At 46.5% G+C, this 57,447-nt stretch carries 61 protein-coding genes and 1 pseudogene (2 of these 62 cut by a window edge); 52 read left to right on the top strand and 10 right to left on the bottom strand.

Features of this window, described 5'->3' with window-relative positions; all coding sequences use genetic code 11:
• From MKY41_RS09440 to MKY41_RS09425, 4 genes are all read left to right on the top strand, one after another.
• Window positions 1–823, top strand: partial view of a sensor histidine kinase gene (locus tag MKY41_RS09440; protein ID WP_340744763.1) — the 3' portion only. The gene continues 335 nt to the left of window position 1, outside the view; only the last 823 of its 1,158 coding nucleotides appear in the window; the start codon falls outside the window, past its left edge; the stop codon is at window positions 821–823.
• Window positions 824–841: 18 nt separating this feature from the next.
• Window positions 842–1,516 (top strand): response regulator transcription factor, encoded by a 675-nt coding sequence (locus MKY41_RS09435; protein ID WP_340744762.1) that lies wholly within the window; start codon window positions 842–844, stop codon window positions 1,514–1,516.
• A gap of 200 nt (window positions 1,517–1,716) precedes the next feature.
• Window positions 1,717–2,289, top strand: coding sequence for a DUF3225 domain-containing protein (locus MKY41_RS09430; RefSeq protein ID WP_340744761.1), 573 nt, complete (start codon window positions 1,717–1,719; stop codon window positions 2,287–2,289).
• Window positions 2,290–2,684: 395 nt separating this feature from the next.
• Window positions 2,685–3,044 carry a hypothetical protein gene (locus tag MKY41_RS09425; RefSeq protein ID WP_340744760.1) on the top strand — a complete coding sequence of 120 codons (360 nt, stop codon included), beginning with the start codon at window positions 2,685–2,687 and terminating at the stop codon, window positions 3,042–3,044.
• A 1-nt stretch (window position 3,045) separates the two neighbouring features.
• On the opposite strand, the gene MKY41_RS09420 is transcribed toward MKY41_RS09425, so the two are convergent.
• The 3 genes from MKY41_RS09420 to MKY41_RS09410 form a co-directional block, all read right to left on the bottom strand.
• Complete coding sequence (locus tag MKY41_RS09420) at window positions 3,046–3,558, bottom strand: competence protein ComK (RefSeq protein ID WP_340745674.1); 513 nt, start codon at window positions 3,556–3,558, stop codon at window positions 3,046–3,048.
• 167 nt (window positions 3,559–3,725) lie between these two features.
• A complete protein-coding gene (locus MKY41_RS09415) occupies window positions 3,726–4,892 on the bottom strand; it encodes a M20 family metallopeptidase (protein WP_340744759.1) in 1,167 nt (388 codons plus the stop codon).
• Between the two features lie 93 nt (window positions 4,893–4,985).
• Window positions 4,986–5,501 carry an antibiotic biosynthesis monooxygenase family protein gene (locus MKY41_RS09410; protein ID WP_340744758.1) on the bottom strand — a complete coding sequence of 172 codons (516 nt, stop codon included), beginning with the start codon at window positions 5,499–5,501 and terminating at the stop codon, window positions 4,986–4,988.
• Window positions 5,502–5,715: 214 nt separating this feature from the next.
• On the opposite strand from MKY41_RS09410, the gene hemE reads away from it, so the two are divergent.
• From hemE to MKY41_RS09390, 4 genes are all read left to right on the top strand, one after another.
• Window positions 5,716–6,756: a uroporphyrinogen decarboxylase gene (hemE, locus tag MKY41_RS09405; protein WP_340744757.1), complete on the top strand. Its 1,041-nt coding sequence runs from the start codon at window positions 5,716–5,718 to the stop codon at window positions 6,754–6,756.
• Window positions 6,757–6,783: 27 nt separating this feature from the next.
• Window positions 6,784–7,716: a ferrochelatase gene (gene hemH, locus MKY41_RS09400; protein WP_340744756.1), complete on the top strand. Its 933-nt coding sequence runs from the start codon at window positions 6,784–6,786 to the stop codon at window positions 7,714–7,716.
• A 23-nt stretch (window positions 7,717–7,739) separates the two neighbouring features.
• Window positions 7,740–9,158, top strand: a complete 1,419-nt coding sequence (gene hemY, locus MKY41_RS09395; RefSeq protein WP_340744755.1) for a protoporphyrinogen oxidase — start codon at window positions 7,740–7,742, stop codon at window positions 9,156–9,158.
• A 365-nt stretch (window positions 9,159–9,523) separates the two neighbouring features.
• Window positions 9,524–10,384 carry a glycerophosphodiester phosphodiesterase gene (locus tag MKY41_RS09390; RefSeq protein WP_340744754.1) on the top strand — a complete coding sequence of 287 codons (861 nt, stop codon included), beginning with the start codon at window positions 9,524–9,526 and terminating at the stop codon, window positions 10,382–10,384.
• 42 nt (window positions 10,385–10,426) lie between these two features.
• Here MKY41_RS09390 and yhfH (MKY41_RS09385) read toward each other — a convergent pair whose 3' ends face one another.
• Window positions 10,427–10,552 carry a protein YhfH gene (yhfH, locus tag MKY41_RS09385; RefSeq protein ID WP_084212418.1) on the bottom strand — a complete coding sequence of 42 codons (126 nt, stop codon included), beginning with the start codon at window positions 10,550–10,552 and terminating at the stop codon, window positions 10,427–10,429.
• A 70-nt stretch (window positions 10,553–10,622) separates the two neighbouring features.
• Window positions 10,623–10,748, bottom strand: a complete 126-nt coding sequence (yhfH, locus tag MKY41_RS09380) for a protein YhfH (protein ID WP_070098198.1) — start codon at window positions 10,746–10,748, stop codon at window positions 10,623–10,625.
• A 175-nt stretch (window positions 10,749–10,923) separates the two neighbouring features.
• Here yhfH (MKY41_RS09380) and MKY41_RS09375 point away from each other — a divergent pair, with 175 nt between their 5' ends.
• The 21 genes and pseudogenes from MKY41_RS09375 (at window position 10,924) to MKY41_RS09275 (ending at window position 32,145) form a co-directional block, all read left to right on the top strand.
• Entirely contained in the window at window positions 10,924–11,916 is a 993-nt protein-coding gene (locus MKY41_RS09375) for a lipoate--protein ligase (RefSeq protein WP_340745673.1), read from the top strand.
• Window positions 11,917–12,266: 350 nt separating this feature from the next.
• Window positions 12,267–12,971 (top strand): response regulator transcription factor, encoded by a 705-nt coding sequence (locus MKY41_RS09370; RefSeq protein WP_340744753.1) that lies wholly within the window; start codon window positions 12,267–12,269, stop codon window positions 12,969–12,971.
• Window positions 12,968–14,020 (top strand): sensor histidine kinase, encoded by a 1,053-nt coding sequence (locus tag MKY41_RS09365; protein WP_340744752.1) that lies wholly within the window; start codon window positions 12,968–12,970, stop codon window positions 14,018–14,020. Before MKY41_RS09370 ends, MKY41_RS09365 begins: the two co-directional genes overlap by 4 nt.
• The gene (locus MKY41_RS09360; RefSeq protein WP_041073456.1) at window positions 13,971–14,753 is read left to right on the top strand and encodes an ABC transporter ATP-binding protein; all 783 of its coding nucleotides are present in this window, start codon (window positions 13,971–13,973) and stop codon (window positions 14,751–14,753) included. The genes MKY41_RS09365 and MKY41_RS09360 overlap by 50 nt, the downstream gene beginning before the upstream one ends.
• A complete protein-coding gene (locus MKY41_RS09355) occupies window positions 14,725–16,653 on the top strand; it encodes an ABC transporter permease (RefSeq protein WP_340744751.1) in 1,929 nt (642 codons plus the stop codon). Before MKY41_RS09360 ends, MKY41_RS09355 begins: the two co-directional genes overlap by 29 nt.
• A 430-nt stretch (window positions 16,654–17,083) precedes the next feature.
• Window positions 17,084–18,637, top strand: coding sequence for a fatty acid--CoA ligase family protein (locus tag MKY41_RS09350; RefSeq protein WP_340744750.1), 1,554 nt, complete (start codon window positions 17,084–17,086; stop codon window positions 18,635–18,637).
• Window positions 18,638–18,940: 303 nt separating this feature from the next.
• The gene (locus MKY41_RS09345; protein WP_041073465.1) at window positions 18,941–19,495 is read left to right on the top strand and encodes an RNA polymerase sigma factor; all 555 of its coding nucleotides are present in this window, start codon (window positions 18,941–18,943) and stop codon (window positions 19,493–19,495) included.
• A complete protein-coding gene (locus MKY41_RS09340; RefSeq protein ID WP_041073467.1) occupies window positions 19,488–20,237 on the top strand; it encodes a hypothetical protein in 750 nt (249 codons plus the stop codon). The genes MKY41_RS09345 and MKY41_RS09340 overlap by 8 nt, the downstream gene beginning before the upstream one ends.
• Window position 20,238: 1 nt before the next feature.
• Window positions 20,239–21,111, top strand: coding sequence for an ABC transporter ATP-binding protein (locus tag MKY41_RS09335; protein WP_340744749.1), 873 nt, complete (start codon window positions 20,239–20,241; stop codon window positions 21,109–21,111).
• Window positions 21,111–22,358 carry a hypothetical protein gene (locus MKY41_RS09330; RefSeq protein WP_340744748.1) on the top strand — a complete coding sequence of 416 codons (1,248 nt, stop codon included), beginning with the start codon at window positions 21,111–21,113 and terminating at the stop codon, window positions 22,356–22,358. Before MKY41_RS09335 ends, MKY41_RS09330 begins: the two co-directional genes overlap by 1 nt.
• Before the next feature lie 18 nt (window positions 22,359–22,376).
• On the top strand, window positions 22,377–23,504 hold the full coding sequence (locus MKY41_RS09325; RefSeq protein WP_041073473.1) for an ABC transporter permease: 1,128 nt from the start codon (window positions 22,377–22,379) through the stop codon (window positions 23,502–23,504).
• Window positions 23,505–23,799: 295 nt separating this feature from the next.
• Window positions 23,800–24,183, top strand: a complete 384-nt coding sequence (locus tag MKY41_RS09320) for an AbrB/MazE/SpoVT family DNA-binding domain-containing protein (RefSeq protein ID WP_041073475.1) — start codon at window positions 23,800–23,802, stop codon at window positions 24,181–24,183.
• Window positions 24,176–24,511, top strand: a complete 336-nt coding sequence (locus MKY41_RS09315) for a type II toxin-antitoxin system RelE/ParE family toxin (protein ID WP_041073477.1) — start codon at window positions 24,176–24,178, stop codon at window positions 24,509–24,511. Before MKY41_RS09320 ends, MKY41_RS09315 begins: the two co-directional genes overlap by 8 nt.
• Window positions 24,512–24,614: 103 nt before the next feature.
• Window positions 24,615–26,594, top strand: coding sequence for a S9 family peptidase (locus MKY41_RS09310; protein WP_041073479.1), 1,980 nt, complete (start codon window positions 24,615–24,617; stop codon window positions 26,592–26,594).
• Between the two features lie 12 nt (window positions 26,595–26,606).
• Window positions 26,607–26,954, top strand: a complete 348-nt coding sequence (locus MKY41_RS09305; RefSeq protein ID WP_041073481.1) for a hypothetical protein — start codon at window positions 26,607–26,609, stop codon at window positions 26,952–26,954.
• Complete coding sequence (locus MKY41_RS09300; RefSeq protein ID WP_041073482.1) at window positions 26,951–27,502, top strand: SF0329 family protein; 552 nt, start codon at window positions 26,951–26,953, stop codon at window positions 27,500–27,502. Before MKY41_RS09305 ends, MKY41_RS09300 begins: the two co-directional genes overlap by 4 nt.
• 231 nt (window positions 27,503–27,733) lie before the next feature.
• Window positions 27,734–28,469 (top strand): annotated as a pseudogene (locus MKY41_RS09295) (ABC transporter ATP-binding protein).
• A complete protein-coding gene (locus tag MKY41_RS09290) occupies window positions 28,466–29,494 on the top strand; it encodes an ABC transporter permease (RefSeq protein WP_041073487.1) in 1,029 nt (342 codons plus the stop codon). Before MKY41_RS09295 ends, MKY41_RS09290 begins: the two are co-directional and overlap by 4 nt.
• Window positions 29,495–29,503: 9 nt before the next feature.
• Window positions 29,504–30,151, top strand: coding sequence for a TetR/AcrR family transcriptional regulator (locus tag MKY41_RS09285; RefSeq protein ID WP_041073489.1), 648 nt, complete (start codon window positions 29,504–29,506; stop codon window positions 30,149–30,151).
• A 124-nt stretch (window positions 30,152–30,275) separates the two neighbouring features.
• Entirely contained in the window at window positions 30,276–31,718 is a 1,443-nt protein-coding gene (gene aspA, locus MKY41_RS09280) for an aspartate ammonia-lyase (RefSeq protein ID WP_041073491.1), read from the top strand.
• A 109-nt stretch (window positions 31,719–31,827) separates the two neighbouring features.
• The gene (locus MKY41_RS09275; protein ID WP_052483931.1) at window positions 31,828–32,145 is read left to right on the top strand and encodes a late competence development ComFB family protein; all 318 of its coding nucleotides are present in this window, start codon (window positions 31,828–31,830) and stop codon (window positions 32,143–32,145) included.
• 267 nt (window positions 32,146–32,412) lie between these two features.
• Here MKY41_RS09275 and MKY41_RS09270 read toward each other — a convergent pair whose 3' ends face one another.
• Window positions 32,413–33,225, bottom strand: a complete 813-nt coding sequence (locus MKY41_RS09270; protein ID WP_041073493.1) for a flagellin — start codon at window positions 33,223–33,225, stop codon at window positions 32,413–32,415.
• 115 nt (window positions 33,226–33,340) lie between these two features.
• Here MKY41_RS09270 and MKY41_RS09265 point away from each other — a divergent pair, with 115 nt between their 5' ends.
• Window positions 33,341–33,730, top strand: a complete 390-nt coding sequence (locus MKY41_RS09265) for a flagellar protein FliS (RefSeq protein ID WP_041073495.1) — start codon at window positions 33,341–33,343, stop codon at window positions 33,728–33,730.
• Between the two features lie 347 nt (window positions 33,731–34,077).
• Here the strand turns inward: MKY41_RS09265 and MKY41_RS09260 are convergent, their stop codons facing one another.
• Entirely contained in the window at window positions 34,078–34,854 is a 777-nt protein-coding gene (locus MKY41_RS09260; protein ID WP_041073496.1) for an enoyl-CoA hydratase-related protein, read from the bottom strand.
• 290 nt (window positions 34,855–35,144) lie between these two features.
• Between MKY41_RS09260 and MKY41_RS09255 the strand changes: the two genes are divergently transcribed.
• The 22 genes from MKY41_RS09255 (at window position 35,145) to MKY41_RS09150 (ending at window position 54,470) form a co-directional block, all read left to right on the top strand.
• A complete protein-coding gene (locus MKY41_RS09255) occupies window positions 35,145–35,990 on the top strand; it encodes a DegV family protein (RefSeq protein WP_340744747.1) in 846 nt (281 codons plus the stop codon).
• A gap of 51 nt (window positions 35,991–36,041) precedes the next feature.
• On the top strand, window positions 36,042–37,409 hold the full coding sequence (locus MKY41_RS09250; protein ID WP_340744746.1) for a DEAD/DEAH box helicase: 1,368 nt from the start codon (window positions 36,042–36,044) through the stop codon (window positions 37,407–37,409).
• Window positions 37,406–38,020 carry a ComF family protein gene (locus tag MKY41_RS09245; RefSeq protein WP_340744745.1) on the top strand — a complete coding sequence of 205 codons (615 nt, stop codon included), beginning with the start codon at window positions 37,406–37,408 and terminating at the stop codon, window positions 38,018–38,020. The genes MKY41_RS09250 and MKY41_RS09245 overlap by 4 nt, the downstream gene beginning before the upstream one ends.
• Window positions 38,021–38,037: 17 nt before the next feature.
• The gene (locus MKY41_RS09240) at window positions 38,038–38,457 is read left to right on the top strand and encodes a TIGR03826 family flagellar region protein (protein ID WP_340744744.1); all 420 of its coding nucleotides are present in this window, start codon (window positions 38,038–38,040) and stop codon (window positions 38,455–38,457) included.
• 286 nt (window positions 38,458–38,743) lie between these two features.
• Window positions 38,744–39,016: a flagellar biosynthesis anti-sigma factor FlgM gene (flgM, locus tag MKY41_RS09235; RefSeq protein ID WP_340744743.1), complete on the top strand. Its 273-nt coding sequence runs from the start codon at window positions 38,744–38,746 to the stop codon at window positions 39,014–39,016.
• Window positions 39,017–39,037: 21 nt separating this feature from the next.
• Window positions 39,038–39,535 carry a flagellar protein FlgN gene (locus MKY41_RS09230; RefSeq protein ID WP_340744742.1) on the top strand — a complete coding sequence of 166 codons (498 nt, stop codon included), beginning with the start codon at window positions 39,038–39,040 and terminating at the stop codon, window positions 39,533–39,535.
• A 12-nt stretch (window positions 39,536–39,547) separates the two neighbouring features.
• Window positions 39,548–41,092 (top strand): flagellar hook-associated protein FlgK, encoded by a 1,545-nt coding sequence (gene flgK, locus MKY41_RS09225; protein ID WP_340744741.1) that lies wholly within the window; start codon window positions 39,548–39,550, stop codon window positions 41,090–41,092.
• A gap of 18 nt (window positions 41,093–41,110) precedes the next feature.
• On the top strand, window positions 41,111–41,980 hold the full coding sequence (gene flgL, locus MKY41_RS09220) for a flagellar hook-associated protein FlgL (protein ID WP_340744740.1): 870 nt from the start codon (window positions 41,111–41,113) through the stop codon (window positions 41,978–41,980).
• A gap of 57 nt (window positions 41,981–42,037) precedes the next feature.
• A complete protein-coding gene (locus MKY41_RS09215) occupies window positions 42,038–42,592 on the top strand; it encodes a DUF6470 family protein (protein ID WP_340744739.1) in 555 nt (184 codons plus the stop codon).
• A gap of 89 nt (window positions 42,593–42,681) precedes the next feature.
• A complete protein-coding gene (gene fliW, locus MKY41_RS09210; RefSeq protein WP_340744738.1) occupies window positions 42,682–43,113 on the top strand; it encodes a flagellar assembly protein FliW in 432 nt (143 codons plus the stop codon).
• Window position 43,114: 1 nt separating this feature from the next.
• The gene (gene csrA, locus MKY41_RS09205) at window positions 43,115–43,336 is read left to right on the top strand and encodes a carbon storage regulator CsrA (RefSeq protein ID WP_340744737.1); all 222 of its coding nucleotides are present in this window, start codon (window positions 43,115–43,117) and stop codon (window positions 43,334–43,336) included.
• Between the two features lie 284 nt (window positions 43,337–43,620).
• Complete coding sequence (locus MKY41_RS09200) at window positions 43,621–44,433, top strand: flagellin N-terminal helical domain-containing protein (protein ID WP_340744736.1); 813 nt, start codon at window positions 43,621–43,623, stop codon at window positions 44,431–44,433.
• Between the two features lie 95 nt (window positions 44,434–44,528).
• A complete protein-coding gene (locus MKY41_RS09195; RefSeq protein WP_340744735.1) occupies window positions 44,529–46,259 on the top strand; it encodes a motility associated factor glycosyltransferase family protein in 1,731 nt (576 codons plus the stop codon).
• Window positions 46,234–46,578, top strand: a complete 345-nt coding sequence (locus MKY41_RS09190) for a hypothetical protein (protein WP_340744734.1) — start codon at window positions 46,234–46,236, stop codon at window positions 46,576–46,578. Before MKY41_RS09195 ends, MKY41_RS09190 begins: the two co-directional genes overlap by 26 nt.
• Complete coding sequence (locus MKY41_RS09185; RefSeq protein WP_340744733.1) at window positions 46,575–47,801, top strand: motility associated factor glycosyltransferase family protein; 1,227 nt, start codon at window positions 46,575–46,577, stop codon at window positions 47,799–47,801. Before MKY41_RS09190 ends, MKY41_RS09185 begins: the two co-directional genes overlap by 4 nt.
• A gap of 183 nt (window positions 47,802–47,984) precedes the next feature.
• Window positions 47,985–49,019 (top strand): polysaccharide pyruvyl transferase family protein, encoded by a 1,035-nt coding sequence (locus MKY41_RS09180; protein ID WP_340744732.1) that lies wholly within the window; start codon window positions 47,985–47,987, stop codon window positions 49,017–49,019.
• 22 nt (window positions 49,020–49,041) lie between these two features.
• Window positions 49,042–50,523 (top strand): PseG/SpsG family protein, encoded by a 1,482-nt coding sequence (locus tag MKY41_RS09175; protein WP_340744731.1) that lies wholly within the window; start codon window positions 49,042–49,044, stop codon window positions 50,521–50,523.
• On the top strand, window positions 50,516–51,529 hold the full coding sequence (locus tag MKY41_RS09170) for an N-acetylneuraminate synthase family protein (RefSeq protein ID WP_340744730.1): 1,014 nt from the start codon (window positions 50,516–50,518) through the stop codon (window positions 51,527–51,529). Before MKY41_RS09175 ends, MKY41_RS09170 begins: the two co-directional genes overlap by 8 nt.
• Window positions 51,530–51,540: 11 nt before the next feature.
• A complete protein-coding gene (locus tag MKY41_RS09165) occupies window positions 51,541–52,287 on the top strand; it encodes a glycosyltransferase family protein (protein ID WP_340744729.1) in 747 nt (248 codons plus the stop codon).
• 3 nt (window positions 52,288–52,290) lie between these two features.
• On the top strand, window positions 52,291–53,217 hold the full coding sequence (locus MKY41_RS09160) for an NAD-dependent epimerase/dehydratase family protein (protein WP_340744728.1): 927 nt from the start codon (window positions 52,291–52,293) through the stop codon (window positions 53,215–53,217).
• Window positions 53,218–53,616: 399 nt separating this feature from the next.
• Window positions 53,617–53,745 (top strand): hypothetical protein, encoded by a 129-nt coding sequence (locus MKY41_RS09155; RefSeq protein WP_340744727.1) that lies wholly within the window; start codon window positions 53,617–53,619, stop codon window positions 53,743–53,745.
• A 578-nt stretch (window positions 53,746–54,323) separates the two neighbouring features.
• Window positions 54,324–54,470 (top strand): hypothetical protein, encoded by a 147-nt coding sequence (locus tag MKY41_RS09150; RefSeq protein WP_340744726.1) that lies wholly within the window; start codon window positions 54,324–54,326, stop codon window positions 54,468–54,470.
• Between the two features lie 383 nt (window positions 54,471–54,853).
• Here MKY41_RS09150 and MKY41_RS09145 read toward each other — a convergent pair whose 3' ends face one another.
• The 3 genes from MKY41_RS09145 to MKY41_RS09135 all read right to left on the bottom strand — a co-directional run.
• Window positions 54,854–55,258, bottom strand: coding sequence for a class I adenylate-forming enzyme family protein (locus MKY41_RS09145; protein ID WP_340744725.1), 405 nt, complete (start codon window positions 55,256–55,258; stop codon window positions 54,854–54,856).
• Window positions 55,249–56,187: an AMP-binding protein gene (locus MKY41_RS09140; protein ID WP_340745672.1), complete on the bottom strand. Its 939-nt coding sequence runs from the start codon at window positions 56,185–56,187 to the stop codon at window positions 55,249–55,251. The genes MKY41_RS09145 and MKY41_RS09140 overlap by 10 nt, the downstream gene beginning before the upstream one ends.
• Window positions 56,188–56,290: 103 nt before the next feature.
• Window positions 56,291–57,447: the 3' portion of a TRAP transporter large permease gene (locus MKY41_RS09135; protein ID WP_340744724.1), read on the bottom strand. It continues 142 nt past the right edge of the window; only the last 1,157 of its 1,299 coding nucleotides appear in the window; its start codon lies beyond the right edge, outside the window; the stop codon is at window positions 56,291–56,293.

The following is a 57,447-nucleotide window of genomic DNA, read 5'->3' as shown; positions in this document are numbered from 1 at the left end:
GCAGTTGCGTCATCGGCGCGATGAATTGGATCGGAGACTGGCCGGGTTGATGGAGACGATCGAGCGGGCCGATCAACTTGTCAGCCAGGTGACAACAGTCGTCAATTATTTGACGACCGATCTGAAAAATGTGGGAGAAGCCCTCGAATCGGCACGCCATAAATCGGAATTTGGCATACGCATCATCCAAGCGCAAGAGGAGGAGCGGAAACGGCTGTCCCGGGACATCCACGATGGCCCCGCTCAAATGTTGGCCAATGTCTTGATCCGGTCGGGGTTGATTGAAAAAACATATACGGAAAAAGGGCCAGACAAAGCATTGGCCGAACTCGCCGATCTCAAGGAGATGGTGAGAAGCGCGTTGTATGAAGTCCGGCGTATCATCTATGATCTTCGGCCGATGGCATTGGACGACTTGGGATTGATTCCCACGTTGAAAAAATATTTGACCACGGTGGAAGAATATCAAAAGGGTGTGACGATCCACTTTCGAAGCACGGGGCAGGAACGTCGATTCAACTCGAATTTCGAGGTTTCCGTTTTTCGGCTTGTCCAAGAGTCTGTTTCAAATGCATTAAAACATGCAAATTGCACGGACATATGGGTGAAAGCGGAGTGGATTCACGATATAATGAATATCATCATCAAAGATAATGGAAAAGGGTTCGACCAGAAAGAAGTGAAAGATAAGTCTTTTGGCTTGATTGGGATGAGGGAGCGGATTGACCTGTTGAAGGGGGAAATGAATGTCATTTCCAATCCGGGCACGGGGACGACCATCCTTTTCCGCATTCCGCTACGAATGGACATGATTGACTACTAGGCATTGGAGGAAAGAATTATGACAAAGATCTTAATTGTAGACGACCATCAGTTATTCAGGGAAGGAGTGAAACGCATCCTGGATTTCGAAGACTCGTTCAATGTGGTAGCCGAGGGGGACGATGGAAGTGAAGTGGTAGAACTCTATCGACAATATCTTCCGGATGTCGTTCTGATGGATATCAATATGCCACGTATGAACGGGGTAGATGCGACCGAGAATTTGATGAAAGAATTTCCTGACGCAAAAGTGATCATGCTTTCTATCCATGACGACGAATCCTATGTGTCTCACGCACTGAAAACAGGGGCGCTCGGCTATATGCTAAAAGAAATGGACGCCGACGCAATCGTCCAAGCGATCAAGGTCGTGGCAGCGGGAGGTTCCTATCTTCACCCGAAAGTGACGCATAATCTTGTGACGGAATTCCGGAGATTAAGCGAACGGGAACATAAAGGGTCATTCCAACAAAATGATATTCGCCGTCCGTTCCATCTGCTCACGAAACGGGAGTGCGAAGTGCTCCAGTTATTGACAGACGGGCAAAGCAACCGGACAATTGGCGAAACGCTGTTCATTTCCGAAAAGACGGTCAAAAACCACGTCTCCAGCATCTTGCAGAAGATGGCGGTAAACGACCGGACGCAAGCCGTCGTCACAGCGATCAAAAATGGTTGGGTTGAAGTGAAATAATCAATTACGCCTTGGCGTAGTTGCGTCCAGATTTTGAATCGAGCTTGAGGCCTGTGTGATGCAGGCGTTCGGATACCCGCTGGACAGGGAAATAAATCCACATTCATCTCACCACTTATCGAGGTGGATGAATAAAGATAAATAAAAGGGGGCCTTCCGCTGTAGGACAGGCCCTTTTATGCGCGTAGGAGGAAAATATAATGAAACGGAATTTAGGATTACTCATGTTGGTATTGCTTCTCGTGTTGGGGGCTTGCGGCAAAAAGGAGGACCCTCAGGAAGGGAAAGGGTCGGTCAACGACGGCGAACAGTCGATGAATACGCAAGGGACCGTCGATCATGGCGTCGATGACCAGAAAGTAGGATTCAGTTTGTCCGGTGAATCGATAGAGGAAGCGACGGGCATTCCGCCAGAGGATAAAGAGCGGATCCTCGAAGTGTTCGATGTGTATATCAAGACTTTGAACGACCGGGACATTGACGGATATCTGGCAACGTTATCCGAGGAGAAATATGATCTGGTGGAGGAACGCCAAGTGACCGAGACGCTGTTCGACGAGTACGATCTAACCCGGGAAGCATCGGATGTCACGATTGTAAAATATAGCGAAACAGAAGCCCAAGTGTTCTCGAAAATCCAGACCATTTATAAGCAACAGGCTACCGGTCTCGAAACGAAACCGACCGGACGTCAGGTGACTGTCTTCAAGAAAGAAGGCGATGCCTGGAAAGTCGCTGGTGTCTATTATGTCGGCGATGAAGACAAAGAATAAGTGAAACTGAACTTCCAACCTGTGTGGTTGGAAGTTTTTTCATGGAGAGGCTTAAACAAAATTCTGCTTAGGTGATGACGGATAATGGTGGGCGCTCATACTTCCCGGTTCCTTGCTCATAAGTTCGGTCCCCGCGCCCATAACTCCAGCTCAGCGCTCATACTCTCCGAATCCACGCTCATAAGGTCAGTCTCCGCGCCTATACTCCCTGGTTCCTCGCCCATAAGTCCACCCCGCCAGCCTCCCTAAATAAAAATCCTGCCATTTTCCTACACACTTCCATCCCATACATAAATATTGAAAATAATCCCTGGTGAATGTGGTTGATTTTCGGCGGAAGAGGGCATATAATAAATGAGAACAAATGTTCCGGTGGAAGGGAAGGAGGGAGGGGGATGCCTTTAATTCCCGCGGAGGCATTGCCATATTTCGAAAATATGATTTACTTGCCAATGGTGTTGATCATTTTGGAGCGTGATCGGCAGGCGTTTGAAAAAGGGCCCTTCAAATTGAAAGGCCCATATGTGAAACGGGTGGATGAGGCGATGAAGCTGGTCCGCGCCGAGCTGAAAGAGACTACAGCTTATTTGCGCCGTCACGACATGAAGGTCATTCGGAACAAGACGGATGATACGTTCACGGAGTATGTATTCATCCATGGCGGTTATGAGGATAGCCGGCGTTATTTGAATGTCCGGCTGCGCAATCGGACGGAAGAGCTTTTGGATAGCTTTTTCGTCAAGGCAGGCATCTAAATCAGCCATCGGTAAGGTAGGACAATGAGGACCGGCTCAATTGCTTTTGCCTTTTCAGGAAATCCTTTTCCAGGAACCCGGCAAATGTGTACTGGCGGTACATCGTGTTGGCGGAGATATCCACTTTGACGAATTTTCCGTTCTCCAGATGCACTTTCGTTCCCGTTTTTTCGGCTTCGAAATAGTCGATTGCATGGTATGAAATCCACACATTCTGGTCGGCTTGTGGCGATAATGTAGGCAGGAAGATGTAAGGTCTGCCGTAATCATGCGCTATGATGATCGGTGTCTTATGATGTCTGCCCAGCTTCAGTTTTGCGGTACTGGTCGAACTTTGCAAGGAACCGCCGTAATAATCGCAGGAACTCCTTACAACGTGAATCGGTTTTCGCGGGACAATCGTTTCCCGATACCGTTCAATGATGCGGGTCCCCACTTTTTTTCCGTCTTTGACGGGTTGCAACACGAAGGTGTCAAAAGAAACGACGTAATTCGCGCTCTGTTTCTCAAACATCAACTAGCCACACTCCCTTTTTAGTCATTAAATTCCATTATAAATCAGAAAATTATAAAATCAATGAATATGTATATAATAAGAACTAGTTTTCCGTTTAGTTAAAATGACTTATGATTGAATGAAAAAAAACCTTCCACTCATTCGGAAATGAGGGAAGGCGGTTCTCAACGGTTCTGGTATTCGATCGCCGCTGCGCCAAGTGTCTTAGCAGCTAGCAACATGGCATTTTCATCGATGTCGAATCTCGGATGATGGTGAGGATATACGTCAGCTGGCTGGGCGCCAGTGAAAAAGAACGTGCCGGGTACTTTTTCAAGATAGTATGCAAAGTCTTCTCCTGCCATGAAAGGAGAAGTTTTTACGACATGTTCCACGCCGGGGACGGTTTCTGCGACCGTTTTTAGGAATTCCGTCTCGGCTTTATGATTGACGACCGGCGGGTAGCCGCGGAAGTAATCGCAAGTGATCGTGCAATCGTTCAGCACGGCCGTCCCGGCTACGATTCGCTGGATCTCCTCTTCCACCTGGTCACGGATGGCGGGAGTGAACGTCCGCACCGTACCGCGGATGGAAGCAGAATCTGCAATGATGTTAAAGGCATTGTCCGCAACGAAGGACCCGACGGACACGACAGCGGATTCAATCGGATTGATACGGCGGGACACGATCTGCTGTAAATTCATGACGAGCTGGGAGCCGATGACGATGGCGTCTTTTGTCTGGTGAGGTGCCGCTCCATGGCCGCCCGCGCCTTGGACGGTGATTTCGAAACGATCTGCCGCCGCCATTGCCGGTCCAATCACGTATTCCACCGTGCCCAGGGGAATCAATGACCAGAGATGGGTGCCGAAAATGACATCGACGCCATCGAGGCAGCCCGCTTCAATCATCGACTTCGCGCCTCCTGGGGCATATTCTTCGGCATGTTGGTGAATGAACACATACTCCCCGGCCAGGCACTCTCGCATGACATGGATCGCTTTTGCCAGCTGGAGCAAAGCGGCTGTATGCCCATCGTGACCGCACGCATGCATAACACCGGGAACGGTCGATTTGTAGGAGACATCCTTTTCATCCTGGATCGGCAGCGCATCAAAATCGGCACGCAAAGCGACGACTTTGCCAGGCTTGCCGCCTTTCACACGTGCGACAACACCATTGCCGCCGACGCCTGTCTTCACTTCCACTCCTAGGTCGGCATAGAAGTCATGGATGTAACGGGCCGTTTTCTCTTCTTTGAATGATAGTTCGGGATGCATATGTAAGTAGCGGCGTATTGCGACCATGTCGTCATATGCCCGGTCCAGCTGTTCAAACAGTTTCTCTCTCATACGATGACCCCCTCAAAAAAATCGTTCTTTGCCTTAGTATAGCAACCCGGTCAAGGCTCAGCAATGGAATGAAAAAGCGCAACCCTTATCAGGTCACGCTTCCTCGTCTTTCATTTTTGCCGTATAGGTGGCGGTGTATGGCGCACTCGTGAAAATATGCGGACGGTCCGTTCCAACCCGGGCGCGGTCGATTTCATGGATCCGCTCGTACGCTTTCGACTCTTTCCAAAGGTCATAGAATCTTGCTTCCGACCATTCGGTTAAAAGGACGTACGTATCCGAATCGAGCGGACGCAGCAAGCGGAACGCGAGAAAACCCGGTTCCCCGTCCACCGCATTTTGTTGCGTTTTATAATGATGTTCAAATACGGGTCGGCCTTCATCCATTACATTAATATTATTAAGGGCGAAATAGCCGTTCTCTTTCAACTCACCCGATGCCCCGATCACTTCGAAACGCCGGGGTGTCTGAAATACCGATTTCCCTTCTGTTTCATGCAGTAAAATGGTGTTACCTTGTCCGTGCATGACGAACATTCTTTCCTTCGCATGCTTTTCACGGAGCTTTTCCATGAACTCGGGTGTGCCGGACGTCATATAAATATTCAATCCCCATCCCTCCTCTTCTTATATGACTTATATTTTCCCTGAAAGGGCCGGTTAAAACAAACCTTGACGAATCCATGACTACAAAGTGGAAAAGGACGTACAATTTTATGACAATCAGAGTTTCATACTATACTTTCCAAAGGGGAACGTCTATATTGAGAACGGATATGTAGTAACGGGTAGTGATAAAACAATGAAAGTAGGAATCCATCAAATGACTCCATTCAACGATACACTTCTACGTGCCGCCCGTGGCGAGAAAATCAATCATACTCCTGTATGGTATATGCGGCAAGCCGGTCGTTCACAACCGGAATACCGTAAAATTAAAGAAAAATACTCTCTCGAAGAGATTACCCATCAACCGGAATTATGCGCTTATGTGACAAAACTCCCGGTGGATCAATATGGCGTGGATGCGGCCATACTTTATAAAGATATTGTCACTCCGCTTCCGGGCATCGGCATCGATGTCAAAATCAAGGCCGGTGTCGGTCCGGTCATCAGCAATCCAGTCCGTACCGTTCAAGACGTCCAAAATCTAGGCGAATTATCCCCGGAAGACGATATTCCCTACGTCTTTGAGACGATCAAAATGTTGACACAGGAACAATTAAACGTTCCCCTCATCGGATTCGCGGGTGCTCCGTTCACATTGGCGAGCTATATGATCGAAGGAGGACCTTCAAAAGGGTATCATTTAACAAAAGCCTTCATGGTTTCCGAACCGGAAGCCTGGTTTGCGCTCATGGACAAGTTGGGCGATATGACCATCACATACATTCAGGCTCAAGTGGCTGCGGGAGCGAAGGCAGTCCAGATCTTCGACTCGTGGGTCGGCGCGCTGAATGTGGCGGATTACCGGATATTCATCAAACCAGTCATGACGCGCATCTTCACAGAACTCCGCAAATTGAACATTCCTCTCATTACGTTCGGCGTTGGAGCAAGCCATTTGGCGAACGAGTGGCATGATCTGCCGGTTGACGTCGTCGGCCTAGATTGGAGACTGTCCATCAAGGAAGCAGGCGAACGTGGATTGACGAAACCGCTCCAAGGGAATCTTGATCCGGCACTTCTGTTGGCGGATTGGAGTATCATCGAGGAACGAGCAAAAGTGATTATCGAACAAGGTGTGGAACATGGCAACCATATCTTCAATCTTGGGCACGGGGTGTTTCCGGAAGTACAGCCGGCCACGTTGAAGAAGTTGACGGAATTTATTCACGAGTATAGTGCAAAACTGAGAGGATAACACGAAATTGAATGAGGTGAAACGAAGATGACGAAAAAGACGATGGGCCTTTTGGTGATGGCTTATGGCACGCCCTATAAGGAAGAGGACATTGAACCGTATTACACGCATATTCGACGGGGACGTCCACCGGCACCCGAACAACTAGAGGATCTTCGGAACCGCTATGCGGCGATCGGCGGGATTTCACCGCTTGCCAAAATCACCGAGAACCAGGCGAACGCATTGGCTGATCGGTTGAATGAAGTGCAGGATGACATTGAATTCAAAGTGTATGTCGGCTTGAAGCATATTACGCCGTTCATTGAGGATGCGGTTGAGAAGATGAAGGAAGACGGTATCCAGGAGGCGGTTTCCATCGTCTTGGCGCCTCATTTTTCCACGTTCTCTGTAAAGTCGTACAATGGACGGGCGCAAGAGGAAGCCGAGAAGTATGGGATCCGGATTACGTCTGTTGAGAGCTGGTACAAGCAGCCGAAGTTCATTCAATATTGGGGCGATCAAGTGCGCACGACGTTTGAGAAGATGAGCGACACAGAGCGAGGATCCGCTTGTCTGATTGTTTCGGCGCACTCTTTGCCGGAGAAGATTCTCGCGGCGGGCGATCCGTATGCCGATCAATTGAAAGAAACGGCTGATTTGATTGCCGCGGCAGCGGGTGTGGAGAATTATGAAGTCGGTTGGCAAAGTGAAGGGCAGACGCCTGAGCCCTGGCTCGGACCGGATGTCCAGGATTTGACACGTCAGCTGCATGAAGACAAAGGATATCAAGCATTCGTTTATACACCAGTTGGATTCGTGTCCGACCATTTAGAAGTGCTATATGATAACGATTATGAGTGCAAGGTTGTATGTGATGACATCGGGGCGGCGTATTTCCGCCCGGCTATGCCGAATACCGATCCGCTTTTCATCGAAGCGATGGCGGATGCGGTTTTTGAGAAACTGAACGAAGCGTAAAAGAGGAAAGGAAGCGAAAGGACATGGGCGGACAAAACAAGAAAGTCGTCATTGTCGGCGGGGGGATCACCGGGCTCTCCGCGGCGTTCTATATGCAGAAAGAGGCGCGTGAAAAAGGGCTTGCGCTTGATGTGATCCTCATTGAAGCGTCCAATCGGCTAGGCGGCAAGATCCAGACGATACGGCGTGACGGTTTTGTCATCGAACGCGGGCCGGATTCATTCCTCATCCGGAAAAAAAGCGTGGATGTCCTGGCGAAGGACCTCGGGATCGAAGGGGAACTCGTCCGGAACGCAACGGGGCAGGCCTATGTCCTCGTCCATAACAAATTACATCCGATTCCGGGCGGGTCGGTCATGGGGATCCCGACCGAAATCGGCCCGTTCTTGAAGACGGGGCTATTCACTTGGTCCGGCAAGATGCGGGCGGCGGGAGACTTTCTACTTCCCCGATCGGGCGTGGAAGGCGATCAGTCCCTCGGCCAATTCTTCCGCCGGCGGTTTGGCGGAGAGGTTGTCGATAACCTGATCGAGCCGCTGCTGTCGGGTGTCTACGCGGGGAATATCGATACGATGAGTCTGGAATCGACCTTCCCGCAGTTTTACCAAGTGGAAAAGAAACACCGGAGTCTCATTTTAGGAATGAAGAAAACGACTCCGAAACAGCTTCCGCAGAAAAACAGCCATAGCAACAAAAGGGAAGGCGCGTTTCATACGTTCCGGAACGGTTTGGAAACATTGGTGGAAGCGGCGGAAGCGCAACTGGACCCGAATTCCGTCCTGAAAGGCGTCCAAGTCGAGGGAATCGAGTCGAGGGACGGGAAAACCGTGCTCCAACTAAATGGTGGAAGGGAAATTGAAGCCGATTCTGTCATCCTGACGACAGGACACGAGATGGCGGGTCGTTTATTCGCCCCGTATGGCATCTTGCAGAATCTGCGGAACATCCCGACCACATCAGTTGCCACAATCGCGCTCGCATTCCCGGAAGAGAGCATCGTTCAGGATAAAGAGGGGACGGGATTCCTCGTGTCCCGGAGCAGCGATTACTCCATCACGGCGTGCACGTGGGTGCATCGCAAGTGGCCGACAACGACGCCGAAAGGGAAAGTGCTGCTACGGGCCTTCGTCGGACGTGCTGGGGACGAAGCAATCGTCGACTTGCCCGATGCTGAGATCGAAAAAATCGTCCTCGCTGATCTCTCGAAGATCATTAACATCCAAGGGGAGCCGGATTTCTCGGTCGTTACGCGTTGGAAGGAGGACCGACCGCAATACCGGGTCGGCCATAAGCAACTGATCGAAGCTTCCCGCGCGGAATTGCATGCCCTCTTCCCGCAAGTGAAACTCGCCGGCGCCTCATACGACGGAGTCGGCTTGCCTGACTGCATCGACCAAGGACGAGCAGCGGTCGAAGAAGTGCTACAAGAGTTGTTTGAATGAACCTCAGCCTGCCCATGTGGCGGGCTTTTTTTTATAGATTTTAACTTGCCGGAACCCTGAGTGCTGTTGGTTAGGGACGGGCGACAAGCAACAGCGTGGTGAGTGCAAGGAAACCGGGTGCTGGTGTAAGCAACAGCGGGTTGAATGCAGGCAAGCTGGTTGGCAGGCGTGCAAACCGGCTTCCAGCAAGGCTCTACAGGATAAGCGCAAGGAAGAGCGTAATGAATGCAAGAAAACCGTAGCCCAGTGCAAGAAAACACCTGCTGAGTACGAGTGTGCGGTTATGTTCTTCTCATTTGGACTCCCTCTCGCACGTTTCTTTTTATTCGGGATGGGAAAATGAATGAATAGAAAGAGGTGGGGAGATGAGAAATAGAGTTTTTAATCGAATGATTCTACTAATCCTCCTTCTCGGAGGCTGCGGTCTGCACAAGGTGTCCGGCCCGATGCCCGATGATGAATTTCTTGTTATTGCACATCGGGGAGCGTCTGCGTATTTGCCGGAAAACACATTGGAGGCTTTTTCCTTAGCGGAGAAGCTGGACGCGCCTTATATTGAGTTGGATATCCATCTAACGAAAGATGGGGAAATGGTCGTCATGCACGATGACGACGTGTCGGAAACGACGGAGGCGAACGGGGAGATTGCCGGTTTCACTTTGGCAGAATTGAAACAGTTATCGGCGGATGCGCGGCATGACAAAATCGCGGTAAGCGGTCCGGAAGATGCGTTCGCGGTGCCGACATTGAAGGAAGTGTTCGACCAATTTGGCGATCAGATGAATTATGTCGTGGAGCTCAAAGATCCGGGACAGTACCCGGGAATCGAGGAGAAGCTCGTGGCTTTATTGAAACAGTACGAACTGATCGGGTTTGATGAGTCGGGACATCCGAAGGCGGTTGTCCATTCGTTCAGCGAAAAGGGGCTGAAGCGGGTGCATGAACTGGAACCCGCAATCCCGTTGTTGCAGTTGATTTCCTTTGACGAGGACGAAGAGGCGAAGCTGTCCGACAAAGAGGTGAAGGACTTGCGCAAGTACGCAGCGGGCGTCGGAATCAGCTATGAAGCGTTGTCCCCTTCGTTTGTCAATGAAATGCACAGGCAGGACCTCGCTGTGTATGCCTATACCGTCAATGATGAGGAAGCCGCGTTGAAGATGAAGTCGATGGGAGTCAATGGCATCCATACCGATCATCCGGATTTATTAAAGAATAGTGGAAAATGAAAAAACAGCTACAGGCGGATGTCCTGTAGCTGTTTATTAATCTTATAGGATATTGCAAGCGTCGCATTTGTTGCCGTAGCACTCGTGCTGCTCTTCGATTTCTTCTCCGCATGATACGCAGATTTTCGTTGGCAGGTTTTTAAAGAATTCGATGATATTTGTGATCATAACAAGTCGCTCCCTTTTCATTTCAAATTTCCGTGTATGGGTACAGTCGTTTCACTGGCATAGTTGTAAGTTAGAGAATGTTGCAAGAATCGCATTGATTTCCGTAGCACTCATGTTGTTCCTCGATTTCCTCACCACAAGATGTGCAGACTTTTGCGGGTAGGTTCTTGAAAAATTCGATGACGTTTTCAAGCATAGCTCTCATCTCCTCTCGTGGTTTGTTGTATAACTATCGTTGTTATTAGTAGTGTATTATAACAGCGAGTAGAATGTCAACGGTTTTTTTAATTATTTCTGAAAAGTTTTGAAAGAGGTGCTTTTCAGGCCGGAATGGTAAAATGGAAGCATCACCGATAGAAGGAGCGATGATCTTGTATTTCGTTGATAATAAAGGAATTACCGATCCGCGCATCAACCTGGCGATCGAAGAATATGTGTTGAAAACGATGGACGTCGAGAAGGATGCGTTCCTGCTGTTCTATATTAATGAACCGTCGATCATCATCGGGAGAAACCAGAACACTGTGGAAGAGATCGACACAGAATATGTAGATGCGAACGGAATCCATGTCGTGCGCCGTCTGTCCGGCGGGGGAGCAGTGTATCATGACCTTGGCAATTTGAATTTCAGTTTCATCACAAAAGATGACGGGGATTCATTCCGGAATTTCAAGAAGTTCACGGAGCCTGTCGTCAAAGCGTTGGCTGAGTTGGGCGTGGAGGCGAAGTTGGAAGGACGCAATGATATTTTAATTGACGGCCGGAAGATTTCAGGAAATGCCCAATTTGCAACGAACGGAAGAATGTTCAGCCACGGAACATTGTTGTTTGATACAGAAATGGATCGTGTTGTTAAAGCGCTACGGGTGCGAAAGGATAAAATCGAATCGAAGGGCATCAAGTCGATCCGCAGCCGGGTTGCGAACATTTCCGAATTCTTGCCGGAGCCAATGACGATTGAGCAGTTCCGGCTGGAAGTCCTGAAGTCGATTTTCGACGGAGAGAAAAACATCCAATATGCGGAATTGACCGAAGAGGATTGGGCGAACATCCGCGAACTTTCCGCGGAACGCTATGCGAATTGGGATTGGAACTATGGCAAGTCGCCGAAGTTCAATATGCAGCACTCCCATCGATTCCCGGTCGGCAGCCTGGATATCCGCCTGCAAGTGAATAAAGGTCTGATCGAAGATGCTCATATTTACGGAGACTTTTTCGGCGTCGGCGAAGTCGCGGTGATCGAGGATAGTCTGAAGGGCGTCCAATACGACCGCAAAGCGATTAGCGAAGCGCTGAATCATGTCGATATCCCGATGTATTTGGGTGGCATTACGAAGGAAGAGTTTTTGCAATTGATTTATTGATAGGATTTGGAAGCGCCCGACGATTGTCGGGCGTTTTGAATTGGGCGAGATGGCGGTTGCGGGTGGCTCGCTCGTTGTACGGTGCTCATAAGTCCTGTTCCTCCGCTCATACCTCGTATTTTCATGCTCATAAGTCCTGTTCCCGCGCTCATCACCCGTAATTCCGTGCTCATAAGTCTTGTTCCTGCGCCCATACCTCATGGCCCCGCGCTCAAAATTCGTGTCTCTCCGCCCATACCCATGTTCTTCCGCCCCTGTCCCACTCCAATTCCCACCCACCCCCATCTCCCAATACAACCCGCCCCGCGATATACGTTATACTAGAGGGAGAGTGAAAGGGGATTTGGAAGATGGAGAATCAGCGGATTTTCATTGTGGAAGATGATCGAAAAATTGCGCAGTTGTTGGCGGATACGTTGCGGAAATATCAATATGACGTTGCGGTGATCGAGGATTTCGACCGGGTGACGGAGGAGTGCTTGGCATTTGATCCGCATTTGATTTTGTTGGATATCAATTTGCCGTCGTACGACGGGTATTATTGGTGCCGTCAGTTGCGCCAGCATACGACGTGTCCGATCCTGTTCATTTCCGCGCGGTCGGGAGATATGGATCAGGTATTTGCATTGGAGAATGGCGGCGATGACTTCATTACGAAACCTTTCCATTACGAAATCGTCCTTGCCAAGATAAGAAGCCATTTGCGCCGTTCGTTCGGGGAATACGCGCCGAATCAAAGCGAACGGACTGTGAAACTGGGCTTGTTGACTTTATATATCGAGCGGATGGAATTGCATCTCCGCGACCAAGTCGTGCCGCTTCAAAAGAAGGAGTGCATCGTGCTGAACTTGCTGTTGGAGGCGTCGCCGAAAGTGGTGTCCCGCGAAACGTTGCTGGAGGAACTTTGGGACGACCAGACCTTTGTCGATGAAAACACATTGAATGTCAATATGACGCGGGTGCGGAAAAAACTGGCCGATTACGGCATCCGCTCCTCGATCGAAACGGTGCGGGGCGCGGGCTATCGGTTCCTGCTCGCGCCGGAGGAAGCATGAAAAAGATCACTCTTTTCTTGCGGGACCATGTATCATTCCTCATTTTTCAAATGGTCCTCGTCCTGTTCATCTTGCTGCTGTATTGGCTTGACGGATTTCGGAACTATAACACAGCCATTTACTCCATCAGCATCAGCATCTTGCTGACGGCGAGCTATTTGGCCGGCAAGCTGATCATGCGGCGGTCGTTCTATGCGGCGATTACGCGTAAGCCGGTGAAGATGGAGGATGCGCTGATCCGGCATGTCCAGACGCCGGAACATCGGCAGACAACGGAATTCACCCGTCAATTGTACAAGCTGTATCAGGCGGAGGTCCAGGCGCTGTACGCGTCGCAGCACCGACAGCTGCATTTTATGAACCAGTGGGTGCATCAGATGAAGACACCGATCTCCGTCATCGGCCTGTTGTTACAGGAAGAAGGCGAACTGGATCGGGCCAGCATCAACGAGGAAGTGGATAAAATTCGTCGGGGCCTGGAGTCGGTGCTCGTCAATGCACGCTTGGAGACGTTTGAAGAAGATATGCGGATCGAGCAGGTCCCTCTGTTGAACCTCGTTCAAGAACTCGTTACGGAACATAAACGGCTGTTCATTGCCAACGGGGTGTTTCCAGTCATTTTAATCGGTTCGGATTTTGTCGTGGCGACCGACGCGAAATGGATGAAAATTGTCATTGGGCAGTTCATCACGAATGCGGTCAAATATACGTTTGATAAAGGGAAACGAGTCTTCCTGACGGCAGAAAAAGTGGAAGCGGGCGTGAAACTTTCCATCCGGGATGAAGGGGTCGGGATTCCGGCATCCGATCTAAAACGGGTGACGAAAGCTTTTTTCACTGGAGAAAACGGCCGGTTAACCGGAGAATCAACAGGAATGGGCCTCTATATCGCGTCGGAAGTATGTGAGCGGTTGGGACATCTGTTGACGATGGAGTCGGAACTTGGAATTGGAACGACGGTGTCGATTGTGTTCGAAAACGGAGGAGGTGGAGCGGTTGATGGAGCGAAGACCAATCGTCGACTTGACGGAAGTGACGAAGATCTATGAAAGCAAAGTGATGCACCGGGCGTTGAACCGCTTGGACTTTGAAGTGGAAGAAGGGGAGTTCGTCGCCGTGATGGGTCCTTCGGGGAGCGGCAAGACGACGCTGCTGAACCTCATTTCGACAATCGACGTGCCAACATACGGCCGGGTAGTGATCGACGGCATCGAGCCAGAAACGTTAGGGTCGAATGAACTCGCCCTGTTCAGGCGACGCAATCTCGGGTTCGTTTTCCAGGATATCAACCTGCTCCATATGCTGACGGTGGAAGAGAACCTCGTGCTGCCGCTCACATTGGACGGCTTGTCGCTGCAAGAGATGGAAGGTCGGGTCGAGGAGTTAGCGAAACGCCTGGATCTGACAGCCATTCTGAATCGGCGCCCGGATGAATTATCGGGGGGACAGGCACAACGGACGGCGATTGGTCGGGCGTTGATCCATAAGCCGAAAATCATTTTGGCGGATGAACCGACAGGTAATCTGGATTCAAAATCGGCAAAGGATGTTCTCGAACTGTTGGGAGGCATCAACGAGTCTGAAAAAACGACGGTCATCATGGTGACACATGATCCCATTGCCGCAAGTTATTGCGACCGTGTATTGTTCATCAAAGACGGCGAATTTTTCAATGAAATCTATAAAGATGAGCGGAGACGGACGTTTTTCCAACGCATTTTAAATGTGCTGTCTCTTCTCGGGGGGGATGTCCATGATCTTTCGTCAGTTCGCTTACCGTAACGTCGTCCGGAACAGCCGGATCTACGCAGCATTTTTTATGGCGAGCGTCTTTTCGGTCATGGTCTTTTTCCTCTATTCGATGTTGCTGTTCCACCCGTCCATCGAAAACCGGTTTGTTCAGGAGATTGCCAAATCGGGGATGATCACCGCTCAAATCATCCTCTATATTTTCACGTTGTTTTTCTTGTTTTATTCGATGCGGGCCTTTTTGCAGGCGCGTACGAAGGAATTCGGCATTTTGCTCCATTTGGGAATGGCGAAAAAGCAATTGCACCGTCTCATTTTCATCGAAACGATGATCATCGGGACAGGATCTATCTTGGCGGGGACGTTCCTAGGCTATATGTTTTCCAAGTTCTTCTTCATGATTGTGAAAAACATTGTCATGCTGCCAGCGTTGCCTCTGTACCTTTCGTGGAAGCCGTTTGCATTGACGGTCGGGGTTTTCCTAAGTTTGTTCGTAATCATTTCGTGGGTTGCGCCGATTTTCATTCGGACCGGACAAGTGGCAGATCTTCTCCAACATGAAACAGGGGAAGCGGATGGTTACAGCCCCGCTCGGGCATACATCGGTATTTTGCTGCTGGTGTTGTCCTATACGATGGCTGCATTGACATCGCATTCGATCGTCATCGGGCTCCTTTTTTTATTGCCGCCGCTAGCAACGATCGGGACGTATTTGTTTTTCACCGATTCCTTGCCGATGGTGCTCCATAAAATCCGAAGACGGAAGCGTCTCTATTGGCATCATTTCTGGTTGCTCTCCATTTCGGAAGGCGTCGTACGGCTACGGGAAAATGCCCGGATGTTTTTTATTGTCTCTATCGTGTCGACCATCGCATTCATGTCGGTCGGGATTTTGGCCTCCCTCACTTCATTCGCCTCGCAGTACCGGGAAATGCACCCGCTCGGCTTGGTTTATAAGAGTGAAATCGGGAATGAACTCGAAGGTGAGCATATGAAGCGGCTCGTCAGGGAGTTGCACGAGGAGGAGATCGAGTATTCGCTCGTCAAATTCGATGTGCTGGAGCAGAAGTCTTCCTTCACCAATAACTCGGTTAGAATTCTAAAACAATCGGATATCGATTTGCTTGCCGGATCATTCGACTATGAAGCGATGGACTTGGAAAAAGGAGAGGCGCTCTTTTTGCCGCCGTCGATCTCTTCATACGAGCAGTTGGCAGATCGGCGGGTCCAGACGGTTTTGGAAGAGAGCGGGGTCCGGGTGGAAATCGCAGGAGCCTATCCGCATCATTTGTTTTCCGCATATTCGATGGGTATGAATGCCATCATTTTGAACGATGTGGATTATAATATCGTGGCGGATAGTGGGCCGGCAAAGGAATTGAAGGCGTTTACCTATTATGCGTTCAATGTGCCGGAATGGCAGGAGACGAAAAACGTCGGGCTGCTCATCGAGGCGAGGGCGACGGACTCTTTCCTATCCGGGACGAGCGACCAATTGTTGTATTCCTTTGAAAATCCGGGTTTGAATTACTCGGTCATCCGGACGACCTTCTCGTTATTGCTGTTCATCGGGCTGCTGCTCGCAGCGGTATTTTTCCTGGCAGCTGGGAGTTTCATCTATTTCCGGCTCTATACATCGCTCGATCGCGACCGGAAACAGTTCGACGTCCTCCGCCGAATGGGCATCACCGACCGGGAAGTGAAGAAAGTCGTCAACCGGCAGCTCATCCCACAATTCTTCTTCCCGTGGGGCGTGGCATTCGCCCACAGCTCCTTCGCGTTCCTGTCCTTGCAAGTGATCTGGGACGCCCTTGCCGAAATCTCGATCGTCAAGGAACTCACCATCGTCCTCGCCGGCTTCGCCGTTATGCAAGTGCTCTATTTCTACCTGATCCGCTGGCGCTATTTGGTTCATATTAAAGCGGCGGGTTGAATGAAGAGCAGGTGGGCCTGCTCCGGATGCCGGGGCGGGGTAGGCGGGGGAGAATGGGGTGGGGTTGCTGATAACTGGGTCGGAGTGCTGATAACTTGAGTGGATTGCTGATAACTTGAGTGGATTGCTGATAACTTGGGCGGAGTGCTGATAACTTGAGCGGATTGCTGATAACTTGGGTGGAGTGCTGATAACTTGAGTGAAACACTGATACCTCCCGAGTAGCTCCGAAAATTCCCATGGGCTGATACCATTTCCGCACTCCACCCTTCCACTATATTAGTATAAAATTTCACCCTACCAAACCCGTAATCATTCATTCCCCTAAAGCACTTAAAAAGAGAAGGTTGTATTTTCTGAACTTTTCTTATATAATGTTTTTGATGTATAAATGAATGACTGTTCATTCAATGATAAAGGGGATGAGGAGATGAATTTAGTTTCACGGGTACAGGAGACGGCGATGACACAACCTGGGAAGACGGCGTACCATTTCATGGGGAAGGATACATCGTATGCCGAGTTTGATCAATCTGTCTCCATGTTTGCTTCGGCGCTGCAGGATTTGGGTGTCGGGAGAGGGGACCATGTTGCATTTCTTCTTGGGAATACGCCGCATTTTTTGATTTCGCTTTATGCGACGATGCGAATCGGAGCTACGGCCATTCCGGTGAATCCGATTTATACACCGGATGAAATTTCCTACATTTTACATAACAGTGACGCCAAGGCAGTCATCGCGCTCGATCTGTTATTGCCGCTCGTTGAACAAGCGGCGGACACTTTTCCAGCGATTGCCCACTACATCATTTGTGAAACCGAACCGGACACTCCAGCAAAATTGGCTGTTTTGCCAGATGCAGCGAAGGGAAAAGTTCATGCTTTTTCAAGTTTGATTGCCAAAGGCCGGCCCGATGTCGCCCCAGTTGCCGTTGAGGAAGATGAAACCGCTGTCATCTTGTATACGTCCGGCACGACCGGGCGTCCGAAAGGCGCGATGCTGACGCATAAGAATTTATATTCCAATGCGCGGGATGTCGGTGATTATCTCGGATTCTCTGAAGATGACCGGATCATCGCGACGCTTCCGGTGTTCCACGTGTTCGCGCTGACAGTTGTCGTCAATGCACCGCTTTTGATGGGGGCCACCATTCTCCTCGTTCCGAAATTTTCGCCGGCCGATGTGTTCGCCATCGCGATGCAACAGCAGGCGACCGTCTTCGCCGGGGTACCGACGATGTACAATTTCCTGTATCAATATCCACAAGGCGATCCGGCTGATTTCGGGAGCATCCGTCTGGCAATCTCGGGGGGCTCTTCATTGCCGGTCGCGCTCCTGCATAATTTCGAGGAGAAATTCGACGTCCGGATTTCAGAAGGGTATGGTCTGTCCGAGGCATCGCCGGTTACCTGCTTCAATCCGCTCGACCGCGATCGCGTGCCCGGTTCCATCGGCACATCGATCATCAATGTTGAAAATAAAGTCGTGGACGAATTGGGGAGTGAAGTAGCAGATGGTGTCGTCGGTGAATTGATCGTCCGCGGACCGAATGTCATGAAAGGGTATTATAAAATGCCGGAAGATACGGAAGCGACAATTCGCAACGGCTGGCTTTATACGGGGGATTTGGCAAGGCGTGACGAGGACGGCTATTTCTATATCGTCGACCGGAAGAAGGATCTCGTCATCGTCGGAGGCTACAATGTCTACCCGCGCGAGGTCGAAGAAGTGCTCTTCGCCCATCCGGACATCGTGGAAGCGGCGGTCATCGGCGTGCCCGACCCGGATTTCGGCGAAGCGGTTCACGCGTTCGCAGTGCTGAAGGAAGGCAAAACCGTCGACGCCGAGCAGTTGAACGCCTACTGCGCGGACCGTTTAGCCAAATACAAAATTCCGAAACACTTCGAGTTCTTGGATGAACTGCCGAAGAACACGACCGGCAAGATTTTAAGACGTTCGTTGAAAGAGCATGTGGTGAAATAAAGTGAACCGCCCTGGCAGAAAGATATTCTTCTGCCGGGGCGGTTTTTTGTGCAGTCATGGGGCGAATCGAAGGTCCCAATTCAGGAATAAAATTGTGAACTTGACGGATATCCATCGAAAAGTGATGGGAATCCGCTGAAAAGTGACGGATTAATGGGCGGAAGTGACAGTTACCTGCCGAGATTTGGCGGATAAAATTGTGCCAAACCGCTCCCCACAAAAAAACTTGCCCGAAATTAAAACTTTTTCCAAACAGTTTCCGAATATACTTAAGGACGATCATGATGAGCGAGTTGGTGACGTATGGACAGGGAGAAGCGGTGGATTCAGCAGATCCAGAAGAAAGGCAGCGAGTCGGCGGCGAATGCGTTGGTGACGAAATATTATAACGAAATGTTTGCGTTCTGTTACAAACAGACGATAGATGCCGATCTGGCGATGGATTTGACGCAGGAGATTTTCATCAGCGCCCTGCAGTCCATCCGGAATTACGACAAGGCAAAGGCGTCATTCCGGACGTGGCTGTACAAGCTGGCGTCCCATCGGCTCGTCGACTATTACCGATCCAAGAGTTACCGATACGCCCAACTGGAGCAATCCATTGACGAATTCGAGTTCGAAGATGACTATGACCTCGCCAGTTCGCTCGAGCTCAAGGAGGACTACGAAAAGATCGGGGCGCTCATCAATGAATTGGACGCCCGGTCCCAGCAGATCATCCGGCTTAAATTATTCGGAGATTATACATTGCAAGAAATTGCAACCATCGAAACGATTCCGTTGTCGACAGTGAAAACGAGATATTATGCAGCGCTGAAATTGATTCGCAAAGAAATGAAGGAGGATGCGCATGAATAAAGAAAAATTCAAAGTTCCGATGCCGGATGACCAGATGATCCATTTGCAAGTGGAACAGATCGTCACGAAAGGCCTGCAGCGCAAACCAAGCTTTCCAATCTATCTCAAAACGATGGGCCGGCAAATCGGCATGCGCCATCTGTTCGCTGATCGAGTCGAACTCGGGCTCCTTTTGCTGGCAGCGATTGCCCTGTTCAGCGTCCTGCTCATACCGGCTCGGACGCCGAGCGAAGGCATGTATGCTTCCATCTTTCTGTTGTCGCCAATCGTGTTTCTTGCTTTCTCCCTTTACACCTATCTGAATAAAATCGAGCGGGACACGTATGAAGTCGAGATGTCCTGCAAATTCAATGTCTACCAGGTCATCGCTTTCCGGATGCTCCTATTCAGTGTCGTCTCGATTCTTGTCAACACGCTCCTCATTGCATTGATTGCGTGCGTCCACAAGGACATTAGTTTCTCTCGGGCATTGATGATCTCCCTGACCGCGCTGTTCCTGTTCGCCATCCTCTTCCTCTACGCCTTGATGAGGCGCCGTTCGCTAGTAATGGTGACGATGACGGTTGCAGGTTGGATGGCGGGGAACGGGCTGCTGCATTACGGGGCTCGCGAATCGTACGGAGCACTGCTCATGCAATTGCCTCTGCTCATCTATACCCTCGTCCTAGTCAGCAGTGCCATCCTTTATTGGAAAACCTTGAAACGATTACTTTATTTCCGTCAGATGAAAGGGGCTTTTTAACATGCTCGTTGTGAAAGATGTGACAAAACAGTACGGCGACTTCACAGCCTTGCAGGACATCCACTTGGAATTTTCCAATGGCTTGTACGGTTTGCTCGCTCCGAACGGGGCCGGGAAGACGACGCTCATCAAAATGTTGGCGACGTTGATGTTCCCGACGAAAGGCGAGATTTTATTCAACGGGAACAACATTATCGATATGGATGACGAGTACCGTGATTTGCTCGGCTATTTGCCGCAGCAATTCGGCTACTATAAAAACTATTCACCGAAACAATATCTTCTCTATTTGGCCGCATTGAAAGGGATCGGCAACAAAGAGGCGTTGCTGAAAATCACGGATTTGCTCGAGAAGGTTGCGTTAGGCGACGTCGCCAATAAGAAAATGAAGAAATTCTCCGGGGGGATGATTCAGCGGGTCGGGATTGCGCAGGCGCTGTTGAACGATCCGAAAATCCTCATCATGGACGAGCCGACTGCCGGATTGGATCCGAAGGAACGGGCGCGTTTCCGTCATTTGCTCACCGATCTGGCACGCGAGAGGCTCGTTATCATTTCCACACATATCGTGTCCGATATAGAATTGATTGCAAATGAAATCATCTTGATCAAAAACCAGCGCCTCCTGTATAAGGATTCGGTGGAAGCGATCTGCGGAACGCTGGCGGGCGCCGTGTTCGAAACGACGATGGACTATGCCCAGCTGGAATCGTTTCGGAAACAGCATACGCTATTATCCGAAAAGCAGGAGTATGGGAATATGATTGTCCGGTTCGTACATAAAGGAACGCCCGAGGCCGATTGGGCGCCAGTCCCGCCGCAATTGGAGGACGTCTTCCTCTACGATTATCGAGACAACATCGGAGAAGCGTGATGCGAATTTTTCTAAATGAATGTAGGAAAGCCGCCACGTCCCCGATCCTGATTGCGCTGCTCGTCCTGTTCTGTGCCTATAATATCTTCCTCATCGTCAGTTCATCCAACCATAAAGAGGAATTGAACATCGTCAACGACATCGTCGATACTTACGGCCTCCAAATCACGGACGCGTCGTTGCAGCAATTTGAAAAAAATGTACAAACCGACCTCACCGAACTGGAGAAGATGACCGGGCAGAAATTCGGCACGGTCCATGACTTCCTCTCCGGCTTACGCTTTGAAGATCGCGATCGATACAGCGAAGCGGACTGGCAGTTCATCGACCGTCTGCAAATCAAAGAAATGTACCTAGGCATGGCGGAATCCATCGACGAAAGTTACGCGACCATCGACATCGAAGCGCTGGGGGAAGGGGAAGTGAAGAAATATGCCCTGAGCGGCACGGCAGCCAATATTTTACGGAAGGAATACAAAAAGTTCGCCGAGCGATTTGAAGAAATGGTTGGAAATGAAGAACATAAACAGTGGTTCTTTGCTGGGAAAGTGTATTTCATGCACAGTTTCCTTTTCAAAACGGTCTTCTTGCACATCATTATCGAGTCGCTGCTTCTCGTCATTTTGGCAACCGCGCTCATTATGAACTACGAATTTGAAAGCCGGACACATCTCGTCAGCTATGCAACACGACGGGGCCGGAAGCTGGTGAAGGATAAGCTTGCCGCATCGTTGATGATCGCCGCGATACTTACCGCCATCGTGCTGGTCGTCACACTGGTCACGTATTTCATCATTTTCGATTATTCGCATGTGTGGAAGACGTCCATCAGCAGCGCGTTTAATTGGGAGTATAACTTTCCGAATATCGCTTGGTGGGATTTGTCCGTGCGCCAATACTTGGTCGGCGTGATCGGGCTAGTCATGATTGGCATGCTGCTATTTTCAGGTTTGACATCCGCCCTATCCATCGTATTGAAAAACAGCTATGTCGCCTTCTCGCTGATGGCCCTCTTTTTCGTCATCGCGTGGCTCATGCCGGGCTTCATGTCAACTTCATCCAGGCTGCTTTTCATTTCCAGCTATAATCTGTCGACGTTATTGATCGGCATTTCCGGGTCGTTCATGGGAAGCAGCGGACTGACGATGTTCAAGAACTTTGAATGGATGACAGTCGCTAGCTGGACGATCTTTGCGGTGGCGTTTTGTTACATTTCAATACAGCGGTTTCGGAAAGAGGATATTTAGGAAAGGGGGCTTCTGAAAATGAGGATTTTATGGAATGAAATGAAGAAAATTTTGACGTGGAAAGCGATGTTGCTGCTGTTTCTTGTTAATAGTGTGCTCTATTTCCTGTTGATTGAGTTTCATATTGAACACTTCCCAAATGGAAGACCGGCGCTGGATTCGTATAGGCTCGGGGTCGAGATGATCGAGAAATATGGCACGGATATGGATGCGGAGGAAATAATCGACTTTAAAAACGAATACGATGCTCGCGTGGAGGAAGCGGACCAGTACTTGCAGGCGAGGCAGGAGTTTGTCGAAGCGGGGCTTGATACATACGACAAACTGATCAACCATGATTGGGACAATCAGGAGCAGAGCGATTTACAGAACCGAATTTTTCACGAGGAACAGGTCGACCTTTTCTGGGAGTTGCAGGATAGAAGAAGACTGGTTGAGTTCCATGAATCAAAGGACGTGATTCCAGATAATCTTTCATCTGAGCAGATACAGCGTATGGAGAAATTATTTGCTGCCGGGAAATTTCAAGTGTACACCGAAATTGTAATGGAAAACTTCCGGACTTTTATTGGGAACGTGGCGATCGCCATCCTGTTCAGCGTCGTCCTCGTCATTTCACCGGTAATCTTGAAAGATCGGATGAGACAGATTGTGCCGTTGCAGTACACTACGAAGAAAGGCCGAAACTTGTACAGGACGAAAATCGTGGCCGGCTTACTCTCCGCCTTCCTGGTCATCACAGGATTGCTGGCGGTCTATTTTGGTATTTATTCATTGAACAATACATCTCCGTTTTTTGACGTGCGGGTGAACACATTTATCGGCCCCGAATCTTGGTATGATCCGACGTTCTTCCAGTATATCGTTTTATGTGCAGCCGCCATTTACGCCATCGGATTAATCAGCGCGTTACTGGCCATGGCGAGCTCAACGGTCGTCCCGAATTTCGTGTCGTTGATCGGAGTGCAAATCCCGATCATCGCAGGAATGCTCATCGTCGGTTTGAAACCAATGCTCCATTTCATCATCGCAATCTTGTATCCGCAATGGTTAGTTCCGCTCGCTTATGTGGCGCTTGTGGTGGTGAGCGTAGTGGTGGTGTGGCGTTTGTGGAGGGGAGAAGGGAAGCGGGATATTGTATTGTGAAATCAGACGAGTGGAAGATATAGGAACGTAAGATTAACTAAAAGATAAATAGGGGAACGCCAGCCCGGGCGAGGTTGGCGTTTTTTTGACAGGGGCGGTAGACGATTTTGATGAGGGCAGTCGTGCCATGAAGGTTTAGTTGATTATCCTTAGTCCATAAAGTTTTATCAGAAAAGACCACTTTCTAAAATGTATTATATAGAATAATGTGTTAGTATAATAAGAACAAGGAAAAGGTTTCTTGGTTCTTGGTCCCTAGTTCAGGGTATAAATTTAAAAGAAGGAGGCATATACTATGGTGTACTTAAAAGATATCTCGGAGGAGAGAACACAGATGAGAGTGCCCAAAAAAATTGCAGTCTCCCGAAAAAGACAAATTACCATACCAATAGATTTCTATGAACAGTTAGAAATTGGTGATGAAGTGATTTGTGAGGTTGTTGACAACAGTTTGGTAATTAGGCCGATCAGCGAGCCTCAAGATTTTAGTGAATACATCTTGCGTGACTTAATTAATGAAGGGTATGAGTCGGGTGAAGAATTATTAAAAGAGTTTTCTTATAGAAAATCTCAAATCAAACCTGCCCTTGAACAAATGATTGCCGAAAGCCGCGATGGTAAAGTTTATTCCAGTCCCGAAGAATTCTTTAGCGAACTAGATGAGGATGAAGATGAATAGGCAGGTACCCTTGAAACTTGAAATATTACCAAGGGCTAAAAGATTTTTTAAATCAATCAGACGAGACAAAGAATTATCACAAAAGTTTCAAAAACAAATCAAGAATTTACAATTAAATCCATCCTTGGGGACTCTCAAGTCAGGTGATTTAGGTGGAGTGTTTTCAATGGATATTCGACATAACAAGGTTGAATACGAATTAGCTTACTGTGTAGAGCAGTTGGAAGATGGAAAAATACTTCTTATTATTTTGGCGGGAACAAGAGAAAATTTCTATAATGAACTAAAGACATATATGAAAACAACCACAAGATTAAAACGGCATTAAAACAGAGTCCCTGGATAAAATTAGGGACTCTATTTTAATTACAACAAAGGAAACTCTCCCCGCCAAGTCGAAGTCACATAACAGACGAAATGGGGGAATTCATATGAAAAAACGAAAAGTGGCAGCGAAGGATTTGTTCGTGTTGCAGTCGGTTACGAATCCGCGATTATCGCCGGATGGCAAGGCGGCTGTCTTCGTCAAGACGCATATCGATGAGGAACAGAATAAATATGTAGCGAATTTATTCCACATCGATTTAGATACGAACGAAGTGACACAGTGGACACACGGGGGCCAGCGAGTGTCTGCGCCGGCGTGGTCGGCGGATGGGAAGCACATTGCGTTTTTGTCCGATCGCGAGGAGAAGAATCAGTTATACGTCCTTTCCGCAACGGGCGGCGAGGCGCGGAAGTTGACGGCATTTATCAATGGCATTACTTCGTTTCGCTGGTCGCCGTGCGGCAATCAAATCTGGTTCGCGGCCGATGTGCAAAAAGGCAAGTCGTTCACCGATGAGCCTGAAAAACAGGAAGACACAGAAAAGCCGGAACCGGCCCGTGTGACGAAAATGAAATATAAAGCGGATGGCATAGGTTTATTAAAACAGGATGTGTTTCGTCAAATTGGGGTGCTCGATGTGGAGACGGGAACCGCAACACCGTTCACAGAAGGCCATCACCAACATACATTGCATGCGGTTTCGCATGACGGGAAGCGTCTGGTGATCGGTGTCAATCGGCGGGAGAATCAGGATTTTGATTTCCGGCAGCCGTTGGTTATGGTCAATGTGCAGACGAAAGAGGAAACGGTGGTCATCGACGAGGAAGGGGCGTATGGCGACGCACGCTTTTCCTTTGATGACCGGTATATCGCATTTTCGGGAGCGGGTAGTGCGTACAAGAATGCGACCCATGATTGTGTACTCGTCTACGACACGGCAGATGGGACACTTCTGAATTTGACGGAAGGCTTGGACGCACCGGTCGTGGATGCGGTCGTGGCGGATCTGCAGCAGGGGGCAGCTGCGCCGGGTGTCGTTTGGACGAAGGACAACCATTTGTACTACCAATTATCGACGAGGGGCGATGTGCAATTGTACTTTGCTTCGCTCGACGGCGCGCTGTTTCCGGCGACACCGCAAGATGAGCATGTGTACGATTATGACGTTTCGATGGCTGGGGAATTTGCCCTTCTTTGCGTCAGCGATCCGGCGAATCCAGGTGAGTTGGTCAAGCATGTGATTACAACAGGCGAGCGGGAGACGCTTACTTCATTCAATCGGAAGTATGTAGAGGAAACGATACTTGTGGCACCAGAGCAAATTGCCTTCGTGGGACCGGATGGATGGGATGTGCACGGATGGCTCATGAAACCGGCTGACTTTGTGGAAGGCCAGCGCTATCCGCTCGTCGTGGAAATCCACGGCGGCCCGCATACGATGTACGGCCATTCATTTTTCCACGAACTGCAATTTCTGGCGGCGCAAGGCTACGGCGTGTTGTACGTCAATCCGCGGGGCAGTCACGGGTACAGTCAGGCGTTCGTCGACGCAGTGCGGGGCGATTACGGCGGCGGAGATTATGAGGATATCATGGCGGGGCTCTATTTTGTGATGAATGAAAATGAATGGATCGACCCCGACCGGCTCGGGGTAACCGGCGGTAGTTACGGTGGCTTCATGACGAACTGGATCGTCAGCCGGACGAATCAATTCAAAGCCGCGGTGACGCAACGATCGATTTCCAACTGGATCAGCTTCTTCGGCGTGTCCGACATCGGCTATTATTTCAGCGATTGGCAAATTGGTGCTGATATGAAGGACACCGGGAAGCTGTGGGACCGCTCGCCGTTGAAATATGCGGAACGGGTGGAAACACCGTTGCTGATCCTCCATTCGGAAAACGATTTCCGTTGCCCGATCGAACAGGCGGAACAGCTTTTTATCACACTGAAAAGTCTCGGAAAGGAAACCGAATTCGTCCGCTTCCCGGACGCGGATCACAACCTGTCGAGGACCGGGATTCCTAGCCTGCGGATCGCTAGGTTGGAAGAGATTGTTGGGTGGTTTGAAAGGTATTTGTGAGGAGGTAGGGGATTGTCATGGGAAATTGAGAAACTCTCATGGCAAATCCCTGAACTGTCATGGGAATCGTGGAAACTGTCATGGCTCGGTCAAACTGTCATGGGAAATCAGGCAACTGTCATGGCAAATTCTCGAACTGTCATGGGGCCAGTGGAAACTGTCATGGCGTGGCCAAACTGTCATGGGAAATCGGGCAACTCTCATGGCAAATCCCTGAACTGTGATGGGATTTGCGAAAACTGTCATGGCGCGGGCCAACTGTCATGGCAAATCCCCGAACTGTCATGGGGATCGCAAAGACTCTCATGGCCCGGGCATAAACGTCCAAATAAAAAAACTGGAGGTTATCAATCCAAATGAAATGGACTAAATTGAAAAAGTTAGCGGAAGATTGCCTCTGCGATTCATTGAAAGGTCGGGCTACGTACCAACTTGTCGTTCATCGCAAAAGCCATGATCAGACGAGGACGTTCCGAGTGACTCTCGATGGTCACGAAATCTTTCGGGCTTCGGACATCCCGTTTTCGATGGCAGCCAATACACGCGGGATCGAATTAACTGCGGAGCGGCAAATCGATCCGTTGGCATGGGTTGATAATGTGGGGCAACTTTGGCAGTCACCAGAATTGAAACGGCTGCATGCCGCCTATGATGACGCGGAACTCGAGGTGAAGGAGCAGGGGCTGTTCCCTGCATGGGAAATGGTCCCACTTTTATACGAATTCCTTCAACTGCCAATCGAACAGGCGCTGGCACATGAACACCCATTCATACGCGCCATTAGCTTATTGGATCGGCGGGTCGGGAAACGGCGGCTGGCTGGGATAAAACCTGAATTAGAGGAAGCCTTAGTGCGACAATTTTATGAAATCCGGGAAACTGCCGGAAAGGAGACCGTCATTTCTTAATAGAGTGACGGTTTTTGGTTATAAAGTTGTGGAGGTTTTTCGGAAAGGTGTGAGCGTTTCCCTTGAGGGTATGCCAGTTGTCCATCAAGATGTGTGAGTTTCATTCGAGGGGGGATCAGCATAGGGAGCACCTTTTTTTAATAATGAGTGATTACTCACTTTACTACTACCACCACTACTTCTTTTATAATGGAGTGAGTAATCACTCACTACGTGAAAGGAGCGGATTTTATGCAATCAACCACCAAACCTTGTGTATCCATCCGTAACGTTTCCAAGAGTTTCAAGGATCATCCGGTTCTTCAGGATATCAATCTGGACATTATGCCAGGGGAGATTTTCGGGCTTCTTGGACCGTCAGGAGCGGGGAAGACGACGTTGGTGAAAGAGTTGGCGGGGCTGGACACGCCGACGAGCGGGGAAAATCTTGTCTTTCAGGAAAAGATGCCTTCCTTGCATTTGATAAACCGGATCGGTTATATGGCCCAGTCGGATGCCCTGTACGAAGAACTGTCTGCGAAGGAGAATCTTCAATTTTTTTCGGAGCTGTATGGCTTGAAAGGGAAGAAGCAGGCGCAGCGGATTGATGAGGTGATGGCGCTTGTGCAATTATCCAATGACTTGACGAAATTAGTTTCCAATTATTCAGGTGGCATGAAACGAAGGCTATCCCTCGCCATCGCACTCCTTCATGAGCCGGAGTTGTTGATTCTCGATGAGCCGACGGTTGGCATCGACCCTGTCCTCCGGAAAAGCATTTGGCAGGCGTTTGCCGGTTTGAAAGCGCAAGGGACGACATTGATCGTGACGACGCATGTCATGGACGAGGCGGATAAATGCGAATCGGCTTGCGCTCCTTCGGGATGGGAAATTGATCGCGGTCGGGTCGCCGGCTGAATTGAAATCGCAAACGAACACCACGACAATCGAGGAAGCATTCCTCGTCTATGGAGGTGAGGAAGCATGAGAGTCGCGGCACTTGTCAAACGGATTCTACGGCAAATCGTCCGGGATAAACGGACGATCGGGTTGCTCATCTTCGCGCCGATGCTCGTCTTGACGATGTTGTATTTCATTTTCGAAGGCGGAGAATATGAGCCTAAAATAGGTTTGGTGGATGTCCCAGAGATGATTGAACAGCAACTGAATGTCGCAGGGGCGACCCTCACCAATTACAATGATGAAACGGCCGCCAAAGAGCAGCTGGCTAAACAAAAAATAGACGCTTATCTCAAATTCGAAGGGATGTCGCCGTCCCTCGTCGTGGAAGGTAGTGACCCGACGGTGACCGGCGCGACGATGAAATGGTTCCAACAGGCATTGCCGAAACAACCCGGCGGAGGCATGATGCCCGAGCCGCAAGTCGATTTCCTCCATGGCTCAAGCGATATGGGGCAGTTCGATTATTACGGCCCCGTTCTTCTCGGATTTTTCGTGTTCTTTTTCGTTTTTCTCATCGCGGGTGTTTCCTTCCTGCGGGAGCGGACGACCGGGACATTGGAACGATTATTGTCCAGCCCGCTGCGCAAATGGGAAATTGTCGCGGGCTACGTCATCGGCTTTGGTTTATTCACAATGATTCAATCGACATTAATCACCGCCTATGCCATCTACGTGCTCGGCATGGTCATGGAGGGCTCGTTCCTATATGTACTGCTCATCATTTTATTGCTCGCTCTTACGGCGTTGACGCTCGGGATTCTACTCTCCTCCTTTGCCCATAATGAACTGCAAATGATACAATTCATCCCGATTGTCGTCGTGCCGCAAATTTTCTTTTCAGGTTTATTCAACCTTGAAACGATTGCTGGATGGCTAAGCTGGATCAGTCACGTCACGCCGCTGTACTACGCGGCGAATGCCTTGCGCAATGTGATGGTCCGGGGGTATGGTTGGGGAGATATCTATTTGGATCTTTTCGCAATTCTGGGCTTTTCCCTGTTATTCATTGCCATTAATATAATCGCACTGCGCAAATACCGTAAAATGTAAGGAGGACATATGGCTGATCAAAATATGATGGATGAACTGTTCGACAGCGAGATGACGGAAAAGCAAAAACAAATCGTGGTAGCGGCCATTGACATCTTCGCGGAAAAAGGGTTTGCCGCCACATCCACAAACGAAATTGCCAAAAAGGCAGGAGTGGCAGAAGGGACGATTTTCCGTCATTGGAAAACGAAAAAGGATCTCCTGCTGTCCATTGTCAGTCCGATGATGGTGAAAATGCTTGCGCCATTCATTATCAAGGATTTGAATAAAGTGCTAGATCAAGAGTACGCAACGTTCGAAGATTTCGTGCGTGCGATGGTCGAGAATCGGCAAAAGTTTTTGGAGAAAAATATGTCCATCCTTAAAATCCTTCTTCAGGAGATCCCGTTCCACCCGGAATTGCGGGAGCTGTTCATCGAGCACGTCGGCAAGAAAGTGCTCGCCCGATTTATCGAAATCATAGAGCATTACCAGTCGAAAGGGCAGCTCGCCGATTTGCCTGCGACGACCGTCGTCCGGCTTGCCGGTTCCACGATTCTCGGGTATTTCGCAACAAAATACGTCATCGCCCGAAACTCGGACAGTTGGGAGGACGACGTAGAATTGGAGAGGACGATCCGGTTTTTGGTGGATGGTTTGGCAAAACAGGGAATGTAACGGATTTCATTCCCGAAATTCTTCTCGGTTTTGTTGAATTTCCTATGATTATTTCGAAAAACCGATTGTATATCGGGGCGGAAAGGTCTACTATGGACTCATGATAATTCTAGGAGTGACTGAAATGGAACAAGTTGGAAGTTATCGAGTGGAAAAAGACTATATCGGGGAGAAGCAAGTACCGGCTGATGCGTATTACGGCATCCAGACGTTGCGCGCGGTGGAAAACTTCCCGATTACGGGTTATCCAGTGAGTAAGCATCTGATCAAAGCGCTAGCCATCGTAAAGAAATCCGCGGCACAGGCGAACAGCCTGACCGGGCAACTTGACGGCAAGATTGCGCAGGCCATCATCCAGGCGGCTGACGAAATCATCGGGGGCGCGCTGCATGACCAGTTCCTCGTCGATCCGATCCAGGGTGGCGCCGGCACATCGATGAACATGAATGCGAATGAAGTCATCGCGAACCGGGCACTAGAAATCCTCGGCGAGACGAAAGGAAATTATAAAGTCATCAGCCCGAACACCCATGTGAACATGGCGCAATCGACAAATGATGCTTTCCCGACGGCCATCCACATCGCCGTTCTCGATAAAGTGCAAGAATTACTGGACGCAAGTCATGCGCTCCACGAAACGTTCCTGAAGAAAGCAGAAGAATTCCATCCATTGTTGAAAATGGGACGGACGCATTTGCAGGACGCTGTTCCGATTCGACTCGGCCAGGAATTTGAAGCGTACGGCCGCGTGCTAAGCCGGGACATCGCCCGGATCCACGCATCCCGTGAACATCTATATGAAGTGAACATGGGTGCGACTGCGGTCGGAACCGGATTGAACGCGGATCCAATGTACATCGAAAAAGTTGTCCAATTCCTATCCGAAAACAGTGGGTTGGAATTAACATCCGCCGAGCACCTCGTAGATGCGACGCAAAACACGGACGCCTATGTTCAAGTGTCCGCGGCACTTCGCGGCTGCATGATTAATATGTCCAAAATCGCGAACGACTTGCGCCTCATGGCATCCGGACCGCGCACCGGACTTGCGGAAATCGTCCTTCCGGCACGTCAACCGGGCTCTTCCATCATGCCGGGCAAAGTGAATCCAGTCATGGCGGAAGTAATGAACCAAGTCGCTTTCCAAGTCATTGGGAACGACACGACGATCAGCTTGGCATCCGAAGCGGGCCAATTCGAACTAAACGTCATGGAGCCGGTCCTCGTCTTCAACCTATTGCAGTCGATGGACATCATGACGAACGTCTTCACCGTGTTCCGCAACTACTGCTTGGACGGCATCCAAGCGAACGCAGATTTGATGGAAGAATATGTGGATAACAGCATCGGAATCATTACGGCCATCAATCCGCATGTCGGCTACGAGGCGGCGACACAAATCGCGAAAGAAGCTTTGGAAACTGGCCGTCCGATCCGCGACATATGCATCGAACGGGGCATTTTGACGGCGGAAGAACTAGACGTCATTCTGCACCCATACGAAATGACTGAACCGGGCATTTCCGGCAAAGAACTATTGGAGAAAAAAGAACTATTGCGTGTATAAGAGATAGGTAGGAGTGGCTGATTTTGTATTAGCCGCTCTTTTTTAAGGAAAGAAATGGTATAATGAAAAGAGAATTGTGAAACCTTGGATGAAGATGGAGGTTAGGGAAATGGCAATCAAAAATGTCATGGAGGATGTCGTACGGGACGTTCTATTGAAATATGAATCGCAATTGCATTTGACCTGTCGATGTGAACGGTGCCTCGACGACATCATGGCGCTCGCGCTCAACCAGCTGCCCGCACGCTATATCGTCAACTCGGAACTGAGCCCGTACGTCCGGGCGGCCCACGAAACCGACCGCCAAGGCGCGACCACCATCCTCTCCGTCGTCGCCCACGCCGCCGGCCGCGTCTCCGCCAGTCCCCGCTGCGGCAACGCCATCCTAACCGCAACCGACGAAAAACCCCTGACCCAAACGTTATAATATGATAGAAAACAAGCTCTTTTTTAGAAGAGGGGCTTGTTTTTTTGTGGGGTGGGGCGGGAGCGCTGATATTTTGCTGGGACTGCTGATAACTTCGGCCTAGTGCTGATAACTCGTGAGAAGTGCCGATAACATCGCCTGAACGCTGATAACTCGTGGGAAATGCTGATAACCGTGTGTCAGCGCCGATAAATCGTTAGAACCGCTGACAACCGATACCCCATCCAATAAAAAAACACCTTCCCCAAATAGGAAAGGTGCCCATTCTCATCTCGAAAACAACGAAAGCATGTCATTCAGATTTTTATTCACAGAGGAAACGAGTAAATGATCCCCTTTTTGGCGGATATCCAAGTTGACGAACTGCATCATTTCCTTTGCCATATCCGTATCTTCCAACAACGATAGGGATTTCGTCAAATTCGCCTCGAACACCATGGCGTTCGTCAGATGATGCTCGATCGCTTCCATTTGGGAACCGACCTTTGTTAGGTGGCCGGAAATCGTTTTGATTGCGTTATCAATTGTTGTAATTAATTTCTCCGAACTGTCCCGGGTTTCCAAGGAAGCTCCGTCAATCCCCAACTTCACCGTGCTGACATCAATCGTATCAATCGACATCCGCTGTCCTGGATTCGCCCCCACATGGAGAATAATCGGAGCGCGATCGCCCAAAATCTTTTTTGTGTTGAACTCTAGCTTAGTCGATGTATCATCAATTGCCTCGAGGATCTGATCCAACTCTTTCTGTCCCGCTTCCCTGTCACTATCCGTCAGCGTCCCGTTCGCGTTCGCCACCGCCAATTCACGCGCCCGCTGCAACAGACCGTTGACGTTGTTCAGTCCTTCATTCGACGCTTCGAGAACGGAAAGGCCATCCTGCATATTGCTTTGCGCCTGCGAAATGCCGCGGATCTGCGCGCGTATCGTCTCTGAAATCGACAGCCCGGAAGCATTATCGCTCCCCTTTGCAATCTTCAAACCGGTTCCGAGCTTCTGCAAACTCTTCTCGATCTGCGTGTTATTGCGCGTCATCCGCGTTTTCGAAAACGCGATGTTTTCTTGGCTATGTATGCGCATCGTGTCACCCACCTTTTATTCAAAATCAATCATCCGCCCTTTATATCGGCAAATTTTCTTGGAAATGAACGCTTGCCTGCCGATAATAAAGAAAAAGGCATCAGGAGGGAAAAACGTGGATTTCAGGAAAGTCACAAAAGTCTACCAGGAAACGAACGTATCCACGCTCCCCGTTATCGATTACGTTCTCCTCTGTTTGAATGAAGTGCTGCGTAACGTAGAGAGTTACGAAGAATCCGACAGTATCGAGGAACGGAAAGAAGCGCTGGCCAAAGCCCAAACTCTCCTTTTTGAGCTGATGGCCACGGTGGACCATAAAACCGCGGAAGGCGAACGATTGCAAGTCTACTATGCTTATTTGAATCAATGCCTTATCGAAATCCGCATCCACGACACCCCCGGAATGCGGGAACAAGTGTCGCGACAGATCAAAAAATTGATTGACTCGTGGGAAATTGCAAAGGCGGAAACGCGTAGGCAGAAATATACGACGCAGTGGATATAAGGGGATGGCTGTTTCGAGGTTGTCCTGGAATGTAGTGAGGTTGAGGTAACTTGTTTTGATGTTGGTCGCAAACATTATGAGGTTTGGGTAAAATGTTTCGCGGTTAGGAAAAGCCGTTTCGAAGTTGAATGAAAATGTTGTGTGGCTCAGCTGAAACGTTTCGAAGTTGAACGACATCATTACGAGGCATCGCCAAAATGTTTCAAAGTCGCCCTCAAGCATCACCAAATCAATCCACAACACCCAAGCATTCGAAAAAAAATCATTTCCAATGTTTATTTTCTGTCAATTCGGGCATACACTACAGAAATATCCCGTACCGAGTGGAGCGCCGGTACGGGATATTTTCATTTTCCTTGATAGTTAGGTTTGCGTTTTTCGGCAAACGCGTTGAGTGCTTCGATCCGGTCTTCGGTCGGAATCGTAATTTCATAGGCTTTGCGCTCGATGGCGAGGCCGGTTTGCAAGTCGACGTTCATGCCGTTTTTGATGGCATATTTCGCTTGCTGCAACGCGATCGGGCCATTCGCAAGCATGGCGTCCGCAAATTCGAATGTCGTCGCTTCCAAATCTTCCGCCGAGGCCACTTTCGTCACCATGCCGTAGCTCAATGCTTCGGCAGCAGTCAACCGTTTGGCGGTCAAGATCAATTCCAATGCTTTTGCTTCGCCAATCAACCGGGGCAAGCGCTGGGTTCCGCCCGCGCCCGGGATAATAGCGAGCCCGGTTTCGGTCAGCCCCATCAACGCCGTATTGACCGCAATCCGGAAATCACAAGCGAGCGCGAGTTCCGTCCCGCCGCCAAATGCGAACCCATTCATCATCGCAATCGTTGGCTGTGGCAAGTTCTCGACCGCCGTGAATACTTCGCCGATTTTATAAATATTCCGCTTCACCTGCAAGTCGGTCAGCGTCTTCCGCTCCTTCAAATCAGCCCCCACACTGAATGCCCGGTCGCCCGCCCCCGTAAAAAGGACTACCCGGATATCCGGATTGATGCGGATCGACTCCGTAATATTCCCCAAATCGACTAACATTTCATAGTTGAACGCATTCATCGCCTCCGGCCGATTGAGTGTCACGATGGCCAAGTTCCCCTTTTGTTCATAATGAATCGTTTCCATACCAAACATCCCCCTTGTCGTATGTATACTACTAAAACATACCATTTTTTGAAGATTGGCGCTAGTGGACCTATAAGAAGTACGCGCTAATCGAAAAGAGAAATAGCACTACCCTTCTTACGGCTATGTAAATAACCACATAATAATAATCTTGAGTCTATGACTCCTAAAAAATATCTCGGCTTAATAAAGCCACCGCGCCATGCAGTGGCTTTTATTCGTTTCCATACACCATCCCGTTTCCCATTCCTCCCCACATCAAGTAGAATAAACACCAGGAGTTGATACTTTTGAAAACCGCAATTGTGACTGATAGCACGGCATACCTGCCGGCTCATTTAATAGAAGAATTGGATATCCGAATCATTCCGCTGACGGTGATGCTGGAAGGGCAGGCGTATGAGGAAGAAATCGGGATTGCAACGACCGATTTCTACAATAAAGTGCGGGGGGACGGGCCGTTGCCGAAGACGTCGCAGCCGCCGGTCGGCCGGTTCGTGGAGCTGTTCAATGAGCTTAAACAGGACTACGACGCCATCATTTCCATCCATCTGTCTAGCGGCATCAGTGGCACGTATGCTGGGGCGGTGCAGGCGGGGGAGATGGTCGATGGGGTGGAGGTCTGCGCATTCGACACCGAAATCTCGTGTTACATCCAAGGGTTTTACGTCATCCGCGCGGCGCAACTGGCGAAGCAGGGTGAGAAACTTGACGAAATCATGGCCGCCCTGAATGAAATGAAACAGACGACGCGTGCCTATTTCATGGTGGACGACTTGTCGCATCTGCAGCGCGGCGGCCGCTTGTCCGGCGCACAAGCACTTATAGGGGGGCTTCTCCAAGTGAAGCCAATCCTCCATTTTCAGGATAAAGTGATCGTCCCGTTCGAAAAGATCCGGACGCGCAAAAAAGCGATGAAACGGATTGCCGATCTGCTCGGCGAAGAGGCGGCCCGCATGCCGCTTGACGCGTGCATCATTCATGGCAATTGTCCGGAAGCCGCTGAAACTTGGCGCGACGAATTGGCCGCCCGCTTCCCGGACGTGCATTTCACGATCAGCCATTTTGGCCCGGTCATCGGCACCCATCTCGGGGAAGGCGCGATGGGGCTCGGCTGGACGAAGCGAAATGGCTAATTGTCCGAAAATCTGGTAAACTGTGAATAGATTGGAAAGGGGGCGTTGCCCATGACGACAACCTTCGACCCGGCCATCAGAGATTTTCTGAGCGGCCGTATTTGGCTGCGCCGGCACACCCCTTTCCCGCGCGAAGTGATCGATGCTCATATTGAATCAAAACGGATTCTGACCATTCCAGGCATACAGGTGAAAAAACGCCACCCGTTTTGCAATCGATGTGAAAACGAAGACCCGGCCAGGTTTACAACATTCGACTGTGCCAAATGCGGCGGCCCGTGCACGTACTGCAGGCATTGCCTGAAAATGGGGCGCGTTTCTTCCTGTACCGAGCTCATCATTTGGAACGGCGAAGCGCCCGTTTTTCCGACCGACCATGCGCTCGCTTGGGAAGGGACACTTACGCCGCGCCAGAAAAAAGCGTCCGAAGAACTTGCCGAAAGTACTGCAAAACAGCGGTCGCACCTCATTTATGCTGTCTGCGGCTCTGGGAAAACGGAGATTTTATTCGAACCGATCCATCGACTGCTAACGGAAGGGAAGCGGGTGTGCCTCGCCGCGCCCCGGGTCGACGTCATCCTCGAACTCGAACCAAGGCTGCGCGCTGCGTTCCCCGAGACTTCCATCGAAGCGCTTTACGGCGGGAGCGAATCAAAAACGGATACCGCACTGCAGCTTGTCTTGGCGACAACGCATCAGCTGTTCCGTTTCCGGCACGCGTTCGACGCTGTCTTCGTCGACGAAGCGGATGCGTTCCCGTACACGGCGGACGAACCGCTCCAGCGGGCTGTCCGAAAAGCCGCGAAACCGGGAGTGCCCGTCCATTTTGTTACCGCGACACCATCGGACAAGCTGCTTGCGGACATGAAGAAAAACGGCAACATCTCAACGATCAACCGCCGTTATCACGGACATCCGCTGCCTGTTCCGAGGTACAGCACGCTATGGAATTACGCGAAACGGATCCGAAAAGGGAAGCTGCCGAAAAAACTCGTTGCGTGGACGGAAGACCGGCTGAAAAGGAAGGAACCGTTCCTTATCTTCTTCCACCATATCGGCTTGATGGAGGAAGCGCTTCCGTTATTTGAAAAGCTGGATCCGCGTATTAAAGCGGTCCATGCGGCGCATCCCCACCGGAAGGAGCATGTCCAGATGCTGCGCAATAAGGAAGTTCCGGGACTGCTAACGACAACGATCCTGGAACGCGGCATCACGATCCCGAATGTCCAAGTCGCGGTCGCCGGGGCAGAACAGCTCATCTTCAACAAGGGTGCTCTCATCCAGATCGGCGGCCGTGTCGGACGGTCTGCGCAACATCCGGCCGGCGATTTCGTCTTGTTTCATCATGGCATCACGTATGCCATGGACGAAGCGAAACGGGAAATCCAAAGGTTGAATGAAGGGCGTGACACGACATGAGCCACTGTCTCTTATGTGAGCAGTCAATCGCGACTTCACCGACATTTAGCGGGCTGCTCGGCATCGATCACAAAAAAGACATATGCGAGGACTGTTCAAAAAGCTTCCAGCGCGCCGACATAATAGATGAAGATCCGCTTTTTGAACGGATTACCTCCATCTATACGTACAATGAAGCGATGCGCGAATACTTGCATCAATATAAATTCCTCCAAGACGTGGCACTCGCGGGCGTCTTTTCGAATGAATTGCGGGCGGTGCTGAAAGGGAAGGCGACCGTCGTCCCGGTTCCGATGCACCCGGAAAAGAAAATTGATCGCACTTTCTCCCATGTCGACGAGCTGCTAAAGCGAGCGGGCATCCCGTTTGTGCATCTGCTCGAAAAAAACGGCACCGAAGCGATGGGAGAGAAATCGAAAGAAGAACGGCTCGCGATGCGCCCTTTATTTGCAATCAAACCGGACGCAGCCGTCGGACCAGGTCCATACATACTCATCGATGACATTTTCACGACCGGCACGACGCTCCGCCACGCGGCAACCGTCCTAAAAGAGGCCGGCGCCACGCAGATCGAAGCGGTCACGCTCATCCGTGCCGAACCGTCACACTAGAAAGGAGTTCAACCAAAATGGCAGAATTACGCGAATGCCCGACATGCGGCGACTTTTTCAACTACACCGGCGTGCGGGACGTCTGCGCGAAATGCGCGATGGACGAAGAGAAAATCTACGAGGAAGTGTACCGCTTCCTGAGAAGGCGGGAAAACCGGGCGGCGACCATCGAACGAATCGTCGAAGCGACAGGCTGCACCGAATCGCTGCTTCATAAATGGGTCCGCAAAGGCCGCCTGCAGCCGGCCCTCTTCCCGAACCTCGGTTATCCATGCGACAACTGCGGCCGCCTGACGACTAAGGGGAAACTCTGCGACCGCTGCACCGCCGATATTAAAAATGAACTGCGGACGTTTGAAGCAGCACAGGAGTTTCGGGAGTCGGTGGATAAACAAAGCAAAGCGACGTACCATGCGGAGCGTCGGTCAAACACGTAAAAGCAGCCAACAGGATCCCATGGCATACCGTGTTAGCAGGTGGAATGGTGCCAGGCAGGGCCACAATTCGCAAAGGGCGCGAATGGTGTCCCTGTCTGGCACCGGAGAGGGTGGGGCATGGGTTGTTTTTGTTTCAGGCATGATTTCTATATAACAGAGGCACCCTAGTTTTACCGGCAGCTTTTGGCCTGCCGGTATTTTTCGTTCAAAATGCCCTTCAATTTCAAGCGGAGCTGCCGAAATAAAGAATAAGGCCTCATTTACAATCGAAAGGAGCGAGATGCAGATGAAAATCAACAACAATATGAACATACCGCGTATCAATCCGTACAAAGCCAACCAGATCAAGGCGGAACAGGCAAAGGAACAGATGAAGGTCAAAGCGGACAAAATCGAAATCTCGTCCGAAGCGAAACAACTATCCGAAACGTCAGCCTTCTCTCTGAAAAGACAAGAGCGCGTCCAACAGCTGAAATCGCAAATCCAGGACGGCACGTACAACGTGGATGCCGAAAAGCTCGCATCCAACCTGGTCAATTACTTCAACATCCAGAAATAAGGAAAGAAAGCAGGCAAGCATATGTCCATCCAACCCATTTTGGCGTCACTCGACAGCCTCGAAAAACTTCATAGAAGTCTGCTGCGGCTCGCATATGACAAAACGAAGCTTATCAAAGAAGGGGACATGATTGGCCTCGACCAGATGCTAAAAGACGAGCAAGCACATCTGGCCGCCATCGTGCAAATGGACAAACAACGGCAGCGAGCCGTAGTGCAATACCTGACGGATCAAGGAAGACCCGTCACCGGCGAACCGACCGTGGCCGACCTGCTCGACGCAGCACCGGAAGCGGAAAAGCAACAACTGGCGGAGGCGAGGGACCGTCTCCTGCATGCGATTCATGACTTGAAATGGCAAAACGACCTGAACCAGAAACTGACCTACCAATCCCTTCAGTTCGTGAATCTATCGCTGGACATGGTCCGGCCGCGCCCGGAATCGGTCAACTATTCAAAAACAGAAATTCAAGGCAGCCAAAAGTCGAAAGACGTACCAACTTTCGATACAAACGCCTGAGGAGGAAAATAAATGCGCTCCACATTCATGGGACTCGAAACAAACAAACGCGGACTGTACACCCAACAATCCGCACTCTATACGACTGGGCACAACATCAGTAACGCTAACACGCTTGGCTACTCCCGCCAACGCGTTAACATGCAGGCGACAGCTGGCTTCCCGGGCGTTGGTTTGAATACACCGACGATGCCGGGGTTCCTTGGGACTGGGGTCGAAGCTGGATCCATCCAGAGGATCCGCGATTCGTTCGTTGATCAGCAATATAGACAGGAATCGAATAAGCTTGGTTATTGGGAATCCAGATCCAATGCCATTTCCCAAATGGAAGACGTACTCGCCGAACCATCTGCGTACGGTTTGCAAAAATCACTAAGTGAATTTTGGTCATCTTTGCAACAACTTGCCACCGACCCTCAAAACGGAGGGGCACGAGCAGTTGCCGTAGAGCGGGGCGTAGCGGTAGCCGGCTCTTTCAATTACTTGCACAAGTCACTTACTGAAATCCAAACCAACCTTGGCCAAGAGATCGGCGTCAGCACAAAAGACATTAACTCCATCATGCAGCAAATTGCCGATTTGAACCGCCAGATCAGTGAGGTTGAACCAAACGGCTATATGCCGAATGATCTGTATGACGCGCGTGATTTACTGCTCGACGAATTGGCTACATATGTACCAATTGAAGTCAGTTATCAGAAATCAGGCGGGCGTGCTTTGGCGATTGCCGAGGGTACCGTGACGGTGAAGATTAAGACAGCCGGAGATCCGATTACTGTAATTAGCGGAAAAGACGCAGCGAAAATGAGTGTGGTGGGTGCCGATGCAGAAGGCAACCCTACAGGCCCAAATAATATGTCTGGATTTACTTTCACAGCAACAGGAGCGGCTACAGGTGGACCACTTGATGTTGCCGATATGCAAAAGTCTGGGAAACTGAAATCCTTAGTAGACTCCTATGGATATAGCACGGATGGCGGGGCAACTGTTAAAGGATTATATCCTGAAATGCTTGCCAAATTGGACAAGATGGCGCAGGAGTTTGCGAGAGAATTTAATGATCAACATAAACAAGGTACAGACTTAAAAGGAGATCCAGGAATTGATTTCTTTGAGGGGGGACCTCCGATAACCGCCGGAAATATAAAAGTTTCGGATGATTTGCAGAATGATTCTAATAAAGTAGCAGCTTCCGATTCTGCTTCTGCCGAAGTAGGCAATGGGAAAAATGCACAGAAACTGGCGGATATACAGTTTAAACCAATTGGTTCTAGTGGTACTGGCTTAGATGGCTCCACCATTCAATCCTACTTCGCTGGTATCATCGGCGAACTTGGCGTCGAGGGTCAACAGGCAAACAAAATGACAACAAACACCGCCATATTACTAGGCGCCGTCTCCAACCGAAGAGATTCCATCAGCTCCGTGTCACTAGATGAAGAAATGACCGACATGATTCGTTTCCAACAAGCGTATAACGCATCGGCCCGCATGATTACCGTAGTGGACGAAACACTCGAAAAAATCATCAATGGCATGGGTGTTGTCGGCAGATAAAAAGGGGGAACCATTTAAATGCGTGTTACACAATCAATGCTTTCCAATAATATGCTGCGTAATCTTACGTCAAGCTACAATAAAATGGGCAAGCTGCAAGAACAGCTCAGCTCCGGAAAAAAAGTAAACCGTCCATCCGATGACCCTGTCGTTGTCATGCGCAGTCTCGGATACGGCATGCAAGTCGATAAAGTCGCCCAATACCAAAAGAACTTGGGTGAAGTGCATAACTGGCTGGATAGTTCGGATGATGCCTTGGACGGGGTCGGCGAAGTGCTGCTTCGTGCGAAAGACTTGGTTACCAACGCGGCGAATACCGGTGCCATGACACCGGAAGACCGAGAAAAAATTAAAGTGGAATTGGAACAGCTCCAACAACAAGCTAGGGATTTGGCTAACACAAAAGTTGGAGAAAAATATATTTTTAGTGGAACGATGACAGATAAGCCTTTATTTAATGGCACTGATTTTGAAACAGGTGCGGGATTTGCTAAAGACATTGAAATCGAAGTGTTTGACGGGGTCAGTCTACGTGTTAATACTAATGGTACAGATTTGTTCAAAGATATCGATGAGGCCTTTAATACTATGTTGGCAATAGGTGATGACGGCGAAGGCTTTAGCGAATCGATTGCGACCATTGATGGCTTAATGGATGACGTCCTTACGGCCCGCGCAGACATCGGTGCCCGCTCCAATCGCGCAGAACTAATGGGGAACCGTCTTGAAATGCAAGAAGGAGCGGCAAAAAAACAACGTTCTGAAAATGAAGATACCGAATATGAGAAAGTGATCACTGAAATGATTACTCAAGAATCTATTCACCGTGCTGCTCTTTCCATAGGTGCACGGATTATTCAACCGTCATTAGTAGACTTCTTGAGATAAAATAAACTCAAAAGCGTTTGGACCCGTTCCAAACGCTTTCTTATAAAGGTGATACATATGAACATTCCACAACTCCAAATCCAAACTACCCGTGGAATCCTTGGCTTGCAAATCGACAAGTCTATCCAAGAAATCGAGCAGCCGAAAGCAACCCAACAAATCGAACAACCGGCAGCCGTCCTGGAAATGTCCACAACTCGACCGCAGCTATCGTTGGATACAACCGAAAACCGGGCCGAAATAGACATGAAAAGCGCAATCCGCCGAGGCAACGAGAACGCACAGTACGGCATGCAGAAGGTGATGGAAGGCATCGCCCGCCGCGCGCAGGAAGGACAGCAACTTGTCCAAATCGAGAACGGTGGCAATGCCATGGTGCACATCATTAAGCAGAACACCGACCGGCCCATCGCCCCGCTTGGCATTCGTTTTGTAGGCGACCGAACAAAAGTGCAAACAGACATTACGCCGGGTAAGCTAAACATCAACGCCACACCACAGAAGCCGATTCATGACGTGCAGATCAACAAACCGATCCACAACTATACACCAGGTAAAGTGACAGGCGTCATGGAGCAGTATCCTTCCATTCAAATTGATATCAAATGGTAGAATCCTAAGAACGGGACCCCTCGTTCTTTTTTTCTTTCCATAACAATGGTACTCTCAGTTATAAGATCATAGACAAAGGAGCAATTGCCATGCAAATTGAAACAAAATTCCATGGATCCCTTGAAATCAAAGACAACGACAAATGGAGCTTTCCAAAGGGGCTGCCAGGGTTCGAGGAAGAAAAAGAATTCATCTTGTTGCCAATCGAAGGCAACAACATGTTCCAAGTGCTTCAGTCCATAACAACACCAGCAGTCGCCTTCATCGTCGCCAATCCATACACGCTGATCGATGACTATTCCTTCGACATCGACGAACCGACAATTGAACTGCTTGGCATCCAGAACCCGGAAGACATTATGGTGCTAGGTGTAGTATCGTTGAAACAACCATTCGAAAACTCAACGATCAACCTACAAGCACCACTAATCTTCCAGCTCAACGACCGGAAAGCAAAGCAGATGATCCTGAACGACAACCGCTTCGATATCCGCCAACCCATCGACAAAGGAGGAAACTGACATGCTCGTCCTATCCCGAAAAGCGAACGACACGATTAAAATCGGCGAAGACATCGAACTCCGTATCCTTGAGGTCAAAGGCGACACCGTCCGCATCGGCATCGAAGCCCCGAAGTCGGTGGACATCCTGCGAGGCGAGCTCGTCCAATCGATTTCAGATACAAACACTGAAGCCATCACACTAGACACCGATCTATTTACCCAGCTTATGAAAAAGGACTAATCACGTCTTTCCACTCACCAGGTGTGCCAGGTATGGACACCATTCGCGCCCTCTGCGAATTGTGACCGTACCTGGCATCCCGCATTCAAGCTATACCTCGCCACACTTCCTTCACATTTTCTCATAGAATTCCAAAATTCTTCTTTCAAACTACTAAACACTCCATTAACACATCCGATATTAGTATTGTAAGCGGTAGGAAAGAGTTCGGCCGGCTCTTGACTCCGCCAAACAAACGGGTCACAAGGATGTGAACCCAACAAACACTCAAGGAGGAAATTACAATGAGAATCAATCACAACATTGCGGCACTTAACACACACCGCCAACTAGGTGCTAACAACACACAAGCATCTAAAAACCTAGAAAAACTATCTTCTGGTCTTAAAATCAACCGTGCAGGTGACGACGCAGCAGGTCTTGCAATCTCCGAAAAAATGCGTGGACAAATCCGTGGTTTGGATATGGCAGCGAAAAATGCGCAAGATGGAATCTCTCTAATCCAAACTGCTGAAGGGGCGCTCAACGAAACACACGCTATTCTTCAACGTATGCGTGAGCTTGCAGTACAAGCTGCAAACGACACAAACGTAACTGCTGACCGTACATCAATCCAAGACGAATTGACAGCACTCACTTCTGAAATTAATCGAATCGCTGCAAATACTGAGTTCAACACACAAAACTTGCTTGGTGGAACATTCTCTGATAAAACATTCCATATTGGTGCGAACTCTGGACAAGCGATTACTTTGACAATCGCTACAATGACTGCAGCTGCATTATCAATAGATTCAATTTCTGTAAGCAATACTTCAGGTGCAAGTGCTGCAATTACATCAATTAATAATGCAATCGAAGCTGTCTCTACACAACGTTCAAAACTTGGTGCAGTTCAAAATCGTTTAGAGCACACTATAAATAACCTTGGAACGTCATCCGAAAACTTGACAGCAGCGGAATCACGTATACGTGATGTTGATATGGCAAAAGAAATGATGGAGTTCACTAAGAACAACATCCTAACGCAAGCAGCACAAGCAATGTTAGCGCAAGCGAATCAGCAGCCACAAGGTGTACTTCAATTACTACGATAATTTTCACATCATATTTCAGACCTACTCTAATTAATTTGGAGTGGGTCTCTTTATTTTGGACGAGATTAGCCGATATTAAGAAAGAGGTGAAAGTATTGTCAAGTACATATGAAATAGAATCTGTTCAAACAAAAACGAACTTAAAAACGTTAAAAGTAAATGGTTTTTTTTTGCATAGCAGATACGACCCTATAAAAGAAGCAGAGCAATTCGCAGAAAAAAATTATAAGGAAAATCATCTACATATTCTATTCGGCTATGGTCTAGGATATTTTGTAAAAGCCTTGCAAAACAAGTTGGGAGATAATGATAATCTTTTAATTATTGATCCTATGTTTAATGAACTGAAAGATATGGTCGAAATGTCTAATGTTGATATTGTAAACAAAATAGAAGGAAGAACAATTGAAATTAAAATAAATAAGATATTACTGGCATCAAATATAAATGCAACCATAATTTGTTCTCCTAATTATGAAAAATTATTTCCTGTTGAATATAAAACCGTTTTAAATTTAGTAAAAGAAGTTTTGAAAATTAATAGATTACAGCGGAATACGATTAATTTTTTTGCTGAAGCATGGCAGGAAAACTATATACGTAACCTTATTCATGTTGCCAAAGATGCAAGTCTAAGCGAACTTGAAAGCAAATTAGACTTTCCGGTTGTGGTGGCATCCGGTGGTCCATCACTAATTAAGCAGATTCCAAAATTAAAAGAAGTAAGAAATCGGATAATTCTTATCGCCTCTGGATCAACAGTCAATACGCTACTTCATTATAAAATTGAACCAGACTTTGTTATATCCATTGACGGAGGAGAAAATAATTATAATCACTATAAGGATACAACCTTTTCAAATTCAAAATTAATATATAGTATTAGGAACCATTACAAAATCCGCAACCAATTTTGTGAAACGGGTTTTGCTTTTATTCCGTCAATTGAACCTGACGTGGCAAAGCATATAAAACAGATAACTGGAAAAGAATTGCCCATGCTTTTAGGCGGTACTTCAGTTGCTGTATATGCTTTAACGGTTGCTCTTTATATTTCATCTGGAAAAGTTGCTTTAATAGGACAAGATCTAGCCTACACTGATAATAAAACCCATGCAGAACATAATAAGAATTTTCGAAAGGTCGATGAAAACTACAAAAAAAAGCGAGGAACATTTTTCACGGAGGGCTACTATGGTGAGGATGTTTTAACGGATACACCATTTCTATCGATGAAAAAAGGATTTGAGCAAGTTGCAGAAATTTCAAAGGAGCATGACAGATTATATAATTGTACAGAAGGTGGAGCTAAAATAAACGGGTTTCAACAGATTCCTTTTGATATGTTTTGTAGTTTCATACAACCGGAGAAAGTAGACATTGTTTTAGAAAGTACTATTGAAAAGACGGATTTCACTTTATTTAAAGATAAAGTGCAAGGCGAAGTCCAAATGTACGACCAACTGGCTAACCATTTAGAGAAAGGGATAAATCTGCTTACATCTAACAAAAGTAATAGAATATTTGACACAAAAGTCGTTAAAGGTTTAAATAATGTTGATAAACAACTAAAAAAGGTATTCAATCAAGTCTCTATGAATAGCATAGTTAATCCCATCACATTAGACACTTTAAATAATTTTTTATCGAAACAAACTGAAAGTAAGCTTGAAGAATTTGAACGTGTTTATAAACAAAATTATGAACTGTACAGTAGATTGTTAGAAGCGACAAAGCTTTCGAAACAATATACAATTGATTTACTAAATGAAGTAGATAATAAGTTGAAGGGTGAATACGATGACGGAAATGGTAGAACTTATTGATTCTTATAATGAATATATAAAAAAGATTCCAAAAGGCTGTCAAACAATCGCAGATCAGCTTAGAGTGGATACAATAGTGGAGGCAATGAGGGATATTGTCAATTTTTCAGAAGGGGCGAATTGGCTGTTAAGAGTAAGTTCTTACTTGAAGGAAAATAATATATCGGTAGAATTACCTACAGAGAAAATTCATGAGTTTTTAAATGAAATCAATCAAGGTCTTGAAATTCAAGACTATATTGTAGTAGCTGATATGTTTGAATATGAAATACGCCCTTTTTTTGAAGAGTATGTAAATGAGGTTAAACTTGAGCAATGAATTGGGAAATTGAAAAAGCTAAAAATGGGTTGTTTACGTTAAAAAATAGAGGCTATTACCTTTATAGTAAATACGATCCTGTAAAAGAAGCGAAGGCATTCATTGAAAAAGAAACGGATTCTACAAAGGCAATCTATTTACTAATTGGTTTAGGTTTGGGATACCATTTGGAAGCTCTGTTAAACAAATCGACATCTCAAAGAATTTATGTATATTGTATAAATCGAAGTGAAGAAAATCTATTTAATGAATATGGAAATAGTGAATTATTAAATGATGAGCGAGTCAATATAGTCACCATGGAACAGATTCCCTCTATCATTTCAACTGATAAAGTTCAAGTGATACTACCGCTTCAATGGATGAAAGTGATGAGGGAGGATCATCCATTATTTGCCGTTTTAGAGGATATAAAAACAAGGCAAATGAGTTTTAGCGCATCTAAGGTAGAACTGGATAGAAACTTTCACTTAAATATAGTGAATGGAGATCCATCTATAAGTAGTTGGGAACGCACTTCTATTAGCGTAGGAGCCTGTTTAATATCAGCAGGTCCATCCCTCAACGAAGGAATCGATCTATTAAAGAAAATCCAAAAAGATTTTTTTGTTATATCAGTAGGGTCAGCACTAAAAGTATTATTAAATGAATTCATTATACCGGATGCTGTCATTATTACAGATCCATCTCCCAATGTCATGAAGCAAATAGATGGTACTAATTATAAGGGTCCCTTATTTTATTTATCCACAGCGAACCATCAAATGACCCAGCTACATCACTTTAAACGCTTTATCATATATCAAAAGGGGTTTGAGGCTGCAGAAATATATGCGAAAAACACAAAGGCACCATTATTAGAGACGGGGGGCTCTGTTGCAACAACGGCTTTATCCTTACTCGAATATATGGGATTCCAAGAGGTCTATTTATTTGGACAAGATTTGGGTTTTAGGGAAGGCAAGACACATGCAGAAGGTTCAACTTCTGGAGTAGCAGTAAGTGAAAAAAGCCGGTTTAGGAAAGTAAAGGGGAATAATGGGGAGTTTATTTATACAACTCCTAACTTACAGGCTTATCATCGATGGTTTGAAAAAAAAGCTAAACAAACGTTTATAAATATATATAACACATCTTTTAAGGGGGCAAAAATTAAGGGGGCTCCTTATATCAGCGAAAAAGATTTGTTAGCGAAAATACAATTACGAAATTTCGAGATGTAAAAGAATAAGAGAACTTGCGTAAAGGTGGTACTATAAATCTAAACTAGTTTTGATTATATAGTTTTTGTTTTATATAGGACACGTACTCTCTATCTTAGGATAATGACTTAATCAAGTTGTATCCATAGATTTATACTTGTATCATACTCCAAAAAATATTTAAGTTTGAAAGGTGAAAATGGGATGTATACGTTATTATATGGTGCAAAGAAAAACGTAGGTGATTTTTTAATTCTTGATCGTGCTATAAAGTTATTAGAAGAACATCGACCGGACAGAAAGTTAAACCTAGTCAAAAGATGGTTACCGATAGACGATCACATAGAAGAAATAAACAACTCTAAAGCAATACTTTTGTGTGGGGGACCAGCATATCAAAAAGATTTTTATCCTGGAATTTATCCGCTCACTGAAAAATTATCATCTATTAAGGTACCTATCATCCCTTTTGGTTTAGGTTGGTTTAGTGAATTTGCTAATCAAGACTGGGACGAATTTAATTTTTCGAATAGTTCATACTTAATGATTGATAGAATCCATAGTTCTATACCACTTTCCAGTACAAGAGATTATTATACAGAACAGATTTTAAGGGAGAATGGATTTAGTAATACGATAATGACAGGTTGCCCTGCATGGTACGAATTAAATTCAATTAAAGAATCATTTAAACCAGTTAGTGATATAAAAAAAGTAGTTGTTACAACTGCACAGAATAATGTTTTTCATCCACAGAATATGGAATTATTACGCCGAGTTCATAGTATGTTTCCGGAAGCTGAAAAGTATTGTGTTTTTCATAGGGGAATTCTATCAGATCACGAAACCCCACGTTCAGAAGAAGGAGACTTATTAAAGATTAAGGCTGTAGCTGATGAACTTAACTATCAAGTAGTAGATGCATCCTATGATGTTAAAAAGATAGATTTTTACAAAGAATGTGATATACATTTCGGTTATCGTGTTCATGCTCATATATATTTTTTGAGTATAAGAAAACCTAGTTTCTTATTACAAGAGGATGGAAGAGGAAGAGGATTCTCAAAAGCATTAAATATTTCTAGTGATATTCCAGCGTACGAAGAGAATGCGCTAGATAATTTTATGAGTCTAATTTTGAATGAAAAGGAAAATGACTTTTCAAGATTTTTAGGGATGGAGAAAGCATTTCAAGCATATTACCAAAATATGAGAAGCTTTATTGAGACATTACCATAATAGATCAAGGAAAGAAGCCGAAATGATAAAATTTATTATACCTCTTTTTAGAGAATATGAAAAAATAACCAAACAATATACTAGATTATTAAATAATAAAATTGTAACTCAGTATATGGTTGAAACCTTAGAAGAAATAAAAAAAACAATGGAAATTGATTATGAAATATGGACCAATATTGAAGAGTTTAGAACGAAATTTGATAGAAATAAAATCAGGTTTTTTCAAAGTGCTGATGAAGTCTCAGAGATAAAAAGTGAATGGTATCGATTTATTAATCCTAATTATCCGTTTGTTTCAGAAAAAACATATTTTGTTTTTATTGAAAAAAAATTAAAGACACTAACATTTAATAAACATGTAATTATTTGTGACAATTTTTCAAAAATAAATGAGATTATAAAAACAGATTGTTTCGAAGTACAGGAAATGAATTCTCTGGAGAGCATTAATTTAGAGACAAGATCTGGTTGGTGGATTGCAGAAAAGGAGTTAAAGAAAAAAAGAATTATCATTCATCCTTTATCCTCAAAAGCTTTGGGGACTGGTCATATATACAGGGGATTAACAATAGGTTCAAAATTACTAATTGACCATGATGTTCTTTTCTTGTTTAGGAAGGATCAAGAATTAGGAATAAACATGATTCGCCGAGAAGGTTTTAAGGTGCTAACATATGACGTTTATGAAAATCCTGCGGATATTATTATAATGAACAGACCTGATATTGTAATTAATGATCTATTAAATACAACTAAAGACTATATTTTAAAATTAAAACAAGCGAATATTAGAGTAATAAATTTTGAAGACATAGGCGAAGGTGCAATCTACGCAGATGCAGTGATAAATGCGCTATATCCTGGAAATGTACCACAAAAAAACTTTTATACAGGGGAAGATTATTACTGTATAAGGGAAGATTTTATTGGAATTTCTAAAAAAACTATTAAAAAAGATGTTGAGGAAATTCTTATAACTTATGGAGGAGAAGATCCACAATTCTTGACCTTAGCAACTTTAAAGGGGATATATAAATTACAAGATGAATTTAATTTTCATATTACAATCATTTTAGGACCTGCATTTAACAATCATGAAAAACTTTACAAAGCAATTATGGAAATGGGTCTAGAAAATAAAATATCTGTATATGAAAATGTGAATGAGATGGTGAAATTCATGAAAAGGGCAGATATTATATTTACTTCTGCCGGTAGAACTATGTATGAAATAGCTACGGTTGGAACGCCAGCAGTAGTAACATCCCAAAATTATAGAGAGATAACACATACGTTTGGACATCCCTACAATGGATTTTATAATCTTGGATATTGGGCTGAGGTAAACGAAGATAATTATTATAATGTTGCGAGAGAGCTTATTCTTGACTTTGGATTGAGACAATTAATGAACGAAAGAATGAGAAAGAATGATTTCTCTGAAGGAATAAATAGAGTAGTGAAAATTATATTAAATGAGGAAAGTGAAAATAATGAATAAGCCATATTTAATTGCGGAGGCCGGAGTGAACCATGAAGGAGATATTGAAACGGCTTTAGAAATGGTTAGGGTTGCTGCCCAGTCGGGAGCGGACGCTATTAAATTTCAAACTTATAAGGCTTCCAAAATAGCATCGAAAAATTCTCCAGCTTACTGGGATCAATCTAAAGAACCTGCAAATTCGCAATATGAATTATTTACTCGATACGATAGATTTGGAGAGGATGAGTACAAGTTAATTTATAATGAATGTGTAAAAAATAATATTGATTTCTTATCAACACCTTTTGATTTTGAAGCTGCAAAATATTTAGCGTCATACATGAAAGTATTTAAAATATCATCATCGGATTTAACAAACAAGCCTTTTTTAGAGTATCTAGCTTCGTTTAATAAGCCTATTTTATTATCTGTTGGAGCTTCTAAATATAGTGAAATTGCAGAAGCTGTTGAGATATTAGAAAGTGCTGGGTGTGTGGACATTACATTACTACATTGTGTTTTATCATATCCAACTGAGAACAAAGATGCTAATTTACAATTTATAAATAGATTAAAAGAAATGTTTCCACAATGTAAAATTGGTTATTCAGATCATACATTACCTGATGAAAGGATGCTTATTTTAACAACTGCTTTCCTATTAGGAGCAACCGTAATAGAGAAACATTTTACATTAGACAAAACATTACCTGGTAACGATCACTATCATGCTATGGATTCGAAAGATATTAAAAAGTTTAAGGAAAATATCGAGTTATTAAATACAATTATAGACACATCATTTAAGAGACCATTAGATTGCGAAACGGATGCAAGAAAATATGCGCGCAGAAGTATTGTAGTTAATAAATATCTTCCAAAGGGATCCAATATATCTAAAAGTGATCTAACATTTAAGCGCCCCGGTACTGGTATTTCTCCAGCTTTAATAGATGAAGTCGTAGGAAGAAAAGTGAAGGAAGATATTGAAGAGGACACCATACTAACCTGGAAACTGATATAAAGGTGATAAAAATGAAAGTAGTTGCAATTATCCAAGCGCGAATGGGATCTTCTCGTTTACCTAATAAGTCTTTGTTAGCTTTTGGAGAAAAAAAGTTATTAGATTATGTATATCAAAGGGCTCAAAAGGTCCAAACTATTAACAAAATAGTAGTGGCTACTTCTAATAATCCTAAAGATAATGTACTTGAACAATGGTGCATTTTAAATAACATTGATGTATTTCGGGGTAGTGAAGAGAATTTATTAGAGAGGTTTACAAATTGTGCCCATAAATATGAAGCGGATTATATCGTTAGGATTACAGGAGATTGTCCATTCTTCTCTTATGAAATGGCAGATGAATTAATAGCATTAACAGTCGAGCAAGAAAGTGATTATGGCTATATTGATTCATCCTATAAAATACCAATTGGGTTAAAGGTTTCCGTCATTAAAAAAGAAGTGTTAGAATTATTAAATATTAAATTAAAAAATGCACTTTATAAAGAGCATATTACGTTATATATTGACGAACATTTAAACCAATTTAGAACCACTCGATTAGAGCCATTTGATTATATGATTAATCAAAATGCAAGACTCACTTGCGATACGATTGAAGATTACTTGTTTTTTCAAAAAGTTATAAGTGAATTAGGTGATGATACTAGTTTAGCAACTAAAGAAATTTTGAACTTTTTAAATGAAAGAAAGAATATTGTAGAGATAAATAGTTCTATAAAGCAACAGCAATTTGAAGTTGGTAAGGAGTTTTAGATTTTGGTAAACAAAGTATTAGTTACTGGTGGTTGTGGCTTTATTGGTTCACATGTTGTTAAAGCATTGAAAGAAAAAGGATGTAGTGTTGCAATTATAGACAATCTTAGTACTGGTTCTCTGAGAAATATTTCAGATTTAGAAGCTGAAGTTTATCAAGTTAGTATTTTAAATAAATCTTTATCTGATATTTTTTTTGAATTTAAACCTGACTGCATAATACATTTGGCTGCCCAAGGAAGTGTATCTAAATCTTTATTGGATATGAATCATGATGCTGAAGTGAATATTTTGGGCTTGTTAAACTTAATTGATTTGGCAGTAAAACACGATGTGGAAAAATTTGTTTTTGCTTCTAGTGCAGCTGTGTATGGCGAACCTAATAATCTTCCAATTACTGTGGACCATGAATTAAATCCTTTATCCCCATATGGATTATCCAAACTTACGGCTGAAAAATATTTAAGTTTGGCTTCAAAAAACAATGGATTAAACTCCACAATCCTAAGGTTTAGTAATGTCTACGGAATCAATCAACGTTCGGATAATGAGGGTGGAGCAATCTCTATTTTTATCGATAATGTTTTGAAAGGGATAGCACCCACAATTCACGGCGATGGAAATCAAACAAGAGATTTTATCAATGTAAAAGATGTTGTTAATGCAATAATATTAGCTGCGTTTAATGAAACCACGGGAATTTTCAATGTTTCGTCAAATAACAGTATTCGGGTTAGAGACATCGTAGATATAATTTTACGAGAATTGAATAGTAATTTATCTATTAAGTATGAGGATAATCGAATTGGAGATATCAAGCATAGCCTATTGAACAATGATAAAACGATGAATATATTAAATTGGAAACCACAAATTAATATAAGAGAGGGAATCAGAGAAATAATAGAACTTGAGAGAAAAAGAAAATAGATTCCGGATAAATGAATAGAGTTGCCTTTCTGACTACAAGTGTTTATGGCTCGATAGAAATGCCTTACATGAACTTGGTGACTAGGTGCGGATAGTCCCATTATGGTTGTTGTTTATTTTTTCACTAATATCAATGGGTTCGATAGAGAACACAACTCTCCAATAACTCTACACCCGCTCGACTACAGGTGATCCTTTTCAACGTTTTCATGCGATTGATCTGGCCTTCCAACGGGCTATTGCTATAGGCATTGGTTATAGCGTTCCGGATTGTATATGGCGCGCAGCTCACTACGCTGACGGCATGCGAAATAATGAAATGGGGAAGCCCGGTCTGAGAGCTGGACGGTGAGCTATTCCTGGAAACTAGTATAGTCCTCTTCCAAGATGAAAACCATAATGTCTGGATGGATTCGTAGAATGGTTCCATGCGGGAAAAAGGGAAAGGCATTGATGAAGGATTGGCCTGTCCACTTCGCCGAGCTCATCTTTCTGTTCCAGCTGGCTGCGGCGAATCTTCTTCTGTAGACGGAGACTATCGGAATCGCTCCATGCTTCCGCTTCTTCGGTTTAGATTGAACAAGACTGTGGACCGCAGAATAGGTCCCTTCCCCCCCGGATGGACCGGACGGTGTGCCATGCCTGTTCGAGCTTGAACACCACCTCCAAATAGTCGTCAACGGGTTTGGCCCTTGGCCTTCGATTAACAGATCTACATACTTCCGAATGGTCCTGAGATTCAGTTGGTACTCCCGGGAAAGTTCAGAGATGTTCTTCCGTTTGCGTGCTTCTTCAAGATCTCCTGGATGAGAGACTATTTCCTCTGCCGCCTTTCAGCAGCCCCTTTCTTTGGCCATCAAGGGAATGGCCGTCTGCTCGGGGAGCAGATCTGGTAAAAAGGAAGGCAGGGAAATTCCATGCTGGTGAACTTAAATCATCGTGCCGTACGTATGCCCCTTGCGGAAGGCGAAATCATCAATCCTCAGGAAAGGGTGACTTCTTAGGTGTCAGATTGGTCTGCTTGATCAGCGATAACAGGGCGCCATGGCTGACGGGCATGTGGATGGCAAGTTTAAGTTGGAGCGAATATAGGGAATCAGAAGACGTTGCACATTGCGGTATTTGATAATATGCTGCAAGGAATCAGCGCTGTCTACGTCCGACAATATGACCACGCAGAAGAAGGATTAAAAGTGATTGATCAGTCGATGTCGTTTATTCTAAAAGAGTTTGGGAACATAGGGGCTGCTTAGAACAGCTTGAGTCACATCACTTCCAACCCTGTCAACAGTGAGGAGCAACTCACCGCCTTACTCAGTCAAATTGTAGACGCCGATATGGCCAAGGAATTCATGAATATGCCCCGATTATAAATCCTACCCCAAGCACAACGAGCGCTGTTGGGACAGGCCAAGTAAATGCAGGAGGGAGTTGCAGTAAGGCTTTCTCCCGGCCGATTTTAATTAAGTCGGTTTTTTGCTGATTTTTTGGAATCGAAATGGATCATTCCTAAACGTTGGAAAATTTAGAGGCCTGTCATGAAAGGGGGAACCAAAAACAGTCCCCTTCTACCCCTCCTTCAGCTTCTTTTTATCCAATTTTCCATAAGGAATAAGAGGAAGAGAATCATAATACTTTATTTCTTTCGGTACTTTATAGGCCGATAACTCCCGTTTGCAGTAATCCAAAATTGCTTGATTGTGAGTTTCGGTGAACCTGTCGGGACTATCGCGGCGACGACGATTTCTCCCCAGTCCGGATGGGGTTGGCCGAACACGGCTACTTGGGAAATTCCTTCCATTTTTTGTATGCAGTTCTCGATTTCGACGGAGTAGACATTGAGGCCGCCGCTGATGATCAAATCCTTTTTCCTGTCCATCAGGTACAGATAGCCTTCCTTATCGATATATCCGACGTCCCCCGTGTATAACCATCCCTCTTGTAGCGTTTCCTGTGTCTTCACTTCATCTTTATAATATTCATCCATATTGTAAGGGCTCAGTACGACCACTTCTCCAATCTCGAAAGGCTTCAGCTCCATCCCTTGTTCATTGATGATTTTACTGTAGATAGAAGCACGGAACGGCCGCAACTTTTTAATTGTTCACTTTTATTATGGAGTGCCTTGATGTGATCCTTTTTGGTAAGGCGTGTGATAAAGTTATACGATTCCGTTTGGCCGTACAGTTGGGTGAAAATGGGACCAAACAGATTGATGCCTTCTTTTAATCGTTCTTCGTAGATCGGGGAGGCCCCGTATAGAATGGTTTTGACACTTGAAACATCGTATGATGGATTCGTTTTGAAGGCATCGAGTAAACGATAAATCATCGTAGGTACCATAAATGTGAACGTTATTTTTTCTTGCTGAATGGTTGCCAATGTTTTCTCAGGTACGAAAGTCGCATTGGTTATGATGGTCGCTCCTCGCAACAATCCCGCTAATAGAATCATTCCCGCACTATGCGCAAAAGGAGATAGTAATAAAAGCTTGTCATCTGCTGAGAGTTCCAATTCCGTTATGTGAGCTAATAATACCAACAAGAGCTTGTCGTGTGAGTAGACAGCTCCTTTTGGCTGACCTGTTGTCCCACCGGTATAGGCGATAATGGCGGGGCTTGTTGTTATATTCTCAAAAGGCAGTTCTAATGGCTTCGATAAATCCATTGCATCGAACTTATTTAATTCTTCTACTGGAATGATTCGTAATCCTTCAATATTCAACTCTGAAACTTTCATTTTAGTCGTGCCATCGACAAAAATTACCTCGATGTCCGCATCCTTTACAATGTAATCCAGTTCATTTACACCTGTCATCGTGTTGATCGAAACGCGTGTTTTTCCAGCAAACATGATTGCAACATCTGCAATGGCATATTCCACAGAATTGGAAAGCAAAAGCGCGCAGTTTCCTTTTAAGTCTAACTCTTTAAGATAATGAGACCATCGAACCGACGATAAATTCCCGATAGGTCATCTCTTTGTCATGTAGTTTCATAGCCAACTTGTCTTTGTATTTTGTAAGTTCTTTATAATATAATGGCCAATGAATGTTCCCATTTTAAACATCTCCCTACATCAAGCTAGGTAGAAACAAGATCAGTTTTGGGAACGCGAGGAATATGACTAAGATGAATAAATCGGCAATGATAAAAGGGATGGACCCTTTGACGATATCCCCGTATTCGCTCCCCTTCACTACCCCTTGAATCATGAAAATACTGATTCCAAATGGTGGGGTGACTAGCGAAATTTCAGCCAGGAAAACGACGATGACACCAAACCAAATGGGGTCAAAGCCTAATTGAATAATGGCTGGTAAAATGATTGGTATCGTTAGAAACATCGCGGAAATCATATCAATAAACATTCCTAGGAAAAGATACATCAAGCAGATAAAGATCATAATAACCATAGGACTGACATTGAGCCCCGTTAGGAACTCGGATACAAACGCCGGGATTTGCGTGATTCCTAAAAAGTACCCAAATAAAAATGATGAAATGACAATGAAGAACACGGTTGCGGAGGTTTTTATCGTTTCAAAAATAGAAGAGGTAAAACCGCTCCATTTCAATTTTTTGGTTATAATTGTAATGACGAAGGCAATGGCTGCTCCGACCGCTCCAGCTTCCGTAGGGGTAAAGACTCCAAGATATAAACCACTCATGATGGAGCCGATGAGTATGGTAATTCCCCAAATCCCTTTTAACGAATGGACTTTTTCTTTCATGCTGTATTTTTGCGTTTTTGGGGCCCAATCTGGATTTTTCTTTAGTACTATATAAATCGTGACAATATAGCCAAGAGTGATGATGATTCCCGGAATAATCCCTGCAATTAATAGTTTTCCAACCGGTTGTTCTGCTAAGATCGCATAAATAATCATCAACATACTAGGAGGAATCATTTGGGCAAGGGGGCCAGCTGACGCGACGGCCCCGTATGCCAATTTTTTATTCACTCCGAGCCTTTCCATCTCGGGAATCGTTATCCTGGCCAATGTGGCAGTAGAAGCTGGTCCGGATCCGTTGGCTGCTCCGAACGCGGCTCCGCCGATGATCGTTGCATATAAAATGCCGCCGGGGATATTGCCTAACCATTTATTAAACGAAGAAAACATATCCGTGGCAAGGTTTCCATAGTACACAAAGTAACCCATTAGTAAAAAAAGCGGGATGACTGTGAATGTATAGCTAGCAACAGTGGAATAGGGAACAAGCCCCATCA

The organism is Sporosarcina sp. FSL W7-1349, assembly GCF_038003045.1.
Classification (GTDB): Bacteria; Bacillota; Bacilli; order Bacillales_A; family Planococcaceae; genus Sporosarcina.
This window is presented reverse-complemented; position numbering and strand designations above follow the sequence as displayed.

What these genes read in the sequence shown, in the direction of transcription:
- MKY41_RS09435 (WP_340744762.1), top strand. Translation starts at nt 842, where the DNA reads ATGACAAAGATCTTAATTGTAGACGACCATCAGTTATTCAGGGAAGGA.
- MKY41_RS09430 (WP_340744761.1), top strand. Translation starts at nt 1,717, where the DNA reads ATGAAACGGAATTTAGGATTACTCATGTTGGTATTGCTTCTCGTGTTG.
- MKY41_RS09425 (WP_340744760.1), top strand. Translation starts at nt 2,685, where the DNA reads ATGCCTTTAATTCCCGCGGAGGCATTGCCATATTTCGAAAATATGATT.
- MKY41_RS09420 (WP_340745674.1), bottom strand. Translation starts at nt 3,558, where the DNA reads ATGTTTGAGAAACAGAGCGCGAATTACGTCGTTTCTTTTGACACCTTC.
- MKY41_RS09415 (WP_340744759.1), bottom strand. Translation starts at nt 4,892, where the DNA reads ATGAGAGAGAAACTGTTTGAACAGCTGGACCGGGCATATGACGACATG.
- hemE (WP_340744757.1), top strand. Translation starts at nt 5,716, where the DNA reads ATGACTCCATTCAACGATACACTTCTACGTGCCGCCCGTGGCGAGAAA.
- hemH (WP_340744756.1), top strand. Translation starts at nt 6,784, where the DNA reads ATGACGAAAAAGACGATGGGCCTTTTGGTGATGGCTTATGGCACGCCC.
- hemY (WP_340744755.1), top strand. Translation starts at nt 7,740, where the DNA reads ATGGGCGGACAAAACAAGAAAGTCGTCATTGTCGGCGGGGGGATCACC.
- MKY41_RS09390 (WP_340744754.1), top strand. Translation starts at nt 9,524, where the DNA reads ATGAGAAATAGAGTTTTTAATCGAATGATTCTACTAATCCTCCTTCTC.
- yhfH (WP_084212418.1), bottom strand. Translation starts at nt 10,552, where the DNA reads ATGATCACAAATATCATCGAATTCTTTAAAAACCTGCCAACGAAAATC.
- yhfH (WP_070098198.1), bottom strand. Translation starts at nt 10,748, where the DNA reads ATGCTTGAAAACGTCATCGAATTTTTCAAGAACCTACCCGCAAAAGTC.
- MKY41_RS09370 (WP_340744753.1), top strand. Translation starts at nt 12,267, where the DNA reads ATGGAGAATCAGCGGATTTTCATTGTGGAAGATGATCGAAAAATTGCG.
- MKY41_RS09365 (WP_340744752.1), top strand. Translation starts at nt 12,968, where the DNA reads ATGAAAAAGATCACTCTTTTCTTGCGGGACCATGTATCATTCCTCATT.
- MKY41_RS09360 (WP_041073456.1), top strand. Translation starts at nt 13,971, where the DNA reads ATGGAGCGAAGACCAATCGTCGACTTGACGGAAGTGACGAAGATCTAT.
- MKY41_RS09355 (WP_340744751.1), top strand. Translation starts at nt 14,725, where the DNA reads ATGATCTTTCGTCAGTTCGCTTACCGTAACGTCGTCCGGAACAGCCGG.
- MKY41_RS09350 (WP_340744750.1), top strand. Translation starts at nt 17,084, where the DNA reads ATGAATTTAGTTTCACGGGTACAGGAGACGGCGATGACACAACCTGGG.
- MKY41_RS09345 (WP_041073465.1), top strand. Translation starts at nt 18,941, where the DNA reads ATGGACAGGGAGAAGCGGTGGATTCAGCAGATCCAGAAGAAAGGCAGC.
- MKY41_RS09340 (WP_041073467.1), top strand. Translation starts at nt 19,488, where the DNA reads ATGAATAAAGAAAAATTCAAAGTTCCGATGCCGGATGACCAGATGATC.
- MKY41_RS09335 (WP_340744749.1), top strand. Translation starts at nt 20,239, where the DNA reads ATGCTCGTTGTGAAAGATGTGACAAAACAGTACGGCGACTTCACAGCC.
- MKY41_RS09330 (WP_340744748.1), top strand. Translation starts at nt 21,111, where the DNA reads ATGCGAATTTTTCTAAATGAATGTAGGAAAGCCGCCACGTCCCCGATC.
- MKY41_RS09325 (WP_041073473.1), top strand. Translation starts at nt 22,377, where the DNA reads ATGAGGATTTTATGGAATGAAATGAAGAAAATTTTGACGTGGAAAGCG.
- MKY41_RS09320 (WP_041073475.1), top strand. Translation starts at nt 23,800, where the DNA reads ATGGTGTACTTAAAAGATATCTCGGAGGAGAGAACACAGATGAGAGTG.
- MKY41_RS09315 (WP_041073477.1), top strand. Translation starts at nt 24,176, where the DNA reads ATGAATAGGCAGGTACCCTTGAAACTTGAAATATTACCAAGGGCTAAA.
- MKY41_RS09310 (WP_041073479.1), top strand. Translation starts at nt 24,615, where the DNA reads ATGAAAAAACGAAAAGTGGCAGCGAAGGATTTGTTCGTGTTGCAGTCG.
- MKY41_RS09300 (WP_041073482.1), top strand. Translation starts at nt 26,951, where the DNA reads ATGAAATGGACTAAATTGAAAAAGTTAGCGGAAGATTGCCTCTGCGAT.
- MKY41_RS09290 (WP_041073487.1), top strand. Translation starts at nt 28,466, where the DNA reads ATGAGAGTCGCGGCACTTGTCAAACGGATTCTACGGCAAATCGTCCGG.
- MKY41_RS09285 (WP_041073489.1), top strand. Translation starts at nt 29,504, where the DNA reads ATGGCTGATCAAAATATGATGGATGAACTGTTCGACAGCGAGATGACG.
- aspA (WP_041073491.1), top strand. Translation starts at nt 30,276, where the DNA reads ATGGAACAAGTTGGAAGTTATCGAGTGGAAAAAGACTATATCGGGGAG.
- MKY41_RS09275 (WP_052483931.1), top strand. Translation starts at nt 31,828, where the DNA reads ATGGCAATCAAAAATGTCATGGAGGATGTCGTACGGGACGTTCTATTG.
- MKY41_RS09270 (WP_041073493.1), bottom strand. Translation starts at nt 33,225, where the DNA reads ATGCGCATACATAGCCAAGAAAACATCGCGTTTTCGAAAACGCGGATG.
- MKY41_RS09260 (WP_041073496.1), bottom strand. Translation starts at nt 34,854, where the DNA reads ATGGAAACGATTCATTATGAACAAAAGGGGAACTTGGCCATCGTGACA.
- MKY41_RS09250 (WP_340744746.1), top strand. Translation starts at nt 36,042, where the DNA reads ATGACGACAACCTTCGACCCGGCCATCAGAGATTTTCTGAGCGGCCGT.
- MKY41_RS09245 (WP_340744745.1), top strand. Translation starts at nt 37,406, where the DNA reads ATGAGCCACTGTCTCTTATGTGAGCAGTCAATCGCGACTTCACCGACA.
- MKY41_RS09240 (WP_340744744.1), top strand. Translation starts at nt 38,038, where the DNA reads ATGGCAGAATTACGCGAATGCCCGACATGCGGCGACTTTTTCAACTAC.
- flgM (WP_340744743.1), top strand. Translation starts at nt 38,744, where the DNA reads ATGAAAATCAACAACAATATGAACATACCGCGTATCAATCCGTACAAA.
- MKY41_RS09230 (WP_340744742.1), top strand. Translation starts at nt 39,038, where the DNA reads ATGTCCATCCAACCCATTTTGGCGTCACTCGACAGCCTCGAAAAACTT.
- flgK (WP_340744741.1), top strand. Translation starts at nt 39,548, where the DNA reads ATGCGCTCCACATTCATGGGACTCGAAACAAACAAACGCGGACTGTAC.
- flgL (WP_340744740.1), top strand. Translation starts at nt 41,111, where the DNA reads ATGCGTGTTACACAATCAATGCTTTCCAATAATATGCTGCGTAATCTT.
- MKY41_RS09215 (WP_340744739.1), top strand. Translation starts at nt 42,038, where the DNA reads ATGAACATTCCACAACTCCAAATCCAAACTACCCGTGGAATCCTTGGC.
- fliW (WP_340744738.1), top strand. Translation starts at nt 42,682, where the DNA reads ATGCAAATTGAAACAAAATTCCATGGATCCCTTGAAATCAAAGACAAC.
- csrA (WP_340744737.1), top strand. Translation starts at nt 43,115, where the DNA reads ATGCTCGTCCTATCCCGAAAAGCGAACGACACGATTAAAATCGGCGAA.
- MKY41_RS09200 (WP_340744736.1), top strand. Translation starts at nt 43,621, where the DNA reads ATGAGAATCAATCACAACATTGCGGCACTTAACACACACCGCCAACTA.
- MKY41_RS09190 (WP_340744734.1), top strand. Translation starts at nt 46,234, where the DNA reads ATGACGGAAATGGTAGAACTTATTGATTCTTATAATGAATATATAAAA.
- MKY41_RS09185 (WP_340744733.1), top strand. Translation starts at nt 46,575, where the DNA reads ATGAATTGGGAAATTGAAAAAGCTAAAAATGGGTTGTTTACGTTAAAA.
- MKY41_RS09180 (WP_340744732.1), top strand. Translation starts at nt 47,985, where the DNA reads ATGTATACGTTATTATATGGTGCAAAGAAAAACGTAGGTGATTTTTTA.
- MKY41_RS09175 (WP_340744731.1), top strand. Translation starts at nt 49,042, where the DNA reads ATGATAAAATTTATTATACCTCTTTTTAGAGAATATGAAAAAATAACC.
- MKY41_RS09170 (WP_340744730.1), top strand. Translation starts at nt 50,516, where the DNA reads ATGAATAAGCCATATTTAATTGCGGAGGCCGGAGTGAACCATGAAGGA.
- MKY41_RS09165 (WP_340744729.1), top strand. Translation starts at nt 51,541, where the DNA reads ATGAAAGTAGTTGCAATTATCCAAGCGCGAATGGGATCTTCTCGTTTA.
- MKY41_RS09155 (WP_340744727.1), top strand. Translation starts at nt 53,617, where the DNA reads ATGTCTGGATGGATTCGTAGAATGGTTCCATGCGGGAAAAAGGGAAAG.
- MKY41_RS09145 (WP_340744725.1), bottom strand. Translation starts at nt 55,258, where the DNA reads ATGGAGCTGAAGCCTTTCGAGATTGGAGAAGTGGTCGTACTGAGCCCT.